The organism is Amycolatopsis sp. NPDC051372 (genome assembly GCF_040682095.1).
GTDB lineage: Bacteria > Actinomycetota > Actinomycetes > Mycobacteriales > Pseudonocardiaceae > Amycolatopsis.
Genome location: NZ_JBFBAF010000013.1, coordinates 1 through 56,515, shown reverse-complemented (window position 1 = coordinate 56,515; position 56,515 = coordinate 1). Strand labels below are relative to the sequence as shown.

54 protein-coding genes, 2 tRNA genes and 3 pseudogenes are annotated in these 56,515 nt (G+C 69.1%); 16 read left to right on the top strand and 43 right to left on the bottom strand.

Features of this window, described 5'->3' with window-relative positions; translation table 11 throughout:
* Positions 1-367: 367 nt before the first annotated feature.
* The gene (locus AB0M56_RS20735) at positions 368-1,342 is read right to left on the bottom strand and encodes a hypothetical protein (protein WP_364178492.1); all 975 of its coding nucleotides are present in this window, start codon (positions 1,340-1,342) and stop codon (positions 368-370) included.
* Between the two features lie 173 nt (positions 1,343-1,515).
* On the opposite strand from AB0M56_RS20735, the gene AB0M56_RS20730 reads away from it, so the two are divergent.
* The 3 genes from AB0M56_RS20730 (at position 1,516) to AB0M56_RS20720 (ending at position 4,802) form a co-directional block, all read left to right on the top strand.
* On the top strand, positions 1,516-2,283 hold the full coding sequence (locus AB0M56_RS20730; protein WP_364178489.1) for a methyltransferase domain-containing protein: 768 nt from the start codon (positions 1,516-1,518) through the stop codon (positions 2,281-2,283).
* A 35-nt stretch (positions 2,284-2,318) separates the two neighbouring features.
* Entirely contained in the window at positions 2,319-3,641 is a 1,323-nt protein-coding gene (locus tag AB0M56_RS20725) for a M20 family metallopeptidase (protein WP_364178486.1), read from the top strand.
* A 111-nt stretch (positions 3,642-3,752) separates the two neighbouring features.
* Entirely contained in the window at positions 3,753-4,802 is a 1,050-nt protein-coding gene (locus tag AB0M56_RS20720) for a trypsin-like peptidase domain-containing protein (RefSeq protein WP_364178483.1), read from the top strand.
* A gap of 122 nt (positions 4,803-4,924) precedes the next feature.
* Here the strand turns inward: AB0M56_RS20720 and AB0M56_RS20715 are convergent, their stop codons facing one another.
* Positions 4,925-5,311 carry a DUF3224 domain-containing protein gene (locus AB0M56_RS20715; protein ID WP_364178481.1) on the bottom strand — a complete coding sequence of 129 codons (387 nt, stop codon included), beginning with the start codon at positions 5,309-5,311 and terminating at the stop codon, positions 4,925-4,927.
* Between the two features lie 68 nt (positions 5,312-5,379).
* Positions 5,380-6,927, bottom strand: a complete 1,548-nt coding sequence (locus AB0M56_RS20710) for a helicase HerA-like domain-containing protein (RefSeq protein ID WP_364178478.1) — start codon at positions 6,925-6,927, stop codon at positions 5,380-5,382.
* 117 nt (positions 6,928-7,044) lie between these two features.
* On the opposite strand from AB0M56_RS20710, the gene orn reads away from it, so the two are divergent.
* Together orn and AB0M56_RS20700 are read left to right on the top strand one after the other, a co-directional pair.
* Positions 7,045-7,653, top strand: coding sequence for an oligoribonuclease (orn, locus tag AB0M56_RS20705; protein ID WP_364178475.1), 609 nt, complete (start codon positions 7,045-7,047; stop codon positions 7,651-7,653).
* Positions 7,654-7,727: 74 nt separating this feature from the next.
* A tRNA-His gene (locus tag AB0M56_RS20700) sits at positions 7,728-7,803 on the top strand.
* A gap of 263 nt (positions 7,804-8,066) precedes the next feature.
* On the opposite strand, the gene AB0M56_RS20695 is transcribed toward AB0M56_RS20700, so the two are convergent.
* The gene (locus AB0M56_RS20695) at positions 8,067-8,390 is read right to left on the bottom strand and encodes a hypothetical protein (RefSeq protein ID WP_364178908.1); all 324 of its coding nucleotides are present in this window, start codon (positions 8,388-8,390) and stop codon (positions 8,067-8,069) included.
* Positions 8,391-8,577: 187 nt separating this feature from the next.
* Positions 8,578-9,309 (bottom strand): annotated as a pseudogene (locus AB0M56_RS20690) (NADH:flavin oxidoreductase); the annotation flags it as partial.
* 233 nt (positions 9,310-9,542) lie between these two features.
* Between AB0M56_RS20690 and AB0M56_RS20685 the strand changes: the two are divergent.
* A tRNA-Lys gene (locus AB0M56_RS20685) sits at positions 9,543-9,615 on the top strand.
* Positions 9,616-9,809: 194 nt separating this feature from the next.
* Here AB0M56_RS20685 and AB0M56_RS20680 read toward each other — a convergent pair.
* The 12 genes and pseudogenes from AB0M56_RS20680 to AB0M56_RS20625 all read right to left on the bottom strand — a co-directional run.
* Positions 9,810-10,310 (bottom strand): annotated as a pseudogene (locus tag AB0M56_RS20680) (tyrosine-type recombinase/integrase); the annotation flags it as partial.
* A 306-nt stretch (positions 10,311-10,616) separates the two neighbouring features.
* The gene (locus AB0M56_RS20675) at positions 10,617-11,063 is read right to left on the bottom strand and encodes a hypothetical protein (protein ID WP_364178472.1); all 447 of its coding nucleotides are present in this window, start codon (positions 11,061-11,063) and stop codon (positions 10,617-10,619) included.
* Between the two features lie 220 nt (positions 11,064-11,283).
* Positions 11,284-11,517, bottom strand: coding sequence for a DNA-binding protein (locus AB0M56_RS20670; RefSeq protein ID WP_364178469.1), 234 nt, complete (start codon positions 11,515-11,517; stop codon positions 11,284-11,286).
* A complete protein-coding gene (locus AB0M56_RS20665; protein WP_364178466.1) occupies positions 11,514-12,344 on the bottom strand; it encodes a site-specific DNA-methyltransferase in 831 nt (276 codons plus the stop codon). The genes AB0M56_RS20670 and AB0M56_RS20665 overlap by 4 nt, the downstream gene beginning before the upstream one ends.
* The gene (locus tag AB0M56_RS20660; RefSeq protein ID WP_364178463.1) at positions 12,341-12,826 is read right to left on the bottom strand and encodes a DNA methyltransferase; all 486 of its coding nucleotides are present in this window, start codon (positions 12,824-12,826) and stop codon (positions 12,341-12,343) included. The genes AB0M56_RS20665 and AB0M56_RS20660 overlap by 4 nt, the downstream gene beginning before the upstream one ends.
* 141 nt (positions 12,827-12,967) lie before the next feature.
* On the bottom strand, positions 12,968-15,637 hold the full coding sequence (locus AB0M56_RS20655) for a BTAD domain-containing putative transcriptional regulator (RefSeq protein WP_364178460.1): 2,670 nt from the start codon (positions 15,635-15,637) through the stop codon (positions 12,968-12,970).
* A gap of 16 nt (positions 15,638-15,653) precedes the next feature.
* Positions 15,654-16,067, bottom strand: coding sequence for a hypothetical protein (locus tag AB0M56_RS20650; protein WP_364178457.1), 414 nt, complete (start codon positions 16,065-16,067; stop codon positions 15,654-15,656).
* Complete coding sequence (locus tag AB0M56_RS20645) at positions 16,064-16,501, bottom strand: hypothetical protein (protein WP_364178454.1); 438 nt, start codon at positions 16,499-16,501, stop codon at positions 16,064-16,066. The genes AB0M56_RS20650 and AB0M56_RS20645 overlap by 4 nt, the downstream gene beginning before the upstream one ends.
* Positions 16,498-16,884, bottom strand: coding sequence for a hypothetical protein (locus tag AB0M56_RS20640; protein ID WP_364178890.1), 387 nt, complete (start codon positions 16,882-16,884; stop codon positions 16,498-16,500). The genes AB0M56_RS20645 and AB0M56_RS20640 overlap by 4 nt, the downstream gene beginning before the upstream one ends.
* A gap of 5 nt (positions 16,885-16,889) precedes the next feature.
* Positions 16,890-17,108, bottom strand: coding sequence for a hypothetical protein (locus AB0M56_RS20635; RefSeq protein WP_364178451.1), 219 nt, complete (start codon positions 17,106-17,108; stop codon positions 16,890-16,892).
* 15 nt (positions 17,109-17,123) lie between these two features.
* A complete protein-coding gene (locus AB0M56_RS20630) occupies positions 17,124-17,894 on the bottom strand; it encodes a type II secretion system protein (protein WP_364178448.1) in 771 nt (256 codons plus the stop codon).
* A 56-nt stretch (positions 17,895-17,950) separates the two neighbouring features.
* Positions 17,951-18,619, bottom strand: a complete 669-nt coding sequence (locus tag AB0M56_RS20625; protein ID WP_364178445.1) for a type II secretion system F family protein — start codon at positions 18,617-18,619, stop codon at positions 17,951-17,953.
* 189 nt (positions 18,620-18,808) lie between these two features.
* Between AB0M56_RS20625 and AB0M56_RS20620 the strand changes: the two genes are divergently transcribed.
* Together AB0M56_RS20620 and AB0M56_RS20615 are read left to right on the top strand one after the other, a co-directional pair.
* Positions 18,809-19,114 (top strand): transposase, encoded by a 306-nt coding sequence (locus tag AB0M56_RS20620; protein ID WP_364178442.1) that lies wholly within the window; start codon positions 18,809-18,811, stop codon positions 19,112-19,114.
* Entirely contained in the window at positions 19,114-19,659 is a 546-nt protein-coding gene (locus AB0M56_RS20615) for an IS3 family transposase (protein ID WP_364178439.1), read from the top strand. The genes AB0M56_RS20620 and AB0M56_RS20615 overlap by 1 nt, the downstream gene beginning before the upstream one ends.
* A gap of 157 nt (positions 19,660-19,816) precedes the next feature.
* Here AB0M56_RS20615 and AB0M56_RS20610 read toward each other — a convergent pair whose 3' ends face one another.
* Positions 19,817-21,175, bottom strand: coding sequence for an MFS transporter (locus tag AB0M56_RS20610; protein WP_364178436.1), 1,359 nt, complete (start codon positions 21,173-21,175; stop codon positions 19,817-19,819).
* A 126-nt stretch (positions 21,176-21,301) separates the two neighbouring features.
* Between AB0M56_RS20610 and AB0M56_RS20605 the strand changes: the two genes are divergently transcribed.
* Complete coding sequence (locus AB0M56_RS20605) at positions 21,302-22,147, top strand: IclR family transcriptional regulator (protein WP_364178433.1); 846 nt, start codon at positions 21,302-21,304, stop codon at positions 22,145-22,147.
* Between the two features lie 4 nt (positions 22,148-22,151).
* Here AB0M56_RS20605 and AB0M56_RS20600 read toward each other — a convergent pair whose 3' ends face one another.
* The 15 genes from AB0M56_RS20600 to AB0M56_RS20530 form a co-directional block, all read right to left on the bottom strand.
* Positions 22,152-23,351, bottom strand: coding sequence for an enolase C-terminal domain-like protein (locus AB0M56_RS20600; RefSeq protein ID WP_364178430.1), 1,200 nt, complete (start codon positions 23,349-23,351; stop codon positions 22,152-22,154).
* Positions 23,348-24,265: a dihydrodipicolinate synthase family protein gene (locus AB0M56_RS20595; RefSeq protein ID WP_364178427.1), complete on the bottom strand. Its 918-nt coding sequence runs from the start codon at positions 24,263-24,265 to the stop codon at positions 23,348-23,350. The genes AB0M56_RS20600 and AB0M56_RS20595 overlap by 4 nt, the downstream gene beginning before the upstream one ends.
* Positions 24,266-24,428: 163 nt before the next feature.
* Entirely contained in the window at positions 24,429-25,811 is a 1,383-nt protein-coding gene (locus AB0M56_RS20590) for a PLP-dependent aminotransferase family protein (RefSeq protein WP_364178424.1), read from the bottom strand.
* A gap of 27 nt (positions 25,812-25,838) precedes the next feature.
* Positions 25,839-26,999: a mandelate racemase/muconate lactonizing enzyme family protein gene (locus AB0M56_RS20585; protein ID WP_364178421.1), complete on the bottom strand. Its 1,161-nt coding sequence runs from the start codon at positions 26,997-26,999 to the stop codon at positions 25,839-25,841.
* A complete protein-coding gene (locus AB0M56_RS20580; RefSeq protein ID WP_364178418.1) occupies positions 26,996-28,297 on the bottom strand; it encodes an MFS transporter in 1,302 nt (433 codons plus the stop codon). Before AB0M56_RS20580 ends, AB0M56_RS20585 begins: the two co-directional genes overlap by 4 nt.
* Positions 28,298-28,450: 153 nt before the next feature.
* Entirely contained in the window at positions 28,451-29,299 is an 849-nt protein-coding gene (locus AB0M56_RS20575; protein WP_364178415.1) for a class II fructose-bisphosphate aldolase, read from the bottom strand.
* 92 nt (positions 29,300-29,391) lie between these two features.
* Complete coding sequence (locus AB0M56_RS20570) at positions 29,392-30,696, bottom strand: MFS transporter (RefSeq protein WP_364178412.1); 1,305 nt, start codon at positions 30,694-30,696, stop codon at positions 29,392-29,394.
* A gap of 72 nt (positions 30,697-30,768) precedes the next feature.
* Positions 30,769-31,746 (bottom strand): D-erythronate dehydrogenase, encoded by a 978-nt coding sequence (gene denD, locus AB0M56_RS20565; RefSeq protein WP_364178409.1) that lies wholly within the window; start codon positions 31,744-31,746, stop codon positions 30,769-30,771.
* On the bottom strand, positions 31,743-33,119 hold the full coding sequence (locus tag AB0M56_RS20560) for a four-carbon acid sugar kinase family protein (protein ID WP_364178406.1): 1,377 nt from the start codon (positions 33,117-33,119) through the stop codon (positions 31,743-31,745). The genes denD and AB0M56_RS20560 overlap by 4 nt, the downstream gene beginning before the upstream one ends.
* A complete protein-coding gene (locus AB0M56_RS20555; RefSeq protein ID WP_364178403.1) occupies positions 33,116-34,291 on the bottom strand; it encodes a DUF993 family protein in 1,176 nt (391 codons plus the stop codon). Before AB0M56_RS20555 ends, AB0M56_RS20560 begins: the two co-directional genes overlap by 4 nt.
* Before the next feature lie 24 nt (positions 34,292-34,315).
* Positions 34,316-35,572, bottom strand: a complete 1,257-nt coding sequence (locus tag AB0M56_RS20550; RefSeq protein WP_364178400.1) for a CoA transferase — start codon at positions 35,570-35,572, stop codon at positions 34,316-34,318.
* The gene (locus AB0M56_RS20545; protein ID WP_364178397.1) at positions 35,569-37,188 is read right to left on the bottom strand and encodes a malonate decarboxylase subunit alpha; all 1,620 of its coding nucleotides are present in this window, start codon (positions 37,186-37,188) and stop codon (positions 35,569-35,571) included. The genes AB0M56_RS20550 and AB0M56_RS20545 overlap by 4 nt, the downstream gene beginning before the upstream one ends.
* Entirely contained in the window at positions 37,185-37,940 is a 756-nt protein-coding gene (locus tag AB0M56_RS20540) for an SDR family NAD(P)-dependent oxidoreductase (RefSeq protein ID WP_364178394.1), read from the bottom strand. Before AB0M56_RS20540 ends, AB0M56_RS20545 begins: the two co-directional genes overlap by 4 nt.
* Complete coding sequence (locus tag AB0M56_RS20535) at positions 37,940-38,446, bottom strand: MaoC/PaaZ C-terminal domain-containing protein (RefSeq protein WP_364178391.1); 507 nt, start codon at positions 38,444-38,446, stop codon at positions 37,940-37,942. The genes AB0M56_RS20540 and AB0M56_RS20535 overlap by 1 nt, the downstream gene beginning before the upstream one ends.
* Positions 38,443-39,258 carry a sugar phosphate isomerase/epimerase family protein gene (locus AB0M56_RS20530; protein WP_364178388.1) on the bottom strand — a complete coding sequence of 272 codons (816 nt, stop codon included), beginning with the start codon at positions 39,256-39,258 and terminating at the stop codon, positions 38,443-38,445. Before AB0M56_RS20530 ends, AB0M56_RS20535 begins: the two co-directional genes overlap by 4 nt.
* 190 nt (positions 39,259-39,448) lie before the next feature.
* Between AB0M56_RS20530 and AB0M56_RS20525 the strand changes: the two genes are divergently transcribed.
* Positions 39,449-39,625: a hypothetical protein gene (locus AB0M56_RS20525; protein ID WP_364178385.1), complete on the top strand. Its 177-nt coding sequence runs from the start codon at positions 39,449-39,451 to the stop codon at positions 39,623-39,625.
* Positions 39,626-39,965: 340 nt separating this feature from the next.
* Positions 39,966-40,226: a hypothetical protein gene (locus AB0M56_RS20520; protein ID WP_364178382.1), complete on the top strand. Its 261-nt coding sequence runs from the start codon at positions 39,966-39,968 to the stop codon at positions 40,224-40,226.
* A gap of 66 nt (positions 40,227-40,292) precedes the next feature.
* Here the strand turns inward: AB0M56_RS20520 and AB0M56_RS20515 are convergent, their stop codons facing one another.
* The 3 genes from AB0M56_RS20515 to AB0M56_RS20505 are packed head-to-tail and all read right to left on the bottom strand — an operon-like array spanning position 40,293 to position 43,018.
* Positions 40,293-41,138, bottom strand: coding sequence for an ABC transporter ATP-binding protein (locus AB0M56_RS20515; RefSeq protein WP_364178379.1), 846 nt, complete (start codon positions 41,136-41,138; stop codon positions 40,293-40,295).
* Positions 41,139-41,190: 52 nt separating this feature from the next.
* Positions 41,191-42,234 carry an ABC transporter substrate-binding protein gene (locus AB0M56_RS20510; RefSeq protein WP_364178376.1) on the bottom strand — a complete coding sequence of 348 codons (1,044 nt, stop codon included), beginning with the start codon at positions 42,232-42,234 and terminating at the stop codon, positions 41,191-41,193.
* A 49-nt stretch (positions 42,235-42,283) separates the two neighbouring features.
* The gene (locus AB0M56_RS20505) at positions 42,284-43,018 is read right to left on the bottom strand and encodes an ABC transporter permease (RefSeq protein WP_364178373.1); all 735 of its coding nucleotides are present in this window, start codon (positions 43,016-43,018) and stop codon (positions 42,284-42,286) included.
* Between the two features lie 646 nt (positions 43,019-43,664).
* Here AB0M56_RS20505 and AB0M56_RS20500 point away from each other — a divergent pair.
* On the top strand, positions 43,665-44,474 hold the full coding sequence (locus tag AB0M56_RS20500; protein WP_364178370.1) for an IclR family transcriptional regulator: 810 nt from the start codon (positions 43,665-43,667) through the stop codon (positions 44,472-44,474).
* 19 nt (positions 44,475-44,493) lie between these two features.
* Here the strand turns inward: AB0M56_RS20500 and AB0M56_RS20495 are convergent, their stop codons facing one another.
* The 7 genes and pseudogenes from AB0M56_RS20495 to AB0M56_RS20465 all read right to left on the bottom strand — a co-directional run bounded on the left by AB0M56_RS20495 (position 44,494) and on the right by AB0M56_RS20465 (position 51,572).
* A complete protein-coding gene (locus AB0M56_RS20495) occupies positions 44,494-45,417 on the bottom strand; it encodes a dihydrodipicolinate synthase family protein (protein ID WP_364178367.1) in 924 nt (307 codons plus the stop codon).
* The gene (locus AB0M56_RS20490; protein ID WP_364178364.1) at positions 45,414-46,430 is read right to left on the bottom strand and encodes an alcohol dehydrogenase catalytic domain-containing protein; all 1,017 of its coding nucleotides are present in this window, start codon (positions 46,428-46,430) and stop codon (positions 45,414-45,416) included. The genes AB0M56_RS20495 and AB0M56_RS20490 overlap by 4 nt, the downstream gene beginning before the upstream one ends.
* A 1-nt stretch (position 46,431) precedes the next feature.
* A complete protein-coding gene (locus tag AB0M56_RS20485) occupies positions 46,432-46,995 on the bottom strand; it encodes a CoA transferase (protein ID WP_364178361.1) in 564 nt (187 codons plus the stop codon).
* A gap of 67 nt (positions 46,996-47,062) precedes the next feature.
* A pseudogene (locus tag AB0M56_RS20480) lies at positions 47,063-47,548 on the bottom strand (CoA transferase); the annotation flags it as partial.
* 65 nt (positions 47,549-47,613) lie between these two features.
* Entirely contained in the window at positions 47,614-49,128 is a 1,515-nt protein-coding gene (locus AB0M56_RS20475; protein WP_364178358.1) for an FGGY family carbohydrate kinase, read from the bottom strand.
* A 9-nt stretch (positions 49,129-49,137) separates the two neighbouring features.
* Entirely contained in the window at positions 49,138-50,844 is a 1,707-nt protein-coding gene (locus AB0M56_RS20470) for a thiamine pyrophosphate-binding protein (RefSeq protein WP_364178355.1), read from the bottom strand.
* A gap of 14 nt (positions 50,845-50,858) precedes the next feature.
* On the bottom strand, positions 50,859-51,572 hold the full coding sequence (locus AB0M56_RS20465) for a GntR family transcriptional regulator (RefSeq protein WP_364178352.1): 714 nt from the start codon (positions 51,570-51,572) through the stop codon (positions 50,859-50,861).
* A gap of 213 nt (positions 51,573-51,785) precedes the next feature.
* On the opposite strand from AB0M56_RS20465, the gene AB0M56_RS20460 reads away from it, so the two are divergent.
* From AB0M56_RS20460 to AB0M56_RS20445, 4 genes are read left to right on the top strand one after another with little or no spacing between them, the layout of a single operon-like run.
* Positions 51,786-52,748 carry a MaoC/PaaZ C-terminal domain-containing protein gene (locus tag AB0M56_RS20460; protein ID WP_364178349.1) on the top strand — a complete coding sequence of 321 codons (963 nt, stop codon included), beginning with the start codon at positions 51,786-51,788 and terminating at the stop codon, positions 52,746-52,748.
* An 11-nt stretch (positions 52,749-52,759) separates the two neighbouring features.
* Positions 52,760-53,776 carry a zinc-binding dehydrogenase gene (locus AB0M56_RS20455; RefSeq protein WP_364178346.1) on the top strand — a complete coding sequence of 339 codons (1,017 nt, stop codon included), beginning with the start codon at positions 52,760-52,762 and terminating at the stop codon, positions 53,774-53,776.
* Positions 53,773-54,867 (top strand): mandelate racemase/muconate lactonizing enzyme family protein, encoded by a 1,095-nt coding sequence (locus tag AB0M56_RS20450; protein ID WP_364178343.1) that lies wholly within the window; start codon positions 53,773-53,775, stop codon positions 54,865-54,867. The genes AB0M56_RS20455 and AB0M56_RS20450 overlap by 4 nt, the downstream gene beginning before the upstream one ends.
* Before the next feature lie 47 nt (positions 54,868-54,914).
* Positions 54,915-56,258 (top strand): MFS transporter, encoded by a 1,344-nt coding sequence (locus AB0M56_RS20445; protein WP_364178340.1) that lies wholly within the window; start codon positions 54,915-54,917, stop codon positions 56,256-56,258.
* Positions 56,259-56,515: the final 257 nt, after the last annotated feature.

Genomic DNA, 56,515 nt, shown 5'->3' with positions numbered 1-56,515 from the left:
CGGCTGCGGCTGCGGCTGCGACGCCCACCATCGCCCCCTGCCCGGCACCGGTCGCGAGGCAGGCTATGCCCGCAGAACGTGCCCGTAGGCAATCCCTGCGCCCGCACACCTTCGTCCGCCCGGCTCAGCGCCCGCACGCCTTCCTCTCCCCCACTCAGCGCCCGCACCCCTTCCTGCCCCCGACTCAGCACGCGCCGTTGGACCGCAATCGACGGACCCAGCCGACTGCGAGGCGCCAAGCCACCGCCGAGGCCGGCTCTGCAGTGACTGCCCCGAAGAGCGGCACCACCGCGGCCGGAGCGGCGCGTCCACGCGAGCCATTTCACAAGCCGCGGTCAGCCGGGCGAGCGCGGCGCCGGCGCGGGCGTCACCGTGCGGCCGAGCCTGCGACCACCTCCTCGGCCGAGGAAGCCGCGTCGGGCTCTGGCGGGACGGCGTCGAGGGTGGCGCGGAACAGCAAGGCGATCCAGCTGCGGTAGGGGCGCCAGTCGTCAGCCAGGGGGATGAGTTCGGAGGCCGGGGTGGTGGCCGGGAGGCCGTACTCGTCGCGCATGGCTTCGTGGAGGCGGCCGTCGGCGCGGGGAAAGAGGTCGGGGTGCCCCGCGCCGCGCAAGAGGATCTGTTCGGCGGAGAAGGCGCCGATGCCGGGGATGGCGCGCAGGTGCGCGAGGGCGTCGGGAATGGGGAGCGCGCGCAGCTCGGCAGGGTCGAGGCGGCCGTCGGCGGTGGCTTGGGCGATGGAGCGCAGGCGGGCGACGCGGAAGTCGGCCAGGCCGTCCTCCGAGGCCAGCTCGGCCAGGACCGCGGGTGCGGGGAACGAGACCACTTGGTATTCGCCGACGTCGATGATGGCGCCGTGGCGTTCGGCGAGCTCCCGGCGTCGCCGGATGGCCGTGGTGAAGCGCATGCTTTGGGAGAGCACGGACCAGCAGGCGGCTTCGTAGGGCGAGGAGAACAGCACGGGGCGCAAGCCCGGATGGGCGGCGCGCAAGCGGGCGGCGACGGAGTCGCGCAGGTCGATGTCGGGCAGGCCGGAGGCGTCGATGTCGAGGGAGAGCACGCGGCTCACCTGGCCCATCACGCGCGCGGCCAGGTCGATCGGCGCGGAGACCTCGACCTCCACCGTGCCGGGCGATCTCTGGCGGATGGCGGCGCCGGCGTGGGTCCAGACGCCGTCCACAGGAAAGGCCAACCGCAGCACGCCCGGCTCCGAGGCGGCGTCGGGCCGGACGGCCGGGCCGAAACCGGCCAGGTAGTGGCTCGCGGCGGACAGGTCGAACGGTCCGCGCACGGCGATCTCGCCGGTCGGCACGTCGATGGGCAGCAGGATCGGTGCGGTCATCGGGGGGTCCCTCCTCCGCGGCCTCCGGGGGTCGGAGAACCGTGGAAGCGACGTTAGGAAGGAAGGCCGACAATCCGGGGCCTCGAACGCCTGATCGGCGAGATCTTCACTCGATCGTGGAAGACAGGGCTTTGGCATACTGCCGGTATCCGAACCGGAAGGGAGCGAAACCGGTGATAGAGCACCCGAAAGCGCAGGACCGTCTCGCCGATCTGCTCGACGCTCCGGCCAAGACCACGGACGCGGGCTACCTCGACGTCCTCGGCGACGCGCCCCAAGCCGGGCCCACCACGGGAATCACCCAACGCGTGATGCGAACCGCGCTGCTCCCCCAGGTCTACGAACGCTACTGGCGCCCCACGTTCGGCCGGCTGTTCAAGGGCCCGTTCGGCCCCAGCATGGCCGGCGAAGTCCGCCTCGCCACGGAACTCCTCGCGCTCGGGCCAGGTCGGGTCGTGCTCGACGTCGCCTGCGGCACCGGCCGGTTCACCCGCGCTTTCGGGGCAGCCGTGGGAAAAGAGGGCCTGGCCATCGGCCTCGACGGTGCGCCCTCGATGCTCACCCGCGCCGTCACCGAGACCGACGAAGACGGAGTCGCCTACCTCCGCGCCGACGCCGTCGAACCGCCCTTCGCACCCTCCACAGTGGACGCCATCTGCTGCTTCGCCGCCCTGCACATGTTCGCCGAGCCCGAACGCGCGCTGGACTCGTTCGCGCGGATCCTGCGCCTCGGCGGCCGCGTCGTGCTGCTCACGAGCGCGCGCCGCGACTGGCAACCCGCGCGAGTCGTCGACACGGCGGGCGGGATCCTCAGCGGACAGCGGATGTTCGACCGCGGCGAGATCGCCGCCGCATTGCACGCCCGGGGTTTCCGCATCGTCGCCGAGCGGTTCGCGGGCGTCACCCAGATCGTCGCCGGCGAGCTGCCCGAGGCGAACTGATCCACTTTGTCGGTGCTCGGGGATAGCATCCCCGCATGACCGACGCCGCTCCCGTCCCACCCGACGACTCCCATCTGCGCGCCCTGATCGAAGCCACGGCCGAAGCCGTCGCGGCCGCCGAACCCCTCGGCTCCGACCACACCGGAGCCGAGTCCGGCGTGCGGGCGGCCGTGGACCGAGAAGTGCGGGCTCGCGCCGACGAACTCGTTGCGCTGAGCCAAGACCTGCACGCCCACCCCGAGGAGGGCTTCACCGAACACCGCTCCGTCGGTGCGCTGGCGGAGCTCCTGCGCGCCCACGGCCACGAGGTCACCGTCGGCCTCGGCGGCCTCGACACCGCCCTGCGCGCGAGCACCCCGGACAACGGCGGCCCGCACATCGCCGTGCTGTCGGAGTACGACGCGCTGCCCGGGCTCGGGCACGCGTGTGGGCACAACGTCATCTGCACCGCCGGCGCCGGCGGGTTCCTCGGCGCCGCGGCCGTGGCCGAGCAGGTCGGCGGACGCGTGTCCCTGATCGGCACGCCCGCCGAGGAAGGCGGCGGCGGCAAGGAGACGCTCGCGCGCGCCGGGGTGTTCGACGACGTCGACGCCGTGATCATGCTCCACCCGTTCAGCCACGACATCGCGCTGCACCCGTTCCTCGGCCGGCGGCAGCTGGAGATGGTGTTCCACGGCGTCGGGGCCCACGCGTCGGCGCAGCCGTTCATGGGGCGCAACGCGCTCGACGCCGCGGTGGCGGCCTACCAGGGCGTGTCGATGCTGCGCCAGCAACTGCCTTCGACCGACCGCGTGCACGGCGTCTTCACCGACGGTGGCGCCCGGCCCAACGTGATCCCCGAACGCGCCGCGCTGCTGTTCTACCTCCGCTCGGCCGACCCTGAGACGTTGCGCGACCTCGCGAAGCGGATTACCGCGATCGCCCACGGCGCCGCCGAAATGACGGGGTGCGGCGTGGAGCTCACGTGGGACTCGCAGCCGGCGTACCTGCCGATCCGCTTCAACACCACGCTCGCCGGGCGCTGGTCGGCGAACCAGGCCGACACGGGCCGCAAACCGCTGCCGCCGGGCATCGTGCCGGAGTTCCTCACCGGGTCCACGGATCTGGGCAATTTGTCGTACCGGATGCCCGCACTGCACCCCATGATCGCCGTCTCCGGACCGACGGTTGCCTTGCACACCAAGGAGTTCGCCGAAGCCGCCGGCTCACCTTCGGGCGACAAGGCCGTGGTCGACGGCGCGCTCGGCCTCGCGCTCACGGCCGCCGACTACCTCGCCGACGCGACGCTGCGCCAAGCCGTGCACGACGAATTCGAAGCCTCGGGAGGTGCGCTCGACGTCCCGAAGTTCTTCGACTGAAAGCCACCGAACCAGGCTGAGGAACGCCTGAGGATTCTCAGCTGATTCTTCTCAGCAAAGCCGAAGGGATTTCCACAGGGTTCTCACAACCACGGCCGCGAACCTGGTGTCATGACCGAGAACGAGAGTCGGCCCGGCCCCGCCTCACCCGGTGGGCACCAGCCGCACCAGACCTACCCGATCGCTGCTCAGCAGAACGCCCAGCAGCACACCCCGCCGCAGTACGGCCCGTACGCCCAGTACGGGCAGTACCGCCACCAGCAGCAGGCCGCGCCGAACCCGCTCTTCACGCAGCAGCCGCAGGCTCAGCCGGCCACGCAGCCGAAGCGACGGGGCGGCAGGCTCGCCGCCGTCGTCGGCGCGACCGCGCTCGCCGCGGCGCTCGTCGGCGGTGGCGCCGGTGCGGCGATCGTCGGGCTGACCACCACGTCGGTGGCCTCGCCCGCGTCGTCCTCCGCGGTCGCCGGGCAGACGGTCAGCAACACGACCTCCACCGGCGACGTCAGCACCGTCGCGGCGAAGGTCCTGCCGAGCGTCGTGCAGGTCAACGTGGACACCGGCCAGGGCGAGGCCATCGGCTCGGGCGTCATCCTGACCTCCGACGGCCGGATCCTCACCAACGCCCACGTGGTCGACGGCGCGGTCGGCGAAGTCACGATCACGACGTCCGACGGCAAGAAGTACCAGGCCAGCGTGGTCGGCGCCGACACCAAGGGCGACATCGCGGTGCTCCAGGCCAAGGGCGCCAGCGGCCTGACCGCCGCCACCCTCGGCGATTCGAGCAAGCTCGTGGTCGGCCAGGAAGTGATCGCCATCGGCTCGCCGGGCGGGCTGCAGAACACCGTGACCACCGGCATCGTCAGCGCGCTGAACCGGCCGCTGTCCGACGTCGGCGGGGGCGAGCAGCAGCAGCAGCAGTCGCCGTTCAGCCGTACGTCCAACCAGGCGGACAACGGCCCCAGCTACACCGCGATCCAGACCGACGCCTCGATCAACCAGGGCAACTCCGGCGGCGCGCTCGTCGACGCCCAGGGCCAGGTCATCGGCATCAACTCCGCCCTCTACAGCCCGTCGGCCAACTCCGCGGGCAGCGTCGGGATCGGCTTCGCGATCCCGGTCAACGACGCCAAGACGATCGTCGACCAGATCGTCAACGGCTGACGCAGTCGCGGACGGACCGCGGTCGGGGCGGCCCGTCCGATTTCCTCGCTCGAATCGCCGGTAGCGGGGAACCACGGTGAAAGCCGCTCTCCCAGGGTTTCGGGGCCTTGGGAGAGCGGCTTTCACGCTGCCGGGAGCTCGTAGGTCAGCGTGAACGCGTGGTTGCCGGCCTCATCCTGCGCGATCGCGGCGAAGCCGGAGATGCCGGTGAGCTCTCCTGATCCGGAGCCCGCGAGGATCAGCAGCGACAGGCATTCGTCACCAGCCGCGTGGCGCAGTACGAACGAACCCTTGTGCCCGTCGACGGACACCGACAGCCGCTCGAAGGCGACATATGCGCGCGAAGTGGCGTTCGAGGCCGTCAGCATCTCGACGGTGCTGGTGCCCTCCACCGCACCCGCGAACGTCTTGGCGATGGTCACCCGCGCGAACTCGGTGCCACCCGTCTCGTCCTGGGCTTGCGGCTCCCACTTGTCGAGCTCGAACGTGGCGGTCGCGGTGCTGGTCATGGCTGGATCCTTCCGATCGTGAGCCCTCAGCCTGCCCGCCATACCTGCCAGGTTGTGTCGGGTATTTTTCATCGCCGGCGGTTGCCGAACAGCCCCCGCGTGATCTCGCGCCCCAACGCGGACGCGGCCGAGCGCATGAAGGACTTCACCGCCGGGTTGCTCATCGCCTGCGAGATCAGCCCGGGGTCCTCCTTCTCGGCTTTCCCAGCAGGAGCCGGTGCAGGGGCCGGGGTCTCGGCGACAGGCGGCGCGTCCGCCGGCGCCGCGACCCGAGCCGCCAGCTTCTCGTACGCCGACTCGCGGTCGATCGTCTCCGAGTACTTCGCGTGCAGGTCCGACGACGCCACCGCCGCGGCCACCGCCCCGTCCCCGACCGAGCCCATCTTCGACCGCGGCGCCCGCAGCCGCGTCCACGCGACCGGTGTCGGCGCGCCCCGCTCGGACAGCACCGTGACGACCGCTTCGCCGATCCCGAGTGACGTCAGCGCCGTCTCGAGGTCGTAGTACGGCGTCTTCGGGTACGTCTTCACCGTCCTGGCCAGGGCTTTCTGGTCGTCCGGCGTGAACGCCCGCAGCGCGTGCTGCACCCGCGCGCCCAGCTGCGACAGCACCGCGTTGGGGATGTCCGTGGGCAGCTGCGTGCAGAAGAACACGCCGACGCCCTTCGACCGGATCAGTTTCACCGTCTGCTCGATGCGCTCCAGGAACGCCTTCGACGCGTCGTCGAACAACAGGTGCGCTTCGTCGAAGAAGAACACCAGCTTCGGCTTGTCGAGGTCGCCCTCCTCGGGCAGCTCCTCGAACAGCTCGGCCAGCAGCCACATCAGGAACGTCGAGAACAACGCCGGCTTCGACTGCAGGTCGTCCAGCTCCAGCAGCGTCACCACGCCTTTGCCGTCGGCCTGGAGCATGAGGTCGTGGACGTCGAGCTCGGGCTCGCCGAAGAAGTCCTCGCCGCCCTGGGCCTCCAGATTGGACAGTGCGCGCAGGATCACCCCGGCCGTCGCCGCGGAGACCCCGCCGATGCCCTTGAGGTCGGCCTTGCCCTCGTCGCTGGTCAGGTGCGTGATCACCGATCGCAGGTCCTTCGTGTCGAGCAGCGCCAGTCCTCGCTGGTCGGCCCAGTGGAAGATCAGGCCGAGCGTCGACTCCTGCGTCTCGTTCAAGCCCAGCACCTTGGACAGCAGCACCGGGCCGAAGCTCGTGATCGTGGCCCGGATCGGCGAGCCCTTCCCGCCGGTACCCAGCGAGAGGAATTGCACCGGGCTCGCGGCCGGCGCCCAGTCGTCACCCAGCTCCTGCGCGCGTTTCGTGAGCTTGTCGTTGGCTTCACCCGCCGCCGACAGGCCCGAAAGGTCGCCCTTCACGTCGGCCAGCACCACCGGCACGCCGGCGGCGGAGAGCTGCTCCGAGATCAGCTGCAACGTCTTCGTCTTGCCGGTGCCGGTCGCACCCGCCACCAGACCGTGGCGGTTCAGCGTGGCCAGCGGCAGCCGCACGGCCGCGGCCGCCTCGGTCCGTCCGTCGATCACCACGGCACCCAGCTCCACCGCGGCGCCCTCACTCACGTAACCCTGCGCGATCTCCGCCGCAGGCCCCGACCCCTGCTCGGCCACTGGCTGCACCCCGTTCCGAGTCCGAAATCACACTCTTTCACCTGGCTGCCCGAGCGTAACGCGCCGAATGCGCAGGTAACCCGGCTGACATCCCCGTGTCGGGTTAGGGTTGTCCGGGTGACCGACCACCTAGTCTGGATCGACTGCGAGATGACGGGGCTCGACCTCGGCAAAGACGCGTTGATCGAAATAGCCGCCCTCGTGACCGACGCCGACCTCAACGTCCTCGGTGAGGGAGTCGACATCGTCATCCACGCCGACGACACCACGCTCGACGGCATGCCGCAGGTGGTCCACGACATGCACGCCAAGTCCGGGCTCACCGAAGAGGTCCGCGCCTCCGCGGTGACGCTCGCCGAAGCCGAGCAACGCGTGCTCGACTACATCCGCGAGCACGTCCCCGACCCCGGCACGGCCCCGCTGGCAGGCAACTCCATCGCCACCGACCGCGGCTTCATCTCCCGCGACATGCCGGCGCTCGACAGCCACCTGCACTACCGCATGGTCGACGTCTCGTCGGTAAAGGAACTCGTCCGGCGCTGGTACCCGCGGATCTACTACGCGAAGCCGGAGAAGGGCCTCGCCCACCGCGCCCTCGCCGACATCAAGGAATCCATCGGCGAGCTCGACTACTACCGCAACGTCGCCTTCGTCCCGCAACCCGGGCCGACCAGCGAACAAGCCAAAGCCGCGGCCGCCGAAGTGCAGGAACGCCACCAAAGCTGACCCGGTGAAAACCCGTCGCGAGGGCACGCTACGATATTCCGCAGCAAGGTGATCGCGACGATCCCTCGCAGATGGTGGGCGTAGCTCAGCTGGTAGAGCACCTGGTTGTGGTCCAGGAGGTCGCGGGTTCGAAACCCGTCGCTCACCCCATTACCCCAGTTTGGTCGGTCCTGGTGGGACCTTCCCCGGACTGGGGTTTCGCCTTTTTTCTGGGGGTCGAACCCCCAGACCCCCGCCGGGGGACACCCCGGACCCCCATCCGGCGTGGTCGCCTCGGATCCCCCGGGTTGCTGTCCCGCCTGGTTTCCGGGATCCCTGTCCGATGTGGTTGCCCGGGTTGCTGTCCCGTTTGGGTGCCGGTGGGCACGGTGAGGGGTTTCTTGGTCGGAGGCCCGGGGGTCCTTTGTGGAGGGTCAGGAGTAGAGGAGGGCGTCGCGGAGGGTGGTCAGGAGGGCGAGCAGGAGGGCGGTTGGGGGGCAGCGGGCGGGGCGGGTGCCGGCGCCGCGGCCCAGGCGGGCGAGTTGTTGTTGGTGCCAGGAGGAGTTGAGCAGGTCGTCGAGGAGTTTGTGGCCGACTTTGGGGGTGGGGGCGGCACTGTGGGTGGCGGGGTCGGTCAGGAGACGGTGGGGGAAGGTCGGGTCGTGGGTGATCGGGCGGGCCAGGCCGACGAGGTCCACGGAGCCGGAGGTGACGGCCTCGGCCATGGCGGCGTGGGAGCGGAAGCCTCCGGTAAGCATGAGGGGGATCGTGAGCTCGCGGGCGAAGTGGTCGGCGAAGTCGTGGAAAGTAGGCCTCGCGGGCGCGGGTCGAGGCGCGTTCGGGCGTGCCGTCGACGACGGCGATGCTTTCGTAGGTGCCACCTGAGACTTCGAGGAGGTCGACGCCTTCCTGTTCCAGGGCTTGGGCGACCACGAGGGCGTCCTCGGGGGCGAATCCGCCGCGCTGGAAGTCGGCTGAGTTGAGCTTGACCGACAGAATGAACGACGGCGAGGTGCCGGCGCGGATCGCGCGGACGACCTCCAGAAGGAAGCGCATCCGGTTCTCCAGCGGACCGCCCCAGCGGTCGTCGCGGCGGTTGACGAGCGGGGACAGGAACTGGTTTAGCAGGTAGCCATGCGCGGCATGGAGCCGCACGCCGGCGAAGCCCGCTTCGGCCGCGACGTGGGCGGCGGTCGCGAAGCGCTGGACGAGCGCGACGACTTCCACGTCCGACAGCGCTCGCGGTCGCCGGAACAGCCACTTGCCCAGGTCCAGAGGCACAGCTGACGGGGCGACGACGTCTTGCTGCCGCCCGGCGAGTTTGAGGCCGCGCATCGACTGCCGGCCGGCGTGCGAGAGCTGCAGCAACAACTTGGCCTCGGTGCCGACGGTCGCGGTGGCCCATCGCCGCAGCTCAGGGAGGTGGCGGGCGTCTTCGATCACGACATTGCGCTGAGCCTCCAGCGCCGAGCCGTCGACCATGACGTTTCCGCTGATCAACAGGCCGGCACCGGAGTGCGCGAGCCGCCGGTAGGCCTCCGTGAGCTGCCGCGCCGGCGCGCCGCGCCGGTCGGCCAGGTGCTCACTGGTCGCGGCCTTCGCGAGCCGATTGGCCAGGACGGCGCCGTTGGGCAGCGTGAGCGGGGTGGCGAGGATGTTCTCCTGTACGTCGTACATGAGACCAGAGTGACCTGTACGACGTACAGTTGTCAACGGCCGGTTCACCACGTTGGCGGCCCCACAACGGCCCCCGATCTGTCAGACTGACCCGAACGCGCAGCTAGGAGCCCTCCGGCCGCCGCGGCGGCTAGCCGCGCGCGGTTAACGGGACCCCCCCTGAAACGCGGCTTGAACAGCCTGCTAATCTTTTCCACGTCGCCGAGGGAAACCAAAGCGGCGGGCAGCACCAAGCGCCATTAGCTCAATTGGCAGAGCAGCTGGCTCTTAACCAGCGGGTTCGGGGTTCGAGTCCCTGATGGCGCACCCTCACTCCCCAGGTTCGGACCACTTCCGGCCTGGGGATTTGTGTTATGCGGAAGAGGTTCTTCCATTTCTCCACCGTCCTTTGTGGCCTGTTGCGAGCCCGAGGGGAGCCCGAGACTGCAAGCGGACTGTCGGGGGATGATCGCGGCCGTCGCTTCGGCTGCTGCGAACGCCACCTGTGGCAGCACACTGGTGTAGGTGTCAGAGGTGATGGTGATCGACGAGTGTCGAAGCATGTGCTGGACAACCTTCATTTCCACGCCCGCAGCCAGGGCTAGCGTCGCCGCGCCGTGCCGGAGGTCGTGCAGGCGGATTGGTGGCAGCCCGGCCTGTGCGACGAGTTCGTAGAAGGCCTCGGTCACCTCCGCCGGGTGCAACGGACTGCCATCCGGTCGGGTGAATGTGAGGTCGTGCTCGTGCCAATCGCTCCCGAGCCGCACCTTGTCCGCGTCCTGGATCGCGAGGTGCCGCTGGAGCACCAGCACCGAGTCCGCGTCCAATGCGACAACACCCTCGGAACTGGTCGTTTTCGGCTTCGTCTGAGCCGTCTCCCAGCCCCACTGCACGATCTGATTCGTCACATTCAGGGTGCCGGCCGCCAGGTCGGTCTCCGAGCGCCGCTGCCCACACGCCTCGCCGCGCCGAAGCCCCACATGGGCAATCACGTGGAACAGGGGATACAGCGGATGGTTCATCGCGGAGTCCAGGAACCACCCGGTCTGCTCGGGTGTCCACACCATCACCGGCCCGGGCTTCTGCCCGGTCCGCCGCCACAACTCGACGCGCTCCGCAGTCCAGACCAAGGGCTTCGGCCGCACCAACGCCGGCAGCTCGACAAGCTTGGCCACGTTCACCAGCACCAGGCCTTCCTTGACCGCGGGACTCAGCACCGTCTTCAACGTCCCGTTGATCTTGTTGATCGACGTCGGCCCCACCGGCCGCTGCCACTTCACCGCTGCGATCTTCACCGGGTCCCCGCTCTGCCGGAACTCAGCGATCCGCTAGTTGTGCTCCAGAATCGCTTCGTACATCGAATCCAAATGCCTTACCCGTAGTTTCCGATGCCTGATCCGGCCCAAATGCGGACGGAGGTAAAGCCGGTCGTGCGACTCGTAGGACCTGTAGGTGTTCCGCGCCAACTTGCCGAGACTCACGGCCGTCTGCTTCGCCGCCAGGAACGCCACCAGAACCTCCGCCATGAGCGGATCGTCGGCGACGTCGGCACCGACCTTGACCAACCGCCTCGTCTCTTCGACATCCGGCAGCTTGGCCTTCCTCGCGATCGCCTCGGCGATCAAGTCACCGATCTTCCGGCGAGTCTCATCGTCGTCCTCTTCAGGAATCGCCAGAAGATCACGAACCTGGTCCAGCTGGTCCTGAGCCTTGGTGGCGCTTTCGAATCCGGCGCGGCGACGCGGTCGGCGGGTACCGTTCTCGTCCGGGGGCAACTCGATCCGGAAGGCCCATTGCCCGTGTCGACTGTTCTTCAGTTTAGGGCAAGCTGCCCCGAGCTCCCGCCCCGTTTCGTCCCTGCACGAACATCGCCGGTACGTGCTTCCTAGGGCCATGCCTGGGTTTCCTTCCCTTCGTGGAACCAGCGGTTTCGCTGGGGGGACCCGCATGCTCGCGCCGCGACCAGGCAAAAGGGAAGCCCGAGACGCCTACATCTCACCCGATGTGATGATCGAGACCGAGGACACGGAGGATCTCGACCGTCGGTATCCGGTATGACCCACCGACGCGCAGAACGGGACACGGGAACGACTCCGTCCGCGCCAGCATGTATGCCGTCGTGCGTTTGATCCCCAGCGCACGCGCCGCCGTCATGAGATCCACCACAGCGGGCAGGGCCGAGACCTCGGCGAGAGTGAGGGTCTCGGCCGGGTCTCGATGGGCCGTCATCGTAGTCTCGCCTTCGCGAGACGCGCTGTGGCCACGCGTTCCCACCGAGGATCGACGTCGACGCCCACGTAGCCGCGTCCGGACTCCAGAGCCGCCACACCCGTCGTCCCGCTCCCGGAGAAGGGATCCAGCACCACGCCGCCGGACGGGCAGCCGAGGCAGATGCAACGCCGGGCGATCTCCACCGTGCCGACTGCGGGATGGCCCGTGTTTCCGCGGTCTCCGCTGACGCGCCAGACGTCCGATGCAAGATCCTCACGGCCGAAAGACCAGTGATCGCAGCTGCGAGCGAGCAGGAACACCCACTCATACCGCTGGGCATACCGGTCTCTGACGCTTTCGGGCCGGGCGTTCGGTTTGTGCCAGACCACGGCGCGCCGCAGGAGCCAGCCACGACGCTGCATCGCGAACACAGTCCGCCACGGAGCTCCGACCAGGTCTTTCTGCCGGTGGCTCGACTGCGGTGGCCGGTGTACGCCGTATCCCTGAGCGAGGCGCGCGAACGAAGTCGCGGCATTGGAGCCGGCTGCCACGTAGTTGCCCCAGGAACCACCGAAGCTGTCACCGAGGTTGATCCAGACCGTGCCCCGCGGAGCCAGCACGCGCGCGACTTCGTCGAACACCACCGCGAGACTGGTCGCGTAATCTTCGACGGAAGTCTCTCCACCGAGCTGGCCGTTCACCCCGTAGTCTCGGTGGCCCCAGTACGGCGGCGACGTGACGACACAGTCGATCGAATCCTCAGGCTGCCCCGCCAAGACCAGGGCAGCATCCCCTGTCACCAGCCAGCCGCCCCTCGCTTCTACTTGGCGCTTGCGAATTGTCATGCTGCTTCGCTAGCGTCAATGTCGCAGGGCCCGGTCGTTCGCATATCCCCACCCGACAGACCGACGAAACGCCGGCCCGTCAGCCGCGCAGCCGTCTCGGTCACACCGTTGCCGGCAAACGGGTCTAGAACGACGCCCTGTTCGGGACACCCCACCTCGATGCACTGCATCCACATCTCGACGAGGCCTGTTGCGGCTGCCGATTCCCAGATGTCGCCGTACCTCGTTACCGACTCCGAAGAGAAGTAGTACGCGGGGTTCTTGGTGAGAAATAGAACCATGTCATACTTCCCCAAGGAACACTCACCATTCCAGATCAGGACGTTCCGCAGCGTCCACCCGTCGGACTGCATGGCCAACGCGAGACGCCACGGAACACCCTCAAGTGAGCTCTCACCAGCCACGTCGGGTACGCTCACCCAAGCTGTTCCGGATTCGTGGAGGATCCGCCAGACCACACGGAAAACCTCCCGCAGCAGCACGATCGAATCCGAATTCGACGATGGCAACCGAGTGATGACGCAATCGACGAAGCCACGCCCAGCCGCTTTTTCCACTGATCCCACCCACTCTCGACACGGAATCCTTTCACTCATTCACGAATGAGCACCCGGTAGACTAATTCATCCAAAGTTGAGGGATTGGCGGATCAGGGCCGCAGTCTCGTCTTCGAGCTCGATCTCGAGCGCCGCGCTGATATCCGAGAGCTTGTCCGCTGTAGCCTTTACTGCTGCGGCGTTCCCTACGCGGTACTCGATGCGTAAGAGGTCGCGAAAGAGCGCTTCACTTACGGGTTCGGCTCGGAGCCCTCTGGTCGCAGCACGGCGTGCAGCAGGGATCTCGCCTGACTCCAGGTAATGCTCGGCCAAGGTATGGGCGACATCGACGATGGCATCGATCATTTCGCGTTGGTGCCAGGAGGCCCAGGTGTAGCGGTTGTCGGGAACGTTGCCGAGGGGCATCCCGCCGACGAGGTCGAGAGCCTGCTGGAGGTGTTCGAGACCGCCGGCCTCGCTGTCGAGACCGCGTCGGGTGAGGTCTCGGAAGCGGGACCAGTCGGTGGTCAGGGTCTCGGACAGGCGGTATCCACCCTGTTTGGCGTCGACGTTGGGGAGGTAGAGGTCGCCCGCGGAGTCGTGGCCGAGCCAGGTCCGGAGACGTGAGATGTAGCCTTGGCGAGTGGCGGCGGACCACGGCTGTGCGTCGGTGCCCATTTGCCGGGAGATCTCCTCGGCGTGCGCACCGGGGTTGAGAGCCAGGAATGCGGCAAGCTCGGTCAACCGGTTGATCTTCTTGCCCTCCACTTTGTCCATGTCGAGGCCGCAGAGGCGTACAGGGCCAAGCAGTTGGAGCTGTGGGGCAAGGGCTTCCGATACAGCGATCGTCGCGCGACGCGTGGACAGTGCCGGGGCGCTCGTCTCCTGGACGACCGGTTGCTCGGCGCGCTTCGCCGCAATCCGCGGCAGGTGAAGTTCGGCGCCGAGCGGCTCGATCGGAGTCGGGGCTTGATCGAGGTCCACTTCCGATGCCCCCGGGATCGAAACGTCGGGCTCAGCCGGAGCGACAATCGCGGCGACACCGGTCGCGGCCGGACCGCCGAGGCGCTCGAGGTGGTCGGCGGTGAGGGGCTGCGACGACAAGACCACGTGCGGATCGGCCGGCCGGCCGTGCGGGCTGCGAGCTCGCTCAAGATCATCCAGCAAGTCGTCCAGAGTGTCGTAGCAATCAAGGTGGTCTGGCTGCTGCTCAGTTGCGACGAGACTGACGATCACGTGGCGAGACCATGGCGAGACCGCAAGATCGTTCGCGATGGCACGCACTGTTTCGCGAACCCGGCGGTCCTCGCCGTGCAGCAGGAGGACGCCGACCCGGTCGAGACTGACCCAGGCGAGATCGCCGTTGCCGTTCTCGCCGAGCGAGACGAGCAGCGGATAAGGCGCGGTGGTCTCGGCAGCGGTCTCGTCCGATGGCGCTCCTGGGTCGAGGACCCATCGCCGTGGTGTGGAGCTCTCGGCGTTGAACGGCGGGATCGGATCCGCGGGTTCTTCGATTTCGAGCCAGGTCTCCGACGGTCCGACCCACGCCGCGCGGACGTAGGGAACCTTGTGGCCGGCGTCGGCGGAGTTCACGGCCAGCGCGCGGAGCGCGTTGTCGAGAGACTCGAGCGACGGAGGCTCCGTGTGGGGATGGGGTTCCGTCCGAGACGCGGCGGTGGGGTCGGCAGGCTGGCCGCGCCCTTCTCGTAGGCGGCGACGTGCGACGAGACGTCGCGTTCCCGCGGTCGCGAGGATTCCTGCGGTGATCAGTCCCGCGACTCCCGCGACGACCAGAGGCCCATGATCCGAGTCGTATGCAGCTGATCCGGGTTGGGCCACGGGCCGAAGGGTGGGGGCGAGAGCGGACGAGGGCGGTGCTGCAGTCGGCGTCGATGCCGGTGGTGTCACCGAGGGCGGCGTCGCGTGAGTTGGCTGAGGCGCAGCGGGCGGAATGGCCGCCGGAAGGCGCAGGACGTCGCCGGGGTGGATGTCGTCCGGATCGGTCAGGCGGTGGCCTGAGGGCTGCTGCTGGTCGAGGTTGGCGGTGAAGAGGTCGCGGTAGCGGCGGGCGTCGCCGAGGTGGTCGCGCGCGATCGAGGACAGGGTGTCGTCGGTGTGCACGACGCACTTCTCGGATTGCCGTGGCGGCAGGATCAGTCGCCAGCCTGGCTTGACGAGAGCAACATCGCGCAGAGTCTCGCCGTCGGGTTGGGGCTTTCCGCGGTTGAGGGTGAAGATTTCTTGGTAGCGGTTGCCGTCGCCGAGTTCGTGTGTGGCGATGCGGATGAGGCTGTCGCCGGGTTTGACCTCGTAGTCGCCGGTGGTGTTCGCCGCGTGTTCGGCCGCCGGCATGGAGGCAGCCACGATGGCGGCCATCGGCGCCGGTGGCTGTTCGGCGGCGGTCGCCGCGGCTGTGCCGGTGAACATCAGCAGGAGCGCGCCGGCTGCGATCTTGCGTGCCCAGCCGAGTCCCGATATCCGTGGCAGTGCGGTTCCGCGCAGCAGGCCGGCTGCTTCGACGGCGATGGCCGCGACCAGTTGCAGCCAGGAGACCAATCCGATGAGGACCAGAAACGTCAGGAACACCTGTCCGCTGTCGTGCTCAGTCAAGAGCCTTCTCGCGTCAGAGAAGGAGTCAGGCCAGCTGTCGAGGAGGGCCGCGCGGAAGGTCCAGAAGGCAGCGGGTGGTCCACACAGGATCGTGACCAGGGTGAGTGCTCCCCCGAGAGCTCGCAGTGGTGCCGGTGCGGTGCGCATGGTCGCTCCTTTCTATTCAGCCGGCGGAGATGAGGGTTGCTACGCCGTGACCGTGGACGGTCGTCGCGGTGATGCCGATGGCGCCGAGGAAGACTGTGGGGCGGGTAATCGCGGCGTCCACGACGATGCGGTCGCCCTCGACAGCGACGTCACCGGTGACGTCGGCCGCTTCGAGGTAGGCCTGTGCGGCGGCAACGGCCTGGGCCGGCACGACGGCCGCGTCCTGGCCGGCGGCGAGATCGGCGACGTCGAGGGCTTGCCCGCCGGCGCGGGCGGCTTCTTCGGCAACCGCGGTGGCGTCGGAGTAGGCCTGTGCTTTGCGCGCGCCATCGACCGCGATGCCGATTCCGATGATCAGCGCGGCGCTAAGGCTCAGGATGAGGACTGAGATCGAGCCGCGGTCTCCGCGGAACAGCGTTGTGGCCTTCATGTCAGGGCTCCGTAGCGGTCGATCGGCGAACGGAACTCCGACCGGACAGTTCTGGTGCCGGACAGGCCCGGGATGAGGTCGGCGTAGGGCACCATGCAGGTCACCGTGACGACGACGTAGCCGTCCTCCCCTGGCTTGCCTCGACCATCGACGACGGCGTCGATCTTCAGGTCTGTGCAGGTCAGGGACTGCTGGGCGAGCACTGCCCGGGCGGTGTCGTCGGCCTGGGTCGATGCCGACCGTCCGTCGTGGGCGAGCGACACCGTTCGCGCGGCGGCGCGAGCGGCTTCGGCTACGGCGGCTTGCGCGATTTGCACGCGCATGCCGACGAGGCCCAGACCGAGGAGCAGGATTAGCGCGAACACGCCGACGGTCGCCTTGATGGTCATGTCGCCGCGATCGTCGCTGCGCAGTTGGGTCCACCGGATGGTCATGGCTGGATCCGTTCGACTGGGCCGGTCGCGGTCTGGCTGATCGCGACGGTCATGAACGGGATGAACGATGCGGCGTGCGCTGTCACCGTGACCGAGACGGTGGCGCCGTCGCTCGCTGCCCGGGCGCTGACTCCGCTCAACCAGGTTCCTGTGGCGCGGCCGATGTAGCTCTCAGCGCGAGCCGCGGCCGCGGGCAGGTCGACCGGTGGGATGCGTGCGGCGGCAGCGCCGTCTCGTGCGGCCTCGAGCGCTACCGCGCGGCCGAGGAATACCGCGACCACTTGGAAAACCGTCAGCGCCACCAGGATCAGCGTGCCGATGAGGATGACCGCGGCGACGTTGTCGTCACCGCGCTCGTCCCGCACCGCTCGTCTGATCGCCATGCCGCTCACTGCCCGCCGATCAGTGGGAGCTTCCCGTTGACGAACGCAGTGATCGCACCGGCGACCAGGGTGGCGACGCCAACCGCGAGCGCGGCGTAGAGCGCCTTGGTGATGTTCTCGTCACCGCGCTCGCCGGCGCGCCGGAAATCCTCGCGGCGACGCGAGAACAGCTGGACTCCAGCGAGCCACCAGCAAATGACTCGACGGTTGATCGTGGTCAACATCAGCGATTTTCCTTTCTAGGAGCCGAGCATCGTGTAGACGCCGGGAAAAGCCAGGAACGCGATGAACGCGAGCCCCATGAGGGCGAGCGGAATGCGGTCCGAGCGCACAGATGCGCCGGCGGCGCGCTCGGCCTGCAAGTCCTGATCGATCGAGTCGGCCTTCGCGCACAGCGACGCGACGATCCCGGTGCCGTCGAGGCCGGCGCCGGCGACGAGGTGGCCGAGATCGCACAGCTCCCGTACCCGCGTGGCTGCGCCGAGCCGTTCCAGCCCGGCCCACGGCATGTCGCCGAGCAATTCGGCCTCGTCCATGGCCTCACGGATGCGGTGGAAAGCCCAGCCGTCGCCCAGCGACACCGGGAACCGCAAGGCTTCGACCGGACCGCGGCCGCCCTGGCGGCCGAGCGCGACCAGCCGGCACAAAGCTGCTACCGCAGTCCGAAGCTCACGACGGACGCGCGCGACCTTCGCTTTCAGCGTGGCGGCGAGCAGACACCAGCCGAACGCGCCGGTCGCGATCGACAGCGCACCAGTGAGAAACCAGGGCGGCGCGACGCCGTCGAGCGACAACACGGCAGCAACCAGGGGAATCCACAACACACCAACCACGGCGAAGAAGACACGCTGCAGCAGGAACTGCTCAGCCGGCCTCCCCACGAGTGCCAGTTCGGGATGGGGCGTCCGCTTGGTCACCTTCGACAGGAGGGGGAACCGGACCACCGCTTGTGTCCGGTCCTCGAGCAAGTCAGCAAGCTTCGGCACAGCCGGCACGAACGCCGCGACCACCAGTGTGATGCCGATTGCGAACCCACCCGAAAGCAGGACGAGGGCGGCGCTGGGGCTCATCGCCGTGCCTCCGAACGGGAGCGGAGGAACCGCAGGGAAGGTGGCTCATCTCCGAGCCGTCGAAGCCAGACCACGGCGGTGCCCACCACCGCCAAAACGACGGCCAGCACGCTCTGGCCGAGCACGCTGCGGTAGACGGCGGTGTAAGTCGAGGCTCCGACCACGCCGAACCCGAGGAACATCAGCGCCCAGATGACGAGCAGGGCCCGGGCCGTTGACCGTCGCCGGGCTCGTTCGGCCTCCGCAGTACGACGCGCCGCGACTTCTGCCGCGACCTGCCGAGCGAGTGCGTCCAGCAGCTCCGCGGCACCGGAGCCCTGCTGGTGCACGACACACAATCCCGCCGCTGCGACGTCGCCGACGCGGTCGTCAATGTCGTCGGCGAACGTCAAGGCGGCTGCGCGGAACTCCCAGATCCTCAGCCGTTGGGCGAGTGTCCCGACCTCGTCGGCGATCCCGGCCGGTGCGTCCCGCGCCGACTCCTTGATCGCGGACAGCAGCCCCACGTGGCCGGATCCGATCAGGTCGGCCACGCGACGGAGCCAAGTCTCCAACGCCTCCAGCCGATCGATACGTCGTGCGCTCGTCTTGCCGGCGGAGGTCAGCCACGGCAGTAAGAGCACGGCCGCCGCCAGTGCGATACCGGCGATCGGCCAACCGGTCACCAACCAGCCAGCAGCTCCGAGGACGGCCGCAGCCCCATGCCGCGCGGCCGGCCGCCAACCACGTAACCGCCCGAGCCGCGTCCACAGCCCCTGCGATCGCACGTTCGGGCTGTGGACGCCGAGTGAGGTTCCCCCGCTTTCACGGAGAGCTCCGAGCCATGGTCCGATAGGACCGGAAGGAGCACACCAGTGGCGGCACCCAAGAAGTACCCCGACGAGCTGCGGGCCCGGGCGGTCCGGCTGTACCGGGAGTCTGACCTGAAGCCGGTGATCCGGAAGCTGGCCGAGCAGCTCGGCGTGCATCACGAGGCGTTGCGGAACTGGATTCGCCAGGACGAGGCCGATCGTGGTGAGCGAGCCGACCGGCCGACGAGTGAGATGGTCGAGGAGAACAAGCAGCTGCGCAAGCGTGTCGCGGAGCTGGAGCGGATCAACGCCGTGCTGCGTGATGCGAGCGCGTATTTCGCCTCCGAGATCGGCCCGACCCGGAGGTGATGATGCGGTTCGTCAACGAACACCCGCAGCACCCGGTCGATCTCGTATTGCGGGTTCTTGGTATCGCGTCCTCGACCTTCTACGGATGGCTCAAGCAGGCGAAACAGCCCTCGGCGCGGCGGGTGGCCGACGATGGTCTGGTGGCTGAGATCGTCGATATTCACACCTGCTCGGGCGGTACCTATGGCTCGCCGCGGGTGCATGCGATGTTGCGCCGCCGAGGCATCGCGGTGGGCCGTAAACGTGTCGAGCGGCTGATGCGGCAGGCCGGGTTGCAGGGCGCGTTCCTGCGCAAGAAGTGGCGGGTCGGGTCCACCCGGCAGGATCCGCGGGCCACGCCGGCGCCGGACCTGGTCAACCGGGACTTCACCGCGGTCGAGCCGAACCGGTTGTGGGTAGCTGACGCGACTCGCATTGTGACTGGTCAGGGCGTGTTTTGGCGCGCTGCGGTGCGGGACGCGTTCTCCAACCGGATCGTGGGCTGGAAGTGCTCGGACCGCTGCGACACCGAGCTCGTGCTCGGCGCGTTGGAGTATGCGGTGTGATCGCGGCAGGTCCGGCAGGGCCAGTTGGTCCACCATTCGGACAGAGGATCGACCCCGCCTCGCTGTCCAGACGGCGTCTGCCGCCGGCGAACCCGGCTCAGGTCCGCCGGCAGCAGACGTTTTCGGCCCCATCACCGAGGTGTCTCGACGGACTCGATCATTCCGCCGCTTTTGCCTGAATGGTAGCCGAGTCGAACATGTCTGACGTGCGGCGACGGAACATCGGTAGGAGTATCACCATGCCGCCGACGGCCAGCAGGGCGGCGAGCAGGGCGTTGCCAGCGAAGAACGAACCGGTGGATTTCTCCAGGACGCCGAACGCGTACGGGCCGACGAAGCCTCCGAGGTTGCCGATGGCGTTGATGGCCGCGATGCCGACGGCGACCATCGGGCCGGTGAGGAAAGAAGAAGGCAGCTGGAAGAACGATGACCCCACGGAGCCGACCCCCGCCGTGGCGAGAATCAGCCCGATCATCGTGAGGATCGGATCGCTTGAAGCGGCTGCGAGCACCACGCCGGCGGTGGCGACGAACATCGGGATCGCGGCGTGCCACCGCCGCTCCTGGAGACGGTCGGAGTGGGCAGCCCACAGCAGCGACACGACGAGCGTCACCGCGGCGGGGATGGCCGACAACAAGGACACTGCGAGGGTCGAGAGGTGGTCGCCGTTGATGCTCTTGATGATCTGCGGCATGAAGAACACCAGCACGTAACCACCGCAGTTCTTCGCGAAGTAGGAGAACGACAGAATCAGGACCTTCGGGTTCGCGAGGCAGCGCAGCGGATTGCCGTGGCGGGAGGGGGCTTCGTGCCTGGCCAGTTCAGTGGTGAGCCACGTCTTCTGCTCGGCCGACAGCCAGCGCGCCTTGTCGGGGCGGTCGACGAGCACCTTCCAGATCACCAGGCCGACCACAATGGATGGAAGTCCTTCGGCGATGAACAGAGCGCGCCAGTCTTCGAGCCCGAACAGGGCGTGTGGCCAGGCGGACATGATCGCGCCGGACACCGGCGGTCCGATCATGCCCGACAGCGACGAGCCGATGACGAAGAACGCCAGCATCTTCGCGCGGTCGCGGGGCAGGAACCACAGCGTGAAGTAGAAGACAACGCCGGGGAAGAGGCCGGCTTCGGCGATCCCGAGCAGGATGCGCATGAGATTGAGGCTGACCGGGCCCTGAACGAAACAGGTCGCCGTGGCGACCAGACCCCAGGTGATCGCGATGCGGGCGAGCCACTTACGGGCGCCGAAGCGCGTGAGAGCCATGTTGCTCGGCACCTCGAACACGAAGTAGCCCACGAAGTAGAGCCCGGCGGCGAGGCCGTAGGTCGCGGCCGTGAGGCCGAGCGACTCGTTCATGCTCAGCGAGGCGATGCCGAGGTTCGCGCGTTCCAGGTTCGCCATGAAGTAGGCGATGCCCAGCAGCGGCACGATCCGCCACGCAATCTTCCTGGTGACGGTGCGGTGCATCCGCTGGTCCGGGGTGAGGGCGGTCGGGGGCCGGGAGGTGAACGCCACGATGCGCTCCTTCCTGCTCGTGCGGGATGGGACGAGGACTGCTCATGCGCTTCGGCGAAGCACGCGTCGGGCGCGCCTCGGGCGCGGCGGATGAGGCGGGGGCTATCCGGCGGATAGAATCCGGTGGTGTCCACCGATCCGACGCCGCCGGCCGAGAGCGGCCGCACGCCCACGCCGGTGAAGTCGGCTGACCGGGTTCTGCTGGTGCTGGAGTCGCTCGGGAGCCGTCGTGACCGGCCAACGCTGACGATGCTCAGCGACGAGCTCGGGATTCCCTTGAGCAGCCTCCACGGCCTGCTGCGGACGATGCAGAACCGCGGCTGGGTGGAGACCGACGAAACGGGTTCGCGCTACAGCATCGGTGTGCGGGCGCTGCTGATCGGGTCGGCGTACGCGCGCGAGGACGAAGCGGTCGTCGCGGCGCGCGCGGTGATGGACTGGCTCAGCGACGAGACAGGCGAAACCGTCCACTACGGCCGGTTGGAGGGCTCCGACGTCGTCTACCTCGCCAAGCGCGAGTCGAAGTTCGCCGTGCGGGTGCACTCCTCGATCGGGCAACGGATCCCTGCGCACGCGGCGTCGCTGGGCAAGGCGATTCTCGCCGAGCAGCCCGAGGACTTCGCCGTGAAGACGTTGAGCTGGCCGCTGGTGTCGTTGACACCCAACACGATTGTCGAACGCGAAGCGCTGTTCGGGGACCTCGCGCGGTCGCGAGAGCGCGGGTACGCCGCCGAGCGGGAGGAGAGCGACACCGGCCTCGGCTGCGTCGCCGTCACGGTCGCGGACACAGCACATCTGGATGCCCTTTCTTTCGCGGTTCCCGTGGCCCGGCTCGAGGAGGGCCGGATCGAAGAGCTGGCCGGCCTGCTCCTCGAGGCCAAGGCGGTGCTGGCCGGGACGGCGACGCCCCGGGGTGCGCGATCGCCCGAATTCCTGGGCAATCTCACGGCGCTCAACGACAAACGCGAGTGACGCGCTAGCTCTCGCCGATCACGTCGACGGATTTCTCGATCCGGCTTTCGGCCAGTTCGATGCCGAACCCGTCCGCGGTCGGGAGCGCGAACGTCCCACCTTCCGGGCTCGGCGGCGAAAGCTCGAAATGGTGCCGGTTGGGCATCGACCGGAACAGGTACTCCACCCGCGGGCATACCTCGGGCGACTGGCTCGCCACTACATGCAGCGCGGCGTGCAGCCCGTGGCCATGCGGGATCACCGGCACTCCGTACGGCTCGGCGAGCGCGCACATGCGCACGAGGTCCGTCACGCCGCCGCACCACTCGGGGTCGGTCTGCACCACGCTGGTCAGGCCCTGCTGCAGGAACGGCAGCAGGTCAAGCCGGTCGTAGAGGTGCTCCCCGCTCGCGAGCGGGATCGTCGTCGACGCCCGCAGCTGCGCATACGACGGGACGGCGCCGGGCGGGAAGGGTTCCTCGAGCCAGTCGGGCCGCAGGTGCTCCACGCGCCGGCACCACGACCGCGCGTAGGCCAGGTCCCAACTCATGAACGCGTCGAACATCAACGCCGAGCGGGTGCCGACGCTTTCCCGGGTTCGCTCGACGAGGCCGACATTGCGTTCCATCCCGTCGACATCCTGCCCGGGGCCGTCGGCGAAGAACCACTTCTGCGCGGTGAAGCCCTCGTCCAGCAGCCGCGTCGCGACGCGCTCCACCTCGTCGCCGTCGTGAGCCGTGCCCAAAGTGCTGGCGTAGGCGGGAATCCGGGTGCGGCCCGCCCCGCCGAGCAGCTGCCACACCGGCGCGCCGAGCAGGCGGCCGCGGAGGTCCCACAGCGTGTTGTCCACTGCGCTGATGGCGATCTTGCGGGCGCCGTGGCGGGAGTGGCGGTTGGCTCGGTGCAGCAGGTCCCAGATGTACGTCGTCGCCATCGGGTCGAGCCCGAGCAGCGTGCGGGCGATGCCGCCCTCGCGCAGGGCGCCGAGCACCTCCGGGCCGAGCGGGCCGTAGCGGCCGATCACGCCGGTCGTGGTCCCGATTTCCAGGTACAGCGAGGTTTTCCGCTCGGTGCCGAGCGCGTTGGGACGTCCGCTGAGCGTGGTGTGGAACTCGTCGTAGACGCTGATCGGGCGGGACTGCGGGGCCGGCGCGGCCGACGGGTTGTTGTCGAGGGTCCCGTGGAGTTCGATCAGGCGCACCGACGAGATGCGGACGTTGATCACGCGACCACCGCCTCGGCGTCGTAGTGCGCGTCGGCCCAGAGTGTCGCGGCTTCGGCCAGTCCGGCACCGCCATCGAGCCGGCTGCGCGGCGACGCGATCCGGCCCAGTGCGGCCGTGGCGGCCTTGAGGCCGGGGATCGCCGGCATGCTGAGGCCATACACGTCGAAGATCGCCATCACCCGTTCGTACAGCGCCGCCACCTCGGGCCTGCCCGCACGCACCGCGGCGACGAGGGCAACGAGCAGGTCCGGCTGCAGGTTGGCCAGCCCGCTGATCGCACCGTCCGCGCCCGCCCACATCGCCGCGGGGATGAGGTCCTCGAAGCCGGTCACCACGGCGAAGCCGGGCCGCTGCGACCGGGTCGCGTCGAGCGCGGCGGTGATGGCCGTGATGTCGCGCACGGTCAGCTTCGCCCCCACGACTTGCGGTTCCTCGGCCGCGAGCCGCCGCAGGAGCGACGGCGGCAACGGCTGGGCCGTGAGCGCCGGGAAGTCGTAGAGGACAACCGGCCGGTCCGTCGCGGCGAGGACCTCGCGGAAGTGGCCGGCAAGCCGGTCTTCGGGGACCTTCCAGTAGAGCGGCGGGAACACTAGCACACCGTCGACACCGACGTCCGTGGCTTGGGCCGCCAGCGCACAGGTCTCGCGGGTCGAGAGCCCGCTGACGCCGGCGAGCACCGGCACGTGGCCGCCGGCCGCGGCGACCACGGTCTCGAGGATCGCGGCCCGCTCGGCGGGGCCGAACTCGGTGAACTCCCCGGTGGAGCCGAGCGGGACGAGCCCGTCAACGCCTCGGGCGATCAGGTCGCCGGTCAGCGCGGCGAGGTCGTCGTGGTCGACGGCGCCGGTCGTGGTGATCGGCGTCAGCAGCGCGGGCCACAGTCGGATAACTGCATCAGGCTCCTTCACATTCATGAAGCCTATTCAAGTAGATGAAGAGTAGCTGTCGATCGAGCTGAGGCCAAGAGGTGTGCGCAGGTGGATCGAGGTGAATCGGTACAGCCGCGACACGCGCCGGAGCGACCGCAGAGGAAATACGGAGAGCACCCTCGGATCCGTTGGTGCACCAAGGTTTTGACTAGCGTTCGAGCGACCGCAGCGCCGTCTCGAGCTTCTCCTCCGGATACCAGAGCGGCACGCTCAGGTACGTGCCCAACCCGCCGAACGGTGAGAAGTGCTCGACCCCGCTGAGCGCACGGACTCCCCCGGCTCTCAGCGCACTGCCGATGGCCGACGCGTCGGAACCGGTGTCGACCCACAGGCCCGAACCGCCGGAGGGCTCCGTCCACCGGCAGCCCGGCCGGACGCGCTCGAGAACCCGCCGCGCGATCTCGTACCCGCGCCACAGCTCCGCGGTCCGCGCGGCCCGCAGCTCGGGCAGGCGACCCAGCAGGTCGACGGCGACGAGCTGGTCGAGAACCGACGACGTCAGGTCGATCGAGCGTTTCAGCTCGGTCAGCCGCTCGACGACCGGCACGCTCCCCCGGATCCACCCGACCCGGAGGCCGCCCCACGTCAGCTTCGAGAGGGTGCTGATCGTGACCAGCTGGTCGAGCGGCAGCAGTGCGCCGAGCCCGGGGCGGCGGTCGCCGTCGAAGAGCAGCTCGGCCGAGGAGGCGTCCTCGACGCAGAAGGTGTGATTCGCGCGCAGGATCCCGGCGAACGTGCGCAGCGACGGCGGATCCAGCGTCAAGCCTGTGGGGTCGTGCACGACCGGCTGGCAGTAGACCAGGCGCGGCCGCCGGCGCGAGACGAGCTGCTCGAGCAGATCTAGCCGCAGCCCGGCGCCGGCGAACGGGACCGGCAGCAGCCGGGTCCCCGCGCGCCGCAGCACGTCGAGCGTACGGCGACTCGTGGGGTCCTCGACCACGACTTCGTCGACCGGCCCGATCAGCAGCTGCGCGGTGAGCCACGTGGCCTGCTGCGCACCGCCGGTGACGACGATGTTCGCCCGGCTTGTGGGAATGCCCAGCTCGGTGTAGTACGCCGCGATCGCGTCGCGCAGCTCCGGGAGCCCCGCCGGGAAGAAGCCGCCGGCCGCGACGTGACCCATCAGCCGGCCGCGGTCGATGCCGGCGATCGCCTCGGCCACGATCGGCAGCCCCGGCAGCGCTCCCCTCGCGATGTCGTAGGACGCCAGGGAATCCGGGCCCAGGACAGTCGCGCCGGGATCCGCGAAGCCCTTCCGGCGCACCCGGCACCCGGAGCGCTGGAAGGACTCCACGACGTCGGCGGCCGCCAGCGACTCGTAGGCCTCGGTGACCGTGCTGCGCGAAACGCCGAGTGCTTCGGCCAGCGTGCGCTGCGAAGGCAGGAGCGCCCCGTCGGCCAGGTGGCTGTCGGTGATCAGCTGACTGATCCCGAGCGCGAGCGCGCGGGCCAGGCCGCGGTCGTTGCTCGGCCAGTCGCCGAGCATCCGCACCAGCTGGTCCGGGCCGATCCGCCCTTCCGAGGGTGGCATCCGCACCTCCTCACGGCACGACGGTACCTACTGGTCGATCACGGAACCGTCGACGCTTAGTCGCGCCTTGACCGGCCGCGGCACGTACGGCACGCGCTCGGTCACGCCCGGGCGCAGTTTCACGCCGATGCCAGGACTCGCGTCGACCAGGAGGAAGCCGTGGCCGTCGTACTCGGGCTGGCCCGTGACGATCTCGGCGCCGTCGGGCCGGTCGGCCAGCAGCGAGTGCCACGTGCGGCCCGGGTACTCCAGCAGCGCGAAGTTCGGGATCGCCGCAGCGATCTGCAGCGACGCGGCCGTGAGCACCGGGCTGAGCGGGTTGTGCGGCACGACGCCGACATGCTGGGCCTCGGCGAGCGCGGCGATCTTCTTCGCACCGGTGATACCGCCGACCATGCCCACGTTCGGCCGCACGAACTGCACCGCCGACCGGCGCAGCAGCATTGCGAACTCCCAGATCGACGTGAGCCGCTCACCGGTCGCGATGGGCACGTCGACGCGGCTCGCGACGTACTCCATCTCATCGAAGTTGTCCGGGGTCACCGGGTCTTCGAGGAACTGCGGGCGGAACTCGGCGATGCCGAGCCCGAGCTGCACGGCCTCGGCCGGGGTGAGGCGCCGGTGGATCTCGATGCACAGGTCGACGTCGTCCCCGACGGCGTCGCGGTAGGCGGCGACGGCCTCGATCGCGTGCCCGATCTTCGCCGCGTGGGTCGAGAAGTACGGCACGGAGCGGTCTTCGTCGAGGAACGGCGTCAGGTGCCCGACGGCCGTGAAGCCCTGTTCCTTGGCCGCCTTCACGCCGTCGACGAGCTCCTGGCGGGTCGTGCCGACCACGTGCTGGTACACCCGCGCGCGGTCACGGACCGGGCCGCCGAGCAGGGCGTGGACCGGAGCGTCGCGGTACTGGCCGGCGATGTCCCACAGCGCGATGTCGATCGCGCTCAGAGCACCCATGATGTCCGCGCCGCGGAAGTGGAACGCGCGGTAGAGGTACTGCCAGTGGTGCTCGATCCGCAGCGGGTCCTCACCGAGCAGGTACTCGCCGAACTTCACCACGGCCGCGGCGGCGGACTCGTGGAACCCCCACGCGCCCGACTCGCCGAGCCCGAGGAGTCCTTCGTCCGTGTGGACCTGCACGAAGAGGTAGCGGTCGACCAGGATCGGTTCGACCTTCGTGATCTTCATCGGGCGACTCCGTCGTTCGTGGGGGCGAGGGCCCGGTCGGGCACGGTCGTGCCGGTGACCGCGGGGCGGGACAGGAAGATGCAGACGAAGCTGATCGCGCCGAGCACGACCATCATCAGCGCGACGGGCCAGTAGGAGCCGCCCGCCCAGGTCACGAGGCTCAGGCCGAGGACCGGGATCAGGCCGCCGACGGCCGAGACCGACTCACGGGCCAGTGACACGCCACTGACGCGGATCCGAGGCTCGAACATTTCGGTCAGGTAGGCCGCCTGCCCGGCGTTGTTGAGTTCCTTGCCGATCGAGGTGCCGAGGATGAGCGCGAGCCAGATCACGACGGGTCGGCCGGTGTCCACGAGCCAGTAGAACGGAAACGCCAGCAGCACCGCGAACGCGGCGGCGGCCAGGTAGACCCGCCGGGTACCCCACCGGTCCGTGAAGTGCCCGAAGAGAGCCACCGAACCGATCCCGAGCGCTGATGCGATGAGCAGACCGGTGAGCACGGTCTGCTGGCTGACCCCGACCTGTTTCACCGCGTAGACCGTGACGAAGACCGTGTAGAGGTAGCCCAACGGCGGGTCCATCAGTCGGGCACCGGCCGCGAGGAGGACCTGCTTCGGCGACGTGCGCAGCAGCTCAGCCATCGGCACGCGGGGCTGTTCGCCGGTTCCCTTGATCCGTTGGTACTCGGGGGTTTCCTGCACGCGTAACCGCAGGAACAGGCCGACGGCCACCGGCACGATCCCGACCAGGAACGGGATCCGCCAGCCCCACGCGAGGAGCTGGTCCTGCGGCAGCGTGCCGACCAACGCGAAGGCCGCGGTCGACAGCAGCATCCCGATCTCCGCGCCGACCTGAGCGGTCGAGGCGAACAGGCCGCGTTTGCCCGGCGGCGCGTACTCCGCGCTCATCACGACCGCGCCGCCGAACTCGGCGCCCGCGCCGAATCCCTGGCACAGCCGCAGGAACACGAGCAGGATCGGCGCCCAGATCCCGATGCTCGCGTAGGTGGGCAGCGCACCGATCGCCGTGGTCGCGATGCCCATCAGGACCAGCGTCGTGATCATCACGGCCTTGCGGCCGCGCCGGTCGCCGAGGTTGCCCAGCACGATCCCGCCGAGCGGCCGCGCCACGAACCCGACCGCGAACGTGGCCACCGAAGCGACGGTGCCGACGTCCGCCCCGAGATTAGGGAAGAACAGCTTGTTGAGCACCAACGCCGAAGCGAGACCGTACAAGGCGTAGTCGTACCACTCGAGCGCACTGCCGATGATGCTGGCGGCCACGACGCGCCGTCGCATCGGCGACCTGTCGGGGCCGGAAACCGCGGGGTCGCGGGGTGGTCGTCGCGCATCCATCAGCTGATCCTCTCCATTAAGGACTGATGCAGGCACGACGGTGCGCCCTGGGACGTGACCGACGCCAGGCCAGTGCGGGCCAACTGGCCTGCCGCCTCAGCCGCCGAGGGTTTCGAGCACCCCGCGAGCGACGCCGGTGGCGGTTTCCAGGACCGCACGGGCCAACGCCAGCATGTCTTCGCCAGCCGCGCGGGCCGGCTCGATGCGTTCTTCGACGATCGCGAGCATCGCGGTGCGCAACTCGGTGTTGACGTTGACCTTGCCGACGCCGGCGGCGCCGCACGCGCGCAAGTCGGCGGCGGGCAGGCCCGAAGCGCCGTGCAGGACGAGCGGAATCGGTCCGGCGTGGTCCCGGATGCGGGCCAGCAGCGACCAGTCGATCGCGGGCGCACCGCGGTAGTGGCCGTGGACGTTGCCGACGCCGCACGCGAGCAGCTGCGCCCCCGAAGTCTGAAGGAACTTCGCCACCAGCTCGGGATCGGTCTTGCCGGCGTCGGCGGTCGCGTGGGCCGAGGCTCGGTCTTCGGCACCGGGAACGCTGCCGAGTTCGCCTTCCACGACGACGCCCAGTGGCTCGGCGAAAATGCGTACGTTCCGGACGAACGCCGCGTTCTCGGCCTGCGGCAGGTGTGAGCCGTCCGCCAGCACCGCGTCGACGCCGGCTTCGATCGCGCCGCGGATCAGTGCCTCGTCCTTGGCATGGTCGAGCTGAACGCAGACGGGCACGGCCGAATCGTCGGCGATGGACCGCAGCGTCCGGATGAGCCGCGTGCCGGTGGTGGCACCGGCGGACGACGGTGCCACCAGCAGGACAACGGGCCGATCCAGGGCTTCCGCAGCGGTCACGACCGCCAGGGCCGTGTCGGCTCCGTAGCAGGTGAAGGCAGGAACGGCCGCCCGGTCGCCGAGGCGCCGGGCGACCAGGTCATCGAGTGCCGCACGCATGGGGGCAGGACTCCGTTCACGTGGTGACCGGGTGGCCGGGGCCGCTCGGTCAGCGGTCCCGGCCACCCGGGGATGGGGTGAGGCGGCCGGCGTCAGGCGGGCACGGCCGGGGCGGCCGGCACGCCGCGCTTGCGCATCGCAGCGACCGCGAGCAGCCCGATGACCGACGTGAGGGCGACGAAGTAGTACGGCGAACGCAGGTCGTTCGTCGCGCTCACCAGCCAGGTGCCGATGTAAGGTGCCGTGCCGCCGGCGATGACGACCGAGATGTTGGTCGCCAGCGCGGTGCCGGTGTAGCGGACCTCATCCGGGAACAACTGCGGCGTCACGGTGTAGGACGCGACTTGCAGGAACGCCATGTTCACCATGATCAGCACGTAACCGAGCGCGGCGAGCCACAGGTTGCCGACGTCCATCAGCAGGAAACCTGGGTAGGTGATGACCGCGTAGCCCGCGAGCCCGATCGCGGCGACCTTGAGCGGGCCGATGCGGTCCGCGAGCCGGCCGGTGAGCGGCATCAGGCCGACCGCCACGAGCGTCACCGCCGCGGTGATCCAGTACACCGGCGACTTCGCGTAGTGCAGGTCGGTCACCAGGTAGATCGAGATGAACGTGGAGCCGATGTAGGCCGCGCCCTGCACGCCGACGCCAAGCGCCGTGGCCTTGACCAGGGCTCCGGGGTAGGACTTCAGCGCCGCCGCGAGCGGGAAGCCGTGCTGGGCCGTGGCGACGGTGCGGTCGATGTCGGGCAGCATGCGCCGGGCCAGGTAGCACACGACGGTCAGCGGCAGGCCGACGAGGAACGGGATACGCCAGCCCCACGAGTTCAGCTGTTCGGTCGCGAGCACACCGGACACGATGCCGATGGCGGCCGACGCGATGGCGAAACCGGCGTTGGTGCCCATCGGCGTGAACGCGCCGTAGCGGGCTTTCTTGTCCGGTGGCGCGGCCTCGGCGATGACCGTTGCGGCCCCGCCGACCTCGCCACCCGCGAAGAAGCCCTGGGCGAGCCGGACGACGAGCAGCAGGAGCGGCGCCAGGACGCCGACCGTGGCGTAGGTCGGCAGAACGCCGATCGCGGTGTTGGCCAACCCGATGCCGACGACAGTCACGAGCAGGGACCGTTTTCGCCCGAAGCGGTCACCGATCCAGCCGAAGACGATCCCGCCGACGGGCCGGATCACGTACGACAGTGCGAACACCGCCAGCACCGCCAGCAGCGACGCGACGGGATCCTTGCCCGGGAAGAACAGCGGCGCGATGATCGCGGAGACGTAGCCGTAGAGGGCGTAGTCGTAGTACTCGATCAGCGTGCCGATTCCGCCGGCCAGGCCGACCCGGCGGACTTCTTTCGCGGTGTGGACCGACACTTCTGGCTCCAGATCACGGAGGGTCACGTGCGACCTCCGTCCGAAAGGGACAGTGACTTCTTCGTCGGCTTCTTGGCCGTTATCATGGACTTGGTTTCCTTATCCGAGGTCGTCACGGTAGGCGCGGACGATGTCGTCGAAGGTGTGTTCGGGCCGCAGCCCGAGTTTCTCGGCGCGAAGCGTGTGGAAGCGGGCGGGCCAGCTGCCTACGATGGCGCCCACGGCGGGGTCGTCGGTCCAGTCGATGAGGTCGCTGGTGCCCGCGCCGGCGACGCGGTCGAGCGCGGCCGCCATCTCCTGCGGTGTCGTGGTCAGCGCGGGCAGGTTCATCGCCGTGCGGCTGCCCCACTCGGCCTCGTCCACTTCCCCCGCGCGCAGGAGCCCGTCCAAGGTCTTGCGGGGTGAGGACAGCGCGATCGGCGTGCCGGGCGGCACCGGGCAGGCGGCGCGCTGTCCGGCCAGCGGTTCGCGGATGATGCCAGACAGGAAGCTCGACGCGGCGGCGTTGGGCTTGCCCGGCCGCACCGACACGGTCATCAGCCGCACGGACCGTCCCCGGACGAACCCCTTGCGGCTGTAGTCGGCCACGAGCTGCTCACCGATGAACTTCTGAATGCCGTAGCTGGACTGTGGCCGCGGCAACGTGGTGTCGTCGACGTCCCCGACCGGGCCGAGCGCCGGGTCGCTGCCGAACACCGCCAGCGAGCTCGAGAACACCAGCACGGGCGCGGCGGCGAGGCCCCGTGCGTACTCCAGCAGGGCGCGTGTGCCGTCGAGGTTGGTGCGCATGCCGAGGTCGAAGTCGGCCTCGGCCGCGCCACTGACGACACCGGCCAGGTGGAAGATGGCGTCCACCGGCCCGAGCCCGGCGAGCACGGTGGTGAGGTCGCCGGTGACCACGCGCACTCGCGGGTCTCCGGCGAGGTCGGCGGGCGGGGCGAACAGGTCGACGAGGACCAGCTCGCCGAGTTCCTCCGCCGGCGCGCCGCCGAGACTGATCGAGGCCGCGAGGAGGCGGCGAGCGAGGACGGCGCCGAGGAACCCGGCGCCGCCGGTGATGACGATGCGGGTGCTCATGCGTTCTCCAGCCGGTCGATGACGTCCGCGAGTGAGGTTTCGCCGCCGACGTTGCCCGCGAACACCACATAGGGCAGTCCCTCGGCGGGCCCGGAAGCCGGTTCCCACAGGGACACGATGCCGGGCAGCAGGGAGCCGCGGATCCAGGCGCGTCCGATGCCGAGTGATTCCGTCGCCACGTCGGAGGACGTGATGCCGCCCTTGCCGACCACGTAGGACGGTCGGCGTGCGACGACGATCTCCCCCGCCACCCGGGTCAGCGCGGCACTCACGCGCCGGGCGATGTCCAAGCTCCCGGCCTCGTCGTCGCCCGTAACGAGCGTGCGCGAGGTCTGCAGCACGACGAGGGATTCCGTGAGGGCCGCCGTGGCGGTGGTGACGGCGTCGCGCAGGTGCTGTCCGGCGCGAGCGTCGTCCAGGACGGTCGGGACGTCGAGTTCGACGGTCGTGAACTTCCGCCGCCCGGACAGGTGGTCGAGTTGCCGGCTCGTGAGCCCGACGTGCGAACCCACCACCACCAGCCCGTGGGTGTCGCCCTGGACCAGCTCTGCCAGCGTGGCGTCGTCGATCGGCGGCGATGCGTCCTGCCCCACCCGGGCCCGCACGAACGACGGGCCCACCCGGTAGAGGAACGTCTTCCCGGCCGCCTCCGCCGAGAGGATCGCAAGCACGCTTGCCCGCAGGTCGTCGTCCTCGTCGGCGTCGAGCACTACCACCGGGCCGTCGAGCCGGGCCCGCACCGCATCAGTGGTACCGGTGCGAATGGCGTCCAGCCTCAGTTCGGTGACCGACGAGCTCGGGATCCGCCCGCCGCTCTTCTCCTCCACCCACTCGGCCAGCCGCGACGAGCGGTAGCCGAAGGTCGCGTCGCGGGCGAACTCGCTCTCGGCCGCCGGCAGCAACCCCTCGGCCGTGCGCAGCCAGTGCGTACCATCGATCGTCAGGCGCCCGGCGTCCACATAGGCCGGTGCGAGCAGCACCGCGTCGACCTCCGCGCCGTGCGCGGCCACGACCTCGCCCAACACGTCGGTCTCCAGCGGGAAATGCCCGCGCAGCGTCGAATCACTGCGGCTGGCGAACGCGAGCCGCACGCCCTCCAGCTCCGCCGCGGCCAGGCACGCCTCGGCCACCTCACGGCTGCGGGCGGCCGCGTCGGCCGGCGCCAGGCTGCGGGTGTTGGTCAGCACGAAGAACCCCGCCCGGCCCTGCCGCAACGCCCAACGGATGTCCTCGACCGACCACCGCGTGAGCACCGGCAGGTCACGCACGGTCTGCGTTCCCGTCGGATCGTCGTCGAGCACCGCGACCTGCCGCGCGCCTACGAGCGCGCGCCGGACCTCAGCGGCCGCGACCCGGCGCACCGGCGGCGTCATTCGATCCCCTCGGTGGCCAGCAGCAGGCGCATGCGGTGCGCGGCCAGCTCGGGGTCGGGGAAGAGGCCGAGCTCGTCGGTGAGCACGAACAGGTCCGTGAGGTGCTGCAGCGACCGCATGCCCTCACGGCCGCTGACCATGCGGTAGTGGTCCTGATGCCCCGAGAGCCACGCGACGAACACAGTGCCGACCTTGTAGCGGTCGGCCGGCGCCTCGAACATCTTCACCGCGAGCGGGATCGAGCGGTTCATCGTCTCGGCGAAGCCCGCTTCGTCACCGGCGTCGAGCGCCGCGAACCCGGCCGACGCGATGGGCGCGATCGGGTCGAGCACGCCGAGCAGGCCGTGGCTGTGGTGCTCGCCGTCGCCCAGCAGCAGGTCGGTGTAGCCGTAGTCGTCGCCGGTGAACACCTTCACCCCGGCGGGCAGGCGACGGCGAAACTCCTGTTCCAGCTCGTGGTCGAGCAGGCTGAACTTGATGCCTTCGAGCTTGTCGACGTTGTCGCATGCCAGCTGCACGACCACGTCCATCGCGGCGAGCGGGTCGGTGTGGCCCCAGTAACCGGCGAGGCTCGGATCGAACCCGGTGCCGAGCCAGTGCACGATGGCCGGCTTGTCGGCCTTGACGAGCACCTCCCGGTACACCGTGAGGTAATCGTCCGGCGTCTTGGCGGCGGCCACGAGCGCGTGGCTCGCGCGCAGCACCGCGGCGCTGCCCTGGGCCTGCACGAACTCGAGCTGTTCGAGGTAGGCCTCGGCGATCTCGGTCAGCGCCGGCCGGGCCGAGGTGAGCTGGTCGGTGCCCGCGCCGGCGACCACCGCGGCGCCGGCCTCGAGTGCCGCGCCGACACCGAGGCGGATGAGCTCCTGCGCCTGGCGCCAGCTGAGGCCGCCGGGCCCCCGCTCCGAGGTGTCCATGGCCTCGGCGATGCCCACGCCGTAGGAGAACAGGTGCTGCCGGAACGCGATGGTCGCTTCCCAGTCGACCGGCGGTTCATGGCCCGGCTGGTACTCGGCGCGCGTGTCGGCGACCACGTGGGCGGCGGCCAGCACGGTGCGCGAGGTGAAGGGCGCCGGGTGGCGCGGGTAGTCGACGGGCTCGTGCATCACGTGCGGCGTGGTGCCGCCGTCGGCCGTGGGGAGGACGAGCGCGATCGAGTTCAGGGTCGTCACTGCGGGGGATCTCCTTGCTGGGGGTCAGGACCAGGCGGCGGCGCCGCCGGCGCGTTCGCGATCGGCCTCGGAGCCGATGACACCGGCGGCTTTGAGGTCGGCGATCTGGTCGGGGGTGAGTCCGGTGGCGGCGAGGACTTCGTCGTTGTGCTGGCCGATCTTCGGCGGCACGTGCCGCAGGCGCGCCGGGGTTTCCGAGAGCGCGACGGGCATGCCGACCCACTTGACCGGGCCGACACCTGTCACTTCGGACTCGATGACGAGCCCGTTGTGGCGCACCTGCGGATCGTCGAACACCGCGTCGTACTCGTGCACGGGCGCCACGAGGACGTCCTCAGCCTCGAACCGGGCCATGATCTCGGCGCGCGGGAACTTCCGGATCGCGTCGGCGAGCAGCCGGTGCGTCTCCTCGGTGTGCTCGCGCAGCCCCTCGATCGTCTGGAACCGAGGGTCGGCCACGTACTCCGGCGCGAGCCCGCACGCCCGCGCCGACCGCTGCCACTGCTCGTCGACGTAGAACTCGCCGATGAGCGTGAACCACAGGCCGTCGGCGGCTTCGTAGTAGCCGTAGAGCGCGGTGTTGTGGGCGTGCGCAATGCCGGCGGACGGCCGGTCGAAGCGCTGCCCGGTGTTGAGGTAGGTGGTGCCTTCTTGCAGGTGGCTGGTGATCGCCGCGTTGAGCAGGTTCGAGTCCACGACCTGGCCGCGGCCGGTCTTCTCGCGGGCGGCGAGCGCGATCATCATGCCCTGTGCGAACTGCATGGACGCCAGGTAGTCGATCATGAAGGTGCCGACCGGCACCGGTCCGGTCTCCTGACTGCCGGTGAGCGCCATCAGGCCGCTGATCGACTGGGCAGCCAGGTCCTGTCCACGCCGGTGCACGTACGGCCCGGACAGTCCGTAACCCGAGGCGTAGGCGACGATGATCCGCGGGTTGATCTTCGACAGGTCGTCCCAGCCGAACCCGAGGCGGTCCATCACGCCGGGCCGGAAGTTGCTCGCGACGATGTCGGTGTCTTTCGCCAGCCGATAAATGAGTTCCTTGCCTTGGGGTGATTTCACGTCGACACTGATGCTCTTCTTGTTACGGTTGGTCGCCGACCAGTGCGGGCTGAACCCGTTTTCCAGGAACGGCGGCTGGAAGCGGCCGATCTCGCCGGCGTCGATCCGCTCGACCTTGATCACCTCGGCCCCGAAGTCAGCAAGGACCTGGGTGGCCGAAGGGCCTTGCTCGAGTTGGGTGAAGTCGAGGATGCGGATGCTTTCGAACGCGTCAGTCATGCGTGCCTTTCTGTGTTCGGGCCACGGCGCGGGCGCGGCTTCAGGCCGGCCGGCTCGGGCCGGAACAGGCGCGGATCAATCAGGCGGGGCTCCGACCGCATGACCGGGACGAAACCCATCTGGTCGAGCACGTCTCGCTGCAGGTCGACACCGGGAGCGATCTCGATGAGCTCCACGCCGTCGGCGGTCAACCGGAACACCGCGCGTTCAGTCACGTACAGCACCTCCTGGCCCGATCTGCGGGCGCGGTCGGCGCTGAAGCAGATGTGAGAAACCTCGTCGACGAACTTCGGGTACCGGCCGTCCTTCGTGATGACGAGCTGCCCGTCGGTGATGCCGGCCTCGAGCCCGCCGCCACGCAGGGTTCCGCAGAACACGATCGTGCGGGCCTTTTGGCTGATGTCGATGAACCCGCCCGGCCCGATCGGTTTCCCACCGGCCGCGGCGACGTTGACGTTGCCGTGCCGGTCGATCTCGGCGTAGGCGAGCCCGGCGAAGTCGAGGGCACCGCCGTCGTAGAGGTCGAACTGGCTCGGCATGTCCACGATAGCCGACGGGTTGATCGCGGTGCCGGAGTCGAGCCCGACTCCGGGCAGGCCGCCGAAGACACCCTGTTCGACGGTCAGGGTGAAGCGGTCGAGGAACCCTTCCTCCAGCGCCACGTAGCTGATGCCGTTGGCCATGCCGACGCCGAGGTTGGCGAGGTCGCCTTCGTGCAGTTCGATCGCCGCGCGCCGCGCGACGACCTTCCGCTGGTCGAAGGGCAGCGGCTCGACCTCCGTCGGGCGATTCGGCAGCGTGCCGGTGCGTCGTGGGTCGGCGACGGTGATCGGCGTCTGGTTCGGGTAGTCGGTGAGCACCACGTGGTCGACCAGAGGCCCGGGGATACGCACCCGGTTGGCCGGGATCTCGCCCCGGTCGACCAGCCGCTTCACCTCGACGAGGACCAGGCCGCCGCTGTTGTGCGTGGCCTGGGCGATCGCGAGGTTGTCGCCGAACGCGGCTTCGTCGTCCATGCCGATGTTGCCGTCGACGTCGGCCACGGTGGCGCGCAGCAGCGCGACATCGAGGGGGAACCGCGGGTAGAACAACCAGTCCTCACCACCGAGCGTGACCAGCTCGCTCAGCCCGGTGGTCGTGCGGGTGTTCATCCGGCCCCACTGCTGCCGAGGGTCAACAAAGGTGCCGAGCCCGATGTCGGTGAACAGCCCGGGGCGTCCCGCCGCTATTTCCCGGTACAGCAACGAGATCGTGCCGGCGGGCAGGCCGATGGCCTCGACCTCGCCGCGCGCGATCACGCCTTGTTCCCGGGGCGAGAGCACGAAGTGCGAGCCGATGAACCGGTGCGCGAGTCCGGGGATCGCGATGTGGTCGACGCCCCGGCCCTCGTGGTCGCCGAGGCCCATTACGTGTACGACGGTGAGGCCTGTGGGCGAACCACCGCCCTCCCATCGCTGTTCGAGCGCCGCGAGCAGGGTTTCGGGCACCTGCAACAGGGATCCGGTGCCGCCGACCGCCACGGTCGCCCCGTCGGGGACGAGCGCGACGGCCTCCTCCGGCGAGAGGTGCAGGTTCGTGCGGTCGCGGCCCGAGGGCGCCGCGTCGAGCGGGATCACGCCATCACGTCCCCACCGCACACGTTCATGCACTCGCCCGTGATGTAGGACGCGTCGTCGGACGCGAGGAACGCCACCGCGGCGGCCACCTCGTCGGGCCGACCAATTCGGCCCAGCGGGTTCGTCGAGAGCCGTCGTTCCAGCGCGTCCGCTGCGTTCTGTCCCGTGATGCGCCCGACCTGTTCGCTGCCGAAGTCCGACAGTGGCGTGTCGATCCGCCCCGGCGCCACCGCGTTGACCCGGATCCCACGCGGCGCGAGCTCGGCCGCAAACGACTTCGTCAGGCTCAGCACCGCGGCCTTGGATGCCGCGTAGTTGGCCGACAGTGCGTTGGGCAGCAGCGCCTGGATCGACGCGACGGTGACGACCGCGCCGCCTCGGCCGAGGCGGCGGGAAGCCAGCTGCAACGTCAGCAGTGCGCCCCGCGCGTTGACGTCGAGCACGCGGTCCCAGTCGGCGACGGTGAGCTCGCTCGCGGGCGCGAAGGTCTGGATGCCCGCATTCGCGACCACGATGTCCAGCCGCTCGTCCCCCTCGGCGAACGACGCGGGATCACCGACGTCCAAGGCCAAGGCTTCGGCGGCGAACCCCTTGTCCCGCAAGGCCGCCACCACGGCTTGAGCCTGAGCGAGGTCGAGGTCCGCCACCACCACGGTGGCATCCTCGGCCGCGAGCCGCTCCACGATCGCCCGGCCGATGCCGCGGCCGCCGCCGGTGACCAGTGCGCGCTTGCCGGTGAACCGTCCCACCATCAGTCGCCGGCCTTCCCGCTCGCGGCGACCCCGCCGAGCGGTACCTTCGACAGCAGCTCGACCTTCTGGCCCTGCTGGCACACGCGCCCGTCCTGGTCCACCACCTCGACGTCGAAGGTCACGATCGCCTGGTCCGGCTTGGACTTCGAGTCGCGCATCCCGGCAACCGAGTAGTTCACGAAGATGGTGTCGCCGATGAAGATCGGCGCGACGAACCGCCAGTCCTTGATGCCCAGGAACGCGATCGCGGTGTGCCGCAGCATTTCCGTGCGCGGCCACATCAGCCCGTGCGCGTAGGCCAGCCCGAGCATGCCGTGCGCGATCCGCCGCCCGAACTGGCTGGCCTTCGCGTACACGTCGCTCGTGTGCACCTCGGAGTAATCCCCGGTGAGCCCGGCGAAACCGATGACGTCGGCGTCCGTGATCGTCCGGCCCGGACTGCGGAACGAGAGCCCGACCGACAGGTCCTCGTACAACAGTCCTTGACGGGGGATCTCCTTGCTCATGCGTGACTTCCTTCCTCTGCCCCGACGGCGGTGTCGTCGAGAGCGGTCTTGAGCGAACGGGCGGCCTCGAGCGGCGACAGCGACCGGAACCGGTCGCCGAGCACCTCGATCTCGAGCGCGCCCGCGTACCCGGCTTCCCGGGTGAGTCGCACGAATTCGCGCAGCGGGACGACCCCCTCCCCCGGGAGGCCTCGCGACGGCAGCCGGCTGGGCTCGGGCACGACCCAGTCGGCGAGCTGCACGGCGGCGATCCGGCGCCCGGCCCGGTCGAGCCCGGCGGCGAGCCGGGGATCCCACCACAGGTGGTAGCTGTCCACGGCGACGCCGAGGAACGGCGAATCGAACCTCTCGACGACGTCAACGGCCTGCGCGAGCGTGACCAGCCACGACCGGTCGGCCGCCAGCACCGGGTGGAACGGCTCCAGCGCCACCACCACGCCGGCCCGCTCGGCGGCCGGCAAGGCGAGCTCCAACGCGGCGTCGAGGTCCGCTTCGGCCGCCCTCGAGTCGGCGGGGCGCGGCGGCCCGGCGATGACGACGAGCACACCGGCGCCCAGTTCGGCGGCTTCTTCGAGCACGCGCACGGTTTCGTTGTGTCCGGCCCGGCCGAGGAAACCGCCGCGGCACAACGTGTCGACGCGGACGCCCGCCCGAGCGGCCGCCTTCGCCATTGCACGGGTACCGCGATACCCCGGCGCCTGCCGCCACACCGCCACTGCGTCGAATCCGGCTTCGGCCGCGACCACCACGAACTCACCGGTTTCCAGGTGCAGGAAGCTCCCCTGGCTCAGCACGGTTTGGGCGGCAGGCACTCCGACTCCTTCGTCTCACGCGGCATCGCACGCCCACTATAAATGGAACGTTCTTCAATAGTGGAACACCGTTCTGAAAGTTTGTCAATTAGCGGGTGACCACACTGAGCGCCGCCGCGGCGGCGCTCAGCTACGCTTGCCGGACGTCGGTGCGGCGGAGAGCAGGGAGCAGGGAGCATTGTCGCGCGGTATGGGTGTTCTGCAGTGCTTGATCGGCCACCCGAAGGGCGTGCCGCTGGCTCGGATTGCCGAGAAGCTGGACCTCCGAAGAGCGCGGCGCACCGGATCCTTGTCGCGCTCGTCGAAGAAGGGTTCGTGCGGCAGCACGAGACCTCGGGCAACTACGTGTTCACGTTGCGGATCGTGAGCCTGGGCCTGCGGCACCTGGCGAGCAGCACCATCTTTGAGCTGGCCGTTCCCGTTCTCGCCCGGCTCGCGACCGAATCCGGTCAGCTCGTGCGGCTCGGCCTCGTGGACGGCCAGCAACTGCTGTGGGTCGCCAAGTCGCAGGGCGCCCCGGCGGGCTTGCGCTACGACCGGACCACGGCTCGGAGATTCCTTCGCCTCGTCGGCCAGCGGCGTCGCTTGGCTATCTCGCCTCAGCGACGACGAAGCCCTCCGCCTCGTCGCCCGCCAGGACTACGACGAGCGCTACCCCGCCGGCCGCAACGCACCCACCAGCCTGGCCGAGGCCCAGACCCGCATCCATGAAGCCCGCGAACGCGGCTGGGCACACGTCCACGACAGTCGAAGAAGGCATCTCCGCGATGGCGACACCCTTGGTCGACCCCGACAGCGGTGCGCCGCTCGGTGTCGTGAGCATCGCCGGACCGAGTCTCCAGCTGCCCGACGAGCGCATGGAGGAACTCGCGCCTCGCCTGCTCGAGACGGCCGCGGAACCGTCCGGTCTGGCCGGCAGCTTGCCGCGGGAGAGCCGCACCCGCACCGAACTCGGCGTGCCCGGCTGACCCACGCGATCGTCCCGGCGCTCGCGCTGGTGGCGACGAGCGCCGGGACAATGCCGGTACCGGCCGTCAGTGCTCACGGCCGGTGGTGGGCACCTCGATTCCGTGCAGGACACCCATCCGCTGGAACTGCTTGTAGATCCGGTCCACGTAGCCGAAAAACTCGGGCGACTCGCCAAGCACGATCGGCCGGGGCCGGGGCAGCTCGACCACGACTTCGTCGACGATCTCCCCCGGGCTCGGGCTCATCACGAAGATCCGGTCGGACAAGCCCACCGCCTCCTCCACCGAGTGCGTGATGAACACTACGGTCGGGCGGCGTTCCAGCCAGAGGGCTTCCAAGTCGGTGCGTACCTGGAGCCGGGTGAGGGCGTCGAGCGCGCCGAACGGCTCATCCATTAGGATCACGGACGGGTCGTGCACCAGCGTCCGGATGAGCGACACACGTTGGCGCATGCCGCCCGAGAGCTGCCGCGGGTACCGCGACTTCGCGTGGGTCAGGCGCAGCTGCTCGAACAGCTCGTCCGAGCGGGCCTTCAGCTTGGCCTTGTCCAGCCCGCGGATCTCGGCCTGCAGCAGCACGTTCTTCTCCGCCGTTCGGAAGTCGAGTAGCAGGTGCTCCTGGAATGCGACGCCGACGTCGGTGATCGGGCCGTCGACGACTTCGCCGCCGACGGTGATGGTGCCGGCCGAGCGCTCTAGCAAGCCGGCGACCATGAGCATCAGCGTGCTCTTGCCGCAGCCGGACGGGCCGACGACCGAGACGAATTCGCCGGGCGCGATGTCCATCGACACACTCCGCACCGCCTCGAACGGCTCGTCGGTGTCTTCGCCGAAGACTTTGCTGACCCCGTCGACGACGATCGGTGTGCTCGCCGCCCGGGTTTCGGGGCCGGTGGACTGCGCGGCGGTCATGGTCGACGCCTTTCGGGAACGAATTCTGCATGCGGTGTCATCGGACCGGTCCTCACTTGATGGGGCACGGCTGCAGCTCGGCCGGCAGGTAGTCGTAGGTGTAGTACTTCGTCGGGTCGATCCCCTTGGGCAGCAATCCGACCTGGGAGAGCAGGTCCTGCGTCTTGGCCCACTGCTCGGGCTCGGCCTTGCCGAGAGACTTGGCACCACCGGCGCAGAGCAGGTTGCTGTCGATGATGGCCTTCAGTTCGGCGCCCGAGGCCTTGTCCGCCTTGGCACCCCATAGCTTGGTCACGTCCTCGGTCGCCTTGTCCGGGTTCATGGCGGCGAAGTGCCAGCCCTGCAACGACGCCTTGACGAACGCCTTTACCTCGGTGGCGTGCGACGAGGCCCAGTCCTTGTCGGCGAAGATCGACGTGCTGACCGTGGGCACGCCGTTGGTCGCGAACGGGGCGACGAACAGCTGTCCGGCGTTCTGCTGCTCGAGCTGGACCTGGTAGGCGTCGGTCGAACCGAGGATCGCGTCGACGCGGTGCTGCAGCAGCGACTGGACCAAGGAGGTGGGTGCCAGGTTCACCAGGTCGACATCCTTGGAGGAAAGTCCGTTGGCCGCCAGGAACAGCGGCAGCATCGTCGCCTGCGACGACGGGACCGGGGTCCCCACCTTCTTGCCCCTCAGATCGTTCACCGTCCGGATGCCGCTGCCTGGGAGGGCAAGGACCGCGTTCGGGTTCGACTGGTACACCGTGGCCAGCACGGATAGCGGCGCCTGCTTGGCGATCAGCTGCGCGGTGGCGGTGGAGTCGGCGTAGCCGATCGAGGCCTGCCCGGAGGCGACCATCTGCGCGGTCAGCGACGAGCCGGTGCCGGGCACGATCGTCACGTCGAGGCCGGCTGCCTTGTAGTACCCCTCCTCGACGGCTGCGGCGAACCCGGCGTTCGAGCCTCCCGGCGGGAAGTTCAGCTGAAAGCTCAGCTTGGTCGGGCCCGAGCCGGCGGACGAAGCCCCGGAGCCGTCGGACGAGCAGGCGACGGAGAGCGTCGCGACACCGACGGCGAGACCGACGGCGAGGGCCTTTCTGAAGGCGCCGTGCATGGGAAGACCTTTCGTTTCGGGGAGGGTTCGAGGGGACTCGTGCGCCGGGTCAGGTGAGCCTGGCGCGTTGCCACGGGGTCAGCAGGAACTCGATCAACTCGACGAGGTAGTTCAGGACCACGCCGAGCAACGTCAGCAGCACCAGGACCGCGAACACGGTGGTGGAATCGAGGGTGTTGGTGGCCTGCAGCAGGACGTACCCGAGTCCGCTGTTGGACCCCACGAACTCGGCGACGATCGCCGCGGTGGCCGCCATCGTGGCCGACGTCTTGAGCCCGGAGAAGATCACCGGCAGTGCGGCCGGGAATCGCAGGTACCGGAACGTCTGCCAGCCACTGGCCCCCATGGACCGCGTCAGGTACAGCAGTCGGGTGTCCAGAATGGAGAACCCGCTGATGCTGGCGACAAGCAGGGGGAAGAAGGTCATCAGGACGGTGAGCAGGAGCTTCGAGCTGAAGCCGAGACCGAGCCACACCACAAAAAGCGGTGCGACGGCGACCTTCGGCACGAGTTGCACGAGCATCACCGGCGGGTAGATGATCTGCTTGGCCGCGAGCGACCGCGCCACCAGCAGCCCCAGCGGGATCGCGATCACGATCGAGATGCCGAAACCGAGGAGTATTTCGGCGATCGTTGTCTGCGCGTTCTCCCACAGGACGGGCCAGCCGGTCACGATCTGCTCGAACACCGCCCACGGGCTCGGCAGCAGGTAGTTCGGAATGTCCAGCACGGCGACGATCAACGCCCAGAGTCCAATGATGCCGATGAAGGTGGCGATCGGCACGACGCTCCAGATCCGTCGCCGAACCCTCTTACGACGTGCAGCCTGGGTGCGCTCGCCGTTGCCCCCGACCAACCGCCGGGCGTCACCCTTCGGCGGGGTTGCGTCCTTTGCTGCCGACAACGACGAAGGCATCCAAACTCCTTTGTTTGACTGGGAAAGAAAAGATCTGCGACGCGATGCCGACTCGACGACAGCGAGTACCCCTGCCGGAAGTGAACCGAAAGCTGATCAGAGATTCGGAGCTTGCCGTCGTACGCGATGACCCCGGCCGCTGTACACCAAACTGCGCCGACGGCCCCATCGATTCCGGACGATGGCTTCGCTGCCAATGATCATGATCCAGCTCCGACGAGTATCAGGTGAGGTAGTGGCGCGCGACTTCGTCGACGGACTTCGCGGCCACGGCGAGCACGAACTGTCCGGCGCCCGGCAGACGGAAGCTGTCCTGGTTCAGCACGGTATCGGCGGGAGTCATCGTCGGCTCCTTGTCTCTCGCTACGTCGCAAGTGCACCACAAACTGAAACGGTCTTCAAGAGTGGAACACCGTTCTGGTAGGATGTCAAACGACCGATGGATGGGCCGAGCGTGAGATGGCGGCGCTCGGTCACGGCAGCCGGACCTCGGTGCGGCGGAGAGCGGGGAACCATGGCAGCAGGGGCGTTGTCACGCGGTCTGGCTGTTCTGCAATGCCTCGTCGGCTCGCCGGAAGGCCTGCCGCTCACCCGCGTCGCCGAGGCCGTGGACTTGCCCAAGAGCGCGGCGCACCGCATCCTCGGCACCCTGGTCGAGGAAGGTTTCGCGCGACAGCACGAGCCGTCGGGCGACTACGCGCTCACCCTGCGGATCGTCAGCCTGGGCCTGAAGCACCTGGCCAGTAGCACGATTTTCGAACTGGCTGTCCCTGTGCTGGCCCGGCTCGCAAACGAGTCCGGGCAGTTGGTCCGGCTCGGCCTCGTTGACGGGGAACAGCTGCTGTGGGTGGCGAAATCGCAGGGTGCCCGGAACGGGCTTCGGTACGACCCGGACCACGGGTCGGAAATCCCCTTCGCCTCGACGGCCAGCGGAGTCGCATGGCTGTCCGGCCTCAGCGACGACGACGCGCTGCGCCTGGCCGCCCGGCAGGAGTACGACGAACGCTATCCGGCCGGCCACAACGCGCCCACGAGTCTGGCCGAGGTCCAGTCCCGGATCCAGGAAGCACGGGAAAAGGGCTGGGCGCGGGTCCACGACAGTGTTGAGGAAGGCATCTCCGCGATGGCCACCCCCCTGGTCGATCCCGGCACCCGAGCGCCAATGGGAGTCGTGAGCATCGCCGGCCCGAGTCTGCAGCTGACCGACGAACGCATGGAGAAACTGGCGCCCCGACTGCTGGAAACGGCCGCGGAGCTGTCCGGTCTGGCCGGCAGCTTGTCGCAGGAGCTGCGTTCCCGCAACGGGTTCGGCGTGGCGGGTTGACCCGCCATGCCGAACCCGGTCAGCGCACCGACGATTCGGCCAGGACGACCTGAATCCTGGCGATCTCGTGGTCGTTCAGGGGCAGCTGCGGAGTCGCCGCCGCCGCCGAGCGGATGACACCGAGCACACTCAAGGCCGCTTTCATCGCCCCGATTCGGGCGGAAGTAACGCCGATCCGAGCGGCAGCCACATCGACAATGCGCTGCAGCCCCGCGAGCCGCGCCTGCTCCTCAGCCGCTGCGATGTGGTCACCGGCCGTTGCGGCTCGGAAGAGCCGCACGTAGCCTGCGGGGTCCACATTCGACAGCCCGGCGATGATTCCGTCCACACCGTGTCGCACGGCGTCGTCCGCGGTCAGCTCGGAACCGGTGAACAGCACGGGCCGGGACTCGTGGAGGGCGCGGAACCCAGTGGCCAGCGCTCGCAGGCGTCCGTCGTCGCCGCTCGAGTCCTTGAGGCCGGCGATCAACCCGTCGGCGGCCAGCGTCAGCACCAGGTCGGATTGGAGTGAGGTGTGGACGGCCGCGGGTAGTTCGTAGGCGAGGACGGGGAGTTCCGCTTGCCTGGCCACCGTGCGGAAATGCCGCTCGACTTCCGCGGGGTGCGGCGTGACGTAGAACGGCGCGGTGACCACCACCGCGGCACAGCCCACCTCGGACGCGACGCGGATGTGCTCGAGGACCCGCAACGTCGAGGTGTCGATCGCGCCGGCGAACACCGGCACCTGCCCCGCCACCCGTTTAGCGACCGTCTCGAGCACGGTGCGCCGCTGTCTGTCGGGCAGGAAGGTCGCCTCGCCAGCGGAACCGAGGGCGAACACCCCATGTACGCCCGACAAGAGGTGGTGGTCCACCAGCCGCTCCAGCGACGCGACGTCCACTTCGTGTCCCGAGGCCAGTGGCGTGCACAAGGGCGGGATCACCCCGCCCCAACGGTTCGTCACGGCGTGATCACCGCTTTGATGGCTTCGCGGGACCGGACGGCCGTGAACGCGCGGTCCCACTCGGCCAGAGGGAAGACCGTGATCAGCGGTTTGGCGTCGACCGCGCCGGAGGCCAGCAGGGTCAGCGCACGGTCCCAGCTGGTGTAGCTGGAGCTCATGCTGAAACTGAGGTCGACGGCCTGGAACATCGCGACGTCCCACGGAATTTCGACGCCGCCAGGACCGTGCAGGCCCAGAGCGCAGACGCGGCCCCGCCGCCGTGCGAGGCGAAGGGCCAGCGAGACGGCGGAGCCGGTGGTATCGATGACGACGTCGGCTCCGAGTCCCCGGCCCAGCGCGGACGCGCGGTCGAGGACGTCGCCACCCTCGCTGTCCCACGTCTCGAAGCCCAGCTCCTGTGCCACGGCCAGCCTGGCGGCGCTGCTCGCCCGCCCGGCGACGACGACGCTGTTCGCGCCCGCCGCCCTGGCCACCATCGCCGACAGCAGCCCGATCGCGCCGGGCCCGAGCACGACCACATCTTCCCCCGGCTCTACGCCGGCTCGTTCCACCGCAGTCACGGAGATCGCGGTGGGTTCGCACAGCGCGGCCGCGACGTCGTCGAGCGAGTCCGGCACGCGGTGCAGCAGCCAGGCGGGAACCGCGGCGTGGTCGGCGAGCGCACCGTCGAACACGATGCCCGGTGCGCCCTTCGCCTTGCAATGCTGGGCCAATCCGCGCCGGCACAGCCCGCAGGTGCGGCACGCACGGAAGTGCGGCTCGCACACCACGCGGTCACCGGGCTGCCAGGCTCCCGCCCCCGGGCCGGTTTCGGCGATCCGGCCCACGAACTCGTGCCCGAGCGTCACCGGGGTCTGCGCCGGGTGGACGCCGTCGACCAGGTGCAGATCGGTGCCGCAAATGCCGGTGGCGAGGATGTCGAGCAGCACTTCGCCGTGCCCTGGAACCCGACGATCGGCTTCGATGAGTTCGACGTGACCTTCGCCGGGCTGCAGCTTGCGCAGCGCCCGCACCTCAGATCACCCCCGTGGCGCGCAGCTCGTCGATCGCCTCGCCGGACTTGCCCAGGACCCCGGCGAGTACGTCGTCGTTGTGCTGGCCCACGGTCGGCGGCGGCATCTGCACGGAGCCCGGAGTGCGCGACAGCTTGACCACGACACCGGGGACCACGACGCGCCCGGCCTCGCTGTGGTCGACCTCGACGAGCATCTCGCGGGAGCGCAGCTGCTCGTTCTGCGTCACCTCGTCGATGTCGGCGACCTTACTGTACGGAATACCCGCGGCGTCGAGTGCCTCGCACGCGCCCTCGACGCCGCGCGTGCCGAGCCACCCCGTGACGATCTTCTCGACGGCGTCGATGTTGGCCATGCGAGCGGCAGTGGACCTGAACCGCTCGTCCTCGATCAGATCGGGGTTGTCCATGGCACGGGCGAGGCGGGCGAACAGCGAGTCCGTGCCTGCGTGCAGATAGAGGTAACCGTCGGAGGCCTCGAAGATGCCTGCCGGGCCCGAGTACGGGTCGCGGTTGCCGGTGCGGGGCTGGCGGTGACCAAGCATCAGGTACGAGATGGCCTGCACCCCCGACGACGGAGAACAGCGAGTCGAGCAGTGCCAGGTCGACCGCCTGCCCCTCCCCAGTACGTTCCCTCTCGAACAGGGCGACCATCGTGCCGAACGCGGCGTAGGCCCCGGTGAGGTAGTCGGCGAGGAATACGCCGGCGAGCATCGGCTCGTCGCCTTCGCGCCCGTTGCGGTACGCCAGGCCGGACGCCGCCTGCGCGGCCGCGTCGAACATCGCGCGGTGCCGCTGCGGACCGGTCTGGCCGAGCGCCGAGATCGAGGTCAGGACGATCCGAGGGTTGATGGCCTTCAGCTGTTCATAGCCCAAGCCCATCGCGTCCATCGTGCCGGGCCGGTAGTTCTCGACGACGACGTCGGCCCACACGACCAGCTCGCGCAAGATTTCCAACCCGCGCGGATCACGGGTGTTGACGGTGATCGCGCGCTTGTTGCGGTTGAACGCCATCGTGTACGCGCTGTGTCCCTGCACGTACGGCGCAGTCTGGCGAGAGTCCTCCCCACCCGGCCGTTCGACCTTGATCACTTCGGCGCCCATGTCGGCCAGTTGCATCGCGCACGAGGGGCCGGCGATGAAGCGGGACAGGTCCAGGACGCGGATCCCTTTGAGTGCTGTGGTCATGGCTCCTCGGTCTCGTCTCCCGCCGAGCCGGGGGCGTCCCAGGCGCGGGCGGCTTCGGTGAGTGTGTCGGTCAGCCGCTCGTACCGGGCGTACAACCGGTCATAGCGGTGGGCGTCTTGCGGATCGGGTGTGGTGGTCGCCGCGGTGCGGACCAGCGAGGCGGCGGCAGTCGGAATGTCGGGCTGCACACCGGCGCAGACCAGCGCGAGGACGGCCGCGCCAAGAGTGGTGGCGTCGCCGAACTCGGTGGTGCGGACGGGCAACTTGCAGACCGCGGCGCGGATCTCGTTCCACAGTGGGCTGCGCGCACCTCCGCCGACCACCACCACATCGTCGACGGGCAACTGCAGGCGGCGGAACACCTCGACTCCGGCTCGCAGGGTGTACGCGCAGCCCTCCAGTACGGCACGCGCGATGTGGCCCGAGCGGTGGTCCATGCGCAGGCCGAACAGGGAACCGCGCACCGAGGCCTCCCAACGCGGAAACCGTTCGCCTGCCATGGCTGGCACGCACGCCAAGCCCTCGGCGCCGGGCGGGACGGCAGCGGCTGCCTCGTCCCAGCGGGCCAGGCCATCCGGATCAGCACCGAACCCGAGCAGGTCCGCGAACCGCGCGAGGGTGCCGCCCGTCGTTCCCGTCGGGCCGCCGATCGCCCACAAACCGGGAACCAAGTGCGCGTTGATCACCGCGGCCTGCTTCGGGTCGAACACCGGCCGGTTCGCCGCGTGGAAGACCACGTCGGCGGTTCCCGAGAGGTCGACCGTCGCTCCCGCGGTGACAAGGCCGGCACCGACGGTTCCGACGCTGCCGTCGGGCCCGCCCACGGCCACCGGTGTCCCGGCCGGGATGCCCGACGCAGCCGCAGCCGCAGCCGCCACGGTTCCGGCGGTGGCGCTCGCGGGCAGCACCTCGGGCATCAGGTCCGGCGACACGCGCAGCTCGTCGAGCATTCGCGCCGACCAAGTGCGGGAGGTGACGTCGAAGAACATCGAGTACGACGCGTGCACCTCGTCCGTCGTGTCGCGCCCGGTGAGTGCCCGCACCAGGTAGTCCTTGATCGACAGGACGCGCGCGACCCGGGCGGCGTCGCCGCTGTTCTCCCGCAGCCACAGTAGTTTCGCGGCCGGCAGTTCGGGGTCGACAACCCGTCCGGTCACCGCGAACACGGCATCCCGGCCGAACCACTCGCGCAATTGCTGCGCCTGCTCGCGCGCCCGTTTGTCAGGCCAGCACAAGGCCGGCCCCAGGGGGCGGCCGGACCGGTCGGCGAACACAGTGCCCAGCTCCGCGGCCACGCACATCGCCGCGACGCCGTCGAGGTGCCCGGTCACCTGCCGGACCGCGGCGAACATCGACGCAACCAGGACATCGGGATCGATCTCCGCGCGACCCGGCCCGGGGTGTGTCATCTCGTGCCGGTGCCCACCGCGGGCAAGCACGGTCCCGTCGACGGTCATCACGTGCGCGCGTGCTTCGGAGGTCCCGACATCGACGGCGAGAACCCGCATCATCACTCCTGCTCAGAAGGGTTTGAGCCACACGTTCGGCATAGGGTCGATCTTGACGTCAACGACAGCTGGACCTTCTCGAGCGAGGGCCGTGCGCAAGGCCGCCTCCGTGTCGGCGGCGCCTCGAGCCGTCTGACCGTGGGCGCCGAAGCCACGCGCTACGGTCGCGAAGTCGACGTTGCCGAAATCGACCCCGATGTAGCGGGGTCCGTCCAGCAGCGCTAGCTGCTCCTGGCGGATGTTGTTGTAGGCCGAGTCGTTGAGCACCACGACGGTGATCGCGAGGCGTTCGCGGACCGCCGTTTCCAGCTCCGACACCGTCATGCCCAGAGACCCGTCGCCGATCAGCACCACGACAGGGCGGTCGGGCCGGGCGCGTTTGGCCGCTATCGCCGCCGGCAGCGCAAAGCCCATCTGGCCGAAGTTGACCGGCTTCATGTACGACCGCGGTTCGTACACCGGCAACAGGTGGCTCCAGATGCCCGGGTTACCCGCGTCGACCGAGAACACCGTGTCACGAGGGGAAACCGCGGCGACGATCTTCATCAGCGCCGCCGGGTGGAGCAGGCCCTCGGCGTTCTCCATGGGCACGGCAGCCAAATCGGCGTGCCACTCCTCGCGGGCCTGGTCGAGGGAAACTCGCCAATCCGCCGTACGGCCTGCGTCCGCGTCCGCCAGCTGTTCGACCAAGCCTGTGGTCACTGCGAGCGCGTCGCCGACGACGCTGACGTCCGGCCGGTAATGACGACCGATCGCGTCGGGATCCACATCGCTGTGGATCACCTCGGATGGCAGAGCTGCGGTCCACCGGTGGGTGGAGGAACTGCTCAGCCGCATGCCAATGGCGAGTAGCACATCGGCCTGGTCGAGCACGGCATGGCTGACCCGCGTGCCGTGGCGGGTGCGAGGCCCGAAGACCAGCGGGTGATCCGCGGGGACCGCGCCGATTCCGCTGAACGTGGTGATGATTGGGGCGCCGAGCTGCTCGGCGAGCCGCAGCACGGCTTGCTGCGCACCGGCGTGCGTGATGCCGTTGCCCACCCACAGTACGGGTCGGCGTGCGGCGCGCAGCCGTTCCACCGCGTCAGCGAGGGCGGCGGGATCGGGTGGCAGCGGACCGTGAACCAGCGGTGGCCGCACGTCGGCGAGGTCGAGGTCGACCGTCGCTTCCAGGATGTCGCGCGGCAGATCGACGTGCACCGAGCCCGCGGGCGATTCGGCGGCCTTCCCGAGCGCGGTCCGCAGTGTCCGCAGCAAGGCCCGTTCGTGGGCGACTTGCCCGCTCCACTTCACCAGCGGCCGGAGGATCGCCATGTGGTCGGCGGCCTGCGCGTCTTCTTCACCGAGGTACTCGCGGCGGTTGTTGCACGTCAGGAACACCATTCCGATGCGGTCGCGCAGGGCGCCCCCGAGGGCACTTGCCGCGTGCGTGGCGCCGGGGCCGGTGGTGACCAGGCAAACGCCGGGAGTGCCGGTCATCCGGTAGTGCGCTTCCGCGGCGTGGGCCGCGGCCATCTCGTGCCGGGTCGCGACGAAGGTCAGCTCGGGGTCGTCGTAGATCGCGTCGAGGATCGCCAGCGTCTGCCCACCCGGCACGCCGTAGACCGTGCGCACCCCAGCGGCTTTGAGCGCCTCGACCACAAAGGTTCCGCCAGTCCGTGGCCGAGCGGCACCACCCGGCGCTTCGTCGGGTGCGGTGTGCAGGGCTGTTTCGGTCACCGTGTTCTCCTTCGTCATCGGTGGAGCGTGATGGTGAAGCTCTGTTCCTCGCTGTTGTAGACGGCTTCGCTCAGCTCGATCGGCGTTCCGTCATCGAGGAAAGTGGTGCGTTCGACGCACATGAGCGCTGCAGACCTTGGCAGCTGCAGGATCTGCCGCTCGTCCCGGCGAGGCTGGCGGGCCGTCATCGTCTGAACGCCCCATGCCAGCCGATAGTGGTGGTGGTTTTCGAGGTAGTCGTATATCGACCCAGAGGCGGCGTCGGTTTCGGCCAGCTCCGGGCACAGCCGGTGCGGGATCCAAACGGTCTGCAGGGCGATCGGGTGCTCGTCGAGGTGGCGCAGGCGTTCCACTCGCGTGACGAGCTCGCCGACGGGGATGTCGAGTTTGAGCGCGACGTGCTCGTCGGCCGGGACCACCTTGACCCCACGCACTTCGGAGCGGGGGCGCAGCCCCTTGTCCTGCGCGTCCTCGGAGAAGCTCGTGAGCTTCGTCAGATCCCGTTGCACCGTACGGGGAGACACAAACGTGCCGACCCCCCGACGGCGGTAAAGGAGTCCCTCGTTCACCAAGTGCTGCACGGCCTGGCGCACCGTCATGCGCGAGACCTTGAACTCCTCCGCCAGTTCCGGCTCCGACGGCAGTCGATGCTGCGCCGGCCACTCACCGTCGCGGAGGCGCCCTTCGATCGTCTCGCGAATTCGCGAATGCAGCGGCACTTCGGTCATCAGGCACTTCTCTCCTGCTACGAGCTGTCCGGATGTGAACCCACTATGCCTCAATGACATCTGGCTGTCTAGACATCTACTTGACATCTTCTCGTCGCCGGTTCAGGGTGAGAGCCGGGCCGCCACGGAGCGCCCGGTACACGGTACCTGTGGCCCGACGTTCCATTTTGGAACGTTTTGCCGGCCGTCCATTCGGAACGAAGGAGTTCGCGCATGACCCAGCTGGCCGATTCCGTTGTCCAGAAAAAGGAAGCGCTCTACGAACTGGCCGAGATCGGTGAAACTTTCGGCCCGATCGAGCTCGTCGTGGACGATTTCAAGATCAAGCGGTTTGCCTTCACCCAGGACGACTACCGTCCCTGGCACTTCGGCGAATCCCCGTTCGGCGGCCGCATCGGCCACGCCGCCATCCTGGCCAACGACCTGCTGCAGTTGTACCACCTGAACTACGCCGAGTACGGCGCGAGCCAGACTGCAGGCCTGCACACCGGCGAGGAGCTGCGGTTCCACGCCCCGGTGCGCGACGGCGAGCGCGTGACGCTCCAGGGCCGCTATGTCGACAAGTACCTGCGACGCGGCAAGGGGTACGTGGTGATGGAAGCCGAAGCGCGAGGCGAGGATGGGCGCTTGCTCGTCTCCCACCGCGGTGTCGAGATCATGCGCGTCGCGGCCGGATCGGTGGTGGGCAAGCAAAGTTCCGAAGCATCGGGGCCGCAGGTAACGGGCGATTCAGATTCAAGCCTTGCGCCGGTCGCCAATGCGGCGACGGGAATCCGGCGCGGCACTCCGCTCGAGCCGCTGCGCAAGCGCGCCGAGCCCGAGCACATGGCCGTGTATTCAATGATTAGCCCGTTCTCGAAGAACATCCACACGGACCTGGAGGCAGCGAGCGCGACGGGACTCCACCTTCCGATCATGCAAGGCCAGCAGCAAGTCAGCTACGTCTCCGAGCTGCTCACCGGGTTCTTCGGCGCGAGCTGGTTCACCTCAGGCTGGCTCAACGTCAAGCTGATCAACCCCGTGTTCGCCTTCGACGATCTGGTCGTCCGCGGTGTCGTGACCGGCGAGACCGCCGTCGAGGCCGGCACGCAGGTCGACCTCGAGGTGTGGGTCGAGAACGTCGACGGCGCCAAGACCGCCGTCGGCTGGGCGCACGGTCTCGTCGCGAAGCGTTGAAGGAGCCAGACGTGAAGTCGATCCTCCTCGAAGGCCCCAAAGACCTGAGGGTCGTGGACCGCGCCGAACCGTCCCCCGGCGCGGCCACGGCTCTCGTCCGACCGGTGCTCAACGGGCTGTGCGGCTCCGACCTGGCGGCGTTTCGCGGCAAGGCACCCCAGATCGTGTTCCCCCGCGTGCTCGGGCACGAAATGCTCGTCGAAGTCGAGCACTCCCCCACTCGGCCCGAGCTGGAAGGCGCTCGCGCGGTTGTCGAGCCGATCGTGCCGTGCGGGGGGTGCCGGTCGTGTCGGATCGGCAGGCCCAATTGCTGCGCCCGGTTGCGGGTCCTGGGCGTGCAGGTCGACGGCGGCCTGACCGAACGGCTGGTGCTGGACCCGCGCCGGCTTCACCCAGTCCCCCAAGGCCTCGCCGACGAGTCGGCGGTGTTCAGCGAACCCGCCGCCGTGGCATATCACGCCGTGCAGCGGTCGGGTGTCGAGGCCGGCCAGGTGGCCGTGGTCTTCGGTGCGGGCACGATCGGACTGCTCATCACGCAGATCCTGGTCCGAGCACGCGGCTGCCGGGCGATCGTCGTCGACCTCGATCCCTGGCGGCTCGAGCTGGCGGCAGGCTACGGCGCCACCACGGTGAACGGCAAGGATCCCGAACTGGCCGCGATCGTGGACGAAGCGACCGCGGGCGAGTTCGCCGACGTCGTGTTCGAAGCCACCGGTGCGCCGGCGGCCACCCGTCTCGTCACCGAACTCGCCGCATTCGGGGGCACCGTTGTCACGGTCGGCTGGAATCCCGGCCCGACGACGGTCGACACCGTCACTTTGATGCGCAAAGAGCTGAACTTCCTCGGCTCCCGGGCGACCACCGGCGTGTTCCCCAACGTGCTGCGCCTGCTCACCGACGGGCTGATCGACACCTCCGCGCTGGTCAGCCGCGTCGTTGACTTCGACCACGCGGGCGACGCCCTGCAGCACCTCGACGCTCCGCGCAACAACGCACTGAAGGTCCTCGTCCGCGGAGCACAGCCATGACCGTGAAGGGGATCAACGCGCACCTGCACCGGTTCCCGCTGCGACCGCCGTGGGACGACTCGCGCAACCACGTGACGCATCTCGAACTGATCGTCTGCCGGCTGGTGGCCGACGACGGCGAGGAAGGCACCGGCGTCTCCTACACAGGTGGGCACGGCGGTTCCGCCGCGCTGGCCTTCCTCCGCGATGTCCTCGCGCCGCTGGTGACCACCCTGGACGAAACCCGGATCGAGCACGTCTGGCAGCAAATGTGGCACCGCGCGCACGACCCGGGCGCCCGCGGGCTCGCTGGCATCGCGATGAGCGCGATCGACATCGCGCTCTGGGACCTCGCAGGCAAGCGCGCCGGTGCCCCCCTATACCGGCTGCTGGGCGGTGCCCGAGACGCGATCGAAGCGTACGGCAGCGGGATCAACCTCGGACTGTCCACACAGGAGCTCCTCGACCAGGTGCGCGAATGGCTGGACCAGGGCTATCCCGCGGTCAAGGTCAAAGTCGGCAAACCCAGTCTGACCGAGGACCTCGATCGCCTCACCGCGATCCGCGGACTGCTGGGCCCGGACAAGCCGTTGATGATCGACGCGAACCAGGCTTGGACCGCCGGCGAAGCCGTGCACCGCCTGCAGACGTTGGCCGAGGTGTCGCCGTTCTGGATCGAGGAGCCCGTGCGTTCCGACGACCCGTACGGGCACGCGCACGTCCGGCGTTCGACTGGCATCCCCGTCGCCACCGGGGAAAACCTGCACAGCAAGTACGAATTCGCCGACTACGTCGCGAAAGGAGCGATCGACGTCGTCCAGGCCGACGCCATCCGGCTCGGCGGGATCACCGAATGGATCAAGGTGGCTCACCTCGCGGAGGCCGCGAACACCGTGGTCGCGCCGCACTTCCTCCTTGAGCTGTCGGGCTCGCTGGCGTGCGCCGTGCCAAACGCCCTCTACGTGGAGGACGTCCGCGGCGGCAGCCTCACCGAGCTCGGCGCACTGGCCGAGCCCCATCCGGTCATCGACGGCGCGTGGCAGCCCAGCGACCGGCCCGGCCACGGCCTTATGCTCGACGAAAAGGCGCTCGACCGCACCCGCGTCGCCTGAGCGCACATTCCTTTCATTTCCCGGCAATGACGCCGCAGGAGATACCCATGAACCAGCCCATCACCACCGAACCTCCGATGCGCAAGATCGCCGCGGCGAGCCTCGTCGGGACGATGATCGAGTGGTACGACTACTTCATCTACGGAACAGCTGCGGCCCTGGTCTTCGGCAAGGTCTTCTTCCCCGCGTTGTCAGGGGTCGCTGCCACACTGGCATCGTTCGCGACCCTCGCCGTCGGCTTCTTCGTCCGCCCTATCGGAGCGGTCATCTTCGGCCATTTCGGCGACCGCATCAGCCGCAAGAGAATGCTCGTGCTGAGCCTGATCCTCATGGGCACCGGCACGTTCCTCATCGGGCTGCTGCCCACCCCTGCGGCCATCGGAGCCTGGGCGCCCGTCCTGCTGGTCTTGCTCCGGATCCTCCAGGGCATCGGCGTCTCGGGCGAATGGGGAGGCGCCGTCCTGCTGGCCGTCGAGCACGCCCCCGCGCACCGCCGCGCATTCTATGGCAGCTTCCCCCAAATCGGCAACGCGGCCGGCCTGCTCCTGGCCACCGGCGGCTTCAGCCTCATCAGCCTGCTCCCCACCACATCCTTCATGTCCTGGGGCTGGCGAATCCCGTTCTTCTTCAGCGCGGTGCTGCTCGCGGTTGCCCTCTACATCCGGCTCCAGGTCGTGGAGACTCCGGCGTTCCGGAAACTCGCGCAAAGCGGGCGGCAGGCCAAGGTTCCGGTCGTCGAAATGCTGCGTGACCACTGGCGGAGCGTCCTGAAGGGCCTGGGCCTGCGCCTGTCGTGTGACGTCCAGGGCTACGTGATCATCACCTTCGCCGTGTCCTACGTAGCCCACGACCTCGGTCTCTCCGGCACGGTCGGAACTGTCGCCGTGGCCGTCGCCGCCGCGGTCGCCATCTTCACCGCACCCCTGTTCGGCAAACTCGCAGACCGCGTCGGCCGGCTGCCTGTGTTCCTCGGCAGCGCGGTGCTGGGGATCGTGCTGGCCTTCCCGTTCTTCTGGCTGCTCGACTCGCGCTCCGCCGACCTGATCATCATCGCCTTCGTGGTCATGTACGCGGTCTCGAACATTGCCAACTACAGCGTGCAGAGCACGTTCCTGTCCGAGCTGTTCCCCACTCGCATCCGCTACACCGGCACCTCCTTCACCTACCACGCGACGTCCGTCGTCGGCGGCGGGATCGCGCCGATCATCGCCACGGCGCTCGTGTCGGCTTCCGGTGGCAACCCGTGGCCGGTGGCCGTCTACCTGATCGTGGTCGCCCTGATCACTATCGGCGTCCTCGCCCTGACAAAGGAGACCCGCTTCGTCAACCTCGAAGGAGACCAGACGACCGGGCATTCACCCGCAAATCCCGCTGCCACTCGCAACGTGTGAGCTCGTTGGTGGTTGACCGTGCGCCGGACCTCGGCCGCACGGTCAACCACCCCGCCGCCCGACGAACCTACGAGAGGTGGCCCGGCTCCACGGCCGCTTGGACTCAGCGAAGGCACGCCGACCCAACGTGCTGACGTGCAGGAAGCGCAGGCGACGTCCGCTTGATGCGCCCCGGGTCTGGTGCAGGTCTCGTTGTCTGTCACCGAGCCCGGGCAGGCTCGAAGGGTTGATCGTAGCGTGACGCTTGGTGGCCGGCT

Excerpts from the sequence above, each read along its gene's own strand:
- AB0M56_RS20735 (WP_364178492.1), bottom strand. The coding sequence starts at position 1,342 with ATGACCGCACCGATCCTGCTGCCCATCGACGTGCCGACCGGCGAGATC.
- AB0M56_RS20725 (WP_364178486.1), top strand. The coding sequence starts at position 2,319 with ATGACCGACGCCGCTCCCGTCCCACCCGACGACTCCCATCTGCGCGCC.
- AB0M56_RS20720 (WP_364178483.1), top strand. The coding sequence starts at position 3,753 with ATGACCGAGAACGAGAGTCGGCCCGGCCCCGCCTCACCCGGTGGGCAC.
- AB0M56_RS20715 (WP_364178481.1), bottom strand. The coding sequence starts at position 5,311 with ATGACCAGCACCGCGACCGCCACGTTCGAGCTCGACAAGTGGGAGCCG.
- AB0M56_RS20695 (WP_364178908.1), bottom strand. The coding sequence starts at position 8,390 with ATGCTTACCGGAGGCTTCCGCTCCCACGCCGCCATGGCCGAGGCCGTC.
- AB0M56_RS20670 (WP_364178469.1), bottom strand. The coding sequence starts at position 11,517 with ATGACGGCCCATCGAGACCCGGCCGAGACCCTCACTCTCGCCGAGGTC.
- AB0M56_RS20665 (WP_364178466.1), bottom strand. The coding sequence starts at position 12,344 with ATGACAATTCGCAAGCGCCAAGTAGAAGCGAGGGGCGGCTGGCTGGTG.
- AB0M56_RS20655 (WP_364178460.1), bottom strand. The coding sequence starts at position 15,637 with ATGCGCACCGCACCGGCACCACTGCGAGCTCTCGGGGGAGCACTCACC.
- AB0M56_RS20650 (WP_364178457.1), bottom strand. The coding sequence starts at position 16,067 with ATGAAGGCCACAACGCTGTTCCGCGGAGACCGCGGCTCGATCTCAGTC.
- AB0M56_RS20645 (WP_364178454.1), bottom strand. The coding sequence starts at position 16,501 with ATGACCATCCGGTGGACCCAACTGCGCAGCGACGATCGCGGCGACATG.
- AB0M56_RS20640 (WP_364178890.1), bottom strand. The coding sequence starts at position 16,884 with ATGGCGATCAGACGAGCGGTGCGGGACGAGCGCGGTGACGACAACGTC.
- AB0M56_RS20635 (WP_364178451.1), bottom strand. The coding sequence starts at position 17,108 with ATGTTGACCACGATCAACCGTCGAGTCATTTGCTGGTGGCTCGCTGGA.
- AB0M56_RS20615 (WP_364178439.1), top strand. The coding sequence starts at position 19,114 with ATGATGCGGTTCGTCAACGAACACCCGCAGCACCCGGTCGATCTCGTA.
- AB0M56_RS20595 (WP_364178427.1), bottom strand. The coding sequence starts at position 24,265 with ATGAATGTGAAGGAGCCTGATGCAGTTATCCGACTGTGGCCCGCGCTG.
- AB0M56_RS20590 (WP_364178424.1), bottom strand. The coding sequence starts at position 25,811 with ATGCCACCCTCGGAAGGGCGGATCGGCCCGGACCAGCTGGTGCGGATG.
- AB0M56_RS20585 (WP_364178421.1), bottom strand. The coding sequence starts at position 26,999 with ATGAAGATCACGAAGGTCGAACCGATCCTGGTCGACCGCTACCTCTTC.
- AB0M56_RS20580 (WP_364178418.1), bottom strand. The coding sequence starts at position 28,297 with ATGCGACGGCGCGTCGTGGCCGCCAGCATCATCGGCAGTGCGCTCGAG.
- AB0M56_RS20575 (WP_364178415.1), bottom strand. The coding sequence starts at position 29,299 with ATGCGTGCGGCACTCGATGACCTGGTCGCCCGGCGCCTCGGCGACCGG.
- denD (WP_364178409.1), bottom strand. The coding sequence starts at position 31,746 with ATGAGCACCCGCATCGTCATCACCGGCGGCGCCGGGTTCCTCGGCGCC.
- AB0M56_RS20560 (WP_364178406.1), bottom strand. The coding sequence starts at position 33,119 with ATGACGCCGCCGGTGCGCCGGGTCGCGGCCGCTGAGGTCCGGCGCGCG.
- AB0M56_RS20550 (WP_364178400.1), bottom strand. The coding sequence starts at position 35,572 with ATGACTGACGCGTTCGAAAGCATCCGCATCCTCGACTTCACCCAACTC.
- AB0M56_RS20540 (WP_364178394.1), bottom strand. The coding sequence starts at position 37,940 with ATGGTGGGACGGTTCACCGGCAAGCGCGCACTGGTCACCGGCGGCGGC.
- AB0M56_RS20535 (WP_364178391.1), bottom strand. The coding sequence starts at position 38,446 with ATGAGCAAGGAGATCCCCCGTCAAGGACTGTTGTACGAGGACCTGTCG.
- AB0M56_RS20525 (WP_364178385.1), top strand. The coding sequence starts at position 39,449 with ATGGGTGTTCTGCAGTGCTTGATCGGCCACCCGAAGGGCGTGCCGCTG.
- AB0M56_RS20520 (WP_364178382.1), top strand. The coding sequence starts at position 39,966 with ATGAAGCCCGCGAACGCGGCTGGGCACACGTCCACGACAGTCGAAGAA.
- AB0M56_RS20515 (WP_364178379.1), bottom strand. The coding sequence starts at position 41,138 with ATGACCGCCGCGCAGTCCACCGGCCCCGAAACCCGGGCGGCGAGCACA.
- AB0M56_RS20510 (WP_364178376.1), bottom strand. The coding sequence starts at position 42,234 with ATGCACGGCGCCTTCAGAAAGGCCCTCGCCGTCGGTCTCGCCGTCGGT.
- AB0M56_RS20500 (WP_364178370.1), top strand. The coding sequence starts at position 43,665 with ATGGCAGCAGGGGCGTTGTCACGCGGTCTGGCTGTTCTGCAATGCCTC.
- AB0M56_RS20475 (WP_364178358.1), bottom strand. The coding sequence starts at position 49,128 with ATGATGCGGGTTCTCGCCGTCGATGTCGGGACCTCCGAAGCACGCGCG.
- AB0M56_RS20465 (WP_364178352.1), bottom strand. The coding sequence starts at position 51,572 with ATGACCGAAGTGCCGCTGCATTCGCGAATTCGCGAGACGATCGAAGGG.
- AB0M56_RS20460 (WP_364178349.1), top strand. The coding sequence starts at position 51,786 with ATGACCCAGCTGGCCGATTCCGTTGTCCAGAAAAAGGAAGCGCTCTAC.
- AB0M56_RS20450 (WP_364178343.1), top strand. The coding sequence starts at position 53,773 with ATGACCGTGAAGGGGATCAACGCGCACCTGCACCGGTTCCCGCTGCGA.
- AB0M56_RS20445 (WP_364178340.1), top strand. The coding sequence starts at position 54,915 with ATGAACCAGCCCATCACCACCGAACCTCCGATGCGCAAGATCGCCGCG.